This is a genomic window from Embleya sp. NPDC050493 (genome assembly GCF_044458105.1).
Taxonomy (GTDB): Bacteria; Actinomycetota; Actinomycetes; order Streptomycetales; family Streptomycetaceae; genus Embleya.
Map to the genome: position 1 here is coordinate 589,011 of NZ_JBITHP010000002.1, position 57,671 is coordinate 646,681.

49 protein-coding genes, 1 pseudogene and 1 riboswitch (2 of these 51 cut by a window edge) are annotated in these 57,671 nt (G+C 72.9%); of the genes and pseudogenes, 28 read left to right on the forward strand and 22 right to left on the reverse strand.

The window, feature by feature from the left end; all coding sequences use genetic code 11:
• Positions 1-311: the 5' portion of a metallophosphoesterase gene (locus ACIBM5_RS05855; RefSeq protein WP_391582679.1), read on the reverse strand. The gene continues 457 nt to the left of window position 1, outside the view; the window shows 311 of its 768 coding nt (coding positions 1-311); its start codon is at positions 309-311; its stop codon lies off the left edge, out of view.
• Positions 312-667: 356 nt separating this feature from the next.
• Between ACIBM5_RS05855 and ACIBM5_RS05860 the strand changes: the two genes are divergently transcribed.
• Positions 668-2,473 (forward strand): AMP-dependent synthetase/ligase, encoded by a 1,806-nt coding sequence (locus ACIBM5_RS05860; protein WP_391582678.1) that lies wholly within the window; start codon positions 668-670, stop codon positions 2,471-2,473.
• Positions 2,474-2,575: 102 nt separating this feature from the next.
• Here ACIBM5_RS05860 and ACIBM5_RS05865 read toward each other — a convergent pair whose 3' ends face one another.
• Positions 2,576-3,724 (reverse strand): glycosyltransferase family 4 protein, encoded by a 1,149-nt coding sequence (locus ACIBM5_RS05865; protein ID WP_396005584.1) that lies wholly within the window; start codon positions 3,722-3,724, stop codon positions 2,576-2,578.
• A 200-nt stretch (positions 3,725-3,924) separates the two neighbouring features.
• On the opposite strand from ACIBM5_RS05865, the gene ACIBM5_RS05870 reads away from it, so the two are divergent.
• The 4 genes from ACIBM5_RS05870 to ACIBM5_RS05885 all read left to right on the forward strand — a co-directional run bounded on the left by ACIBM5_RS05870 (position 3,925) and on the right by ACIBM5_RS05885 (position 7,940).
• On the forward strand, positions 3,925-5,226 hold the full coding sequence (locus ACIBM5_RS05870) for a glycosyltransferase 87 family protein (RefSeq protein WP_396005585.1): 1,302 nt from the start codon (positions 3,925-3,927) through the stop codon (positions 5,224-5,226).
• A gap of 147 nt (positions 5,227-5,373) precedes the next feature.
• Positions 5,374-5,823 carry a DUF5304 family protein gene (locus ACIBM5_RS05875; protein WP_396005586.1) on the forward strand — a complete coding sequence of 150 codons (450 nt, stop codon included), beginning with the start codon at positions 5,374-5,376 and terminating at the stop codon, positions 5,821-5,823.
• Between the two features lie 203 nt (positions 5,824-6,026).
• Positions 6,027-6,965: an ROK family glucokinase gene (locus ACIBM5_RS05880; protein WP_391582674.1), complete on the forward strand. Its 939-nt coding sequence runs from the start codon at positions 6,027-6,029 to the stop codon at positions 6,963-6,965.
• Positions 6,966-7,229: 264 nt separating this feature from the next.
• Positions 7,230-7,940, forward strand: a complete 711-nt coding sequence (locus tag ACIBM5_RS05885) for an endonuclease/exonuclease/phosphatase family protein (protein WP_396005587.1) — start codon at positions 7,230-7,232, stop codon at positions 7,938-7,940.
• A 67-nt stretch (positions 7,941-8,007) separates the two neighbouring features.
• On the opposite strand, the gene ACIBM5_RS05890 is transcribed toward ACIBM5_RS05885, so the two are convergent.
• From ACIBM5_RS05890 to ACIBM5_RS05900, 3 genes are all read right to left on the reverse strand, one after another.
• Positions 8,008-9,804, reverse strand: a complete 1,797-nt coding sequence (locus ACIBM5_RS05890) for a protein kinase (protein ID WP_396005588.1) — start codon at positions 9,802-9,804, stop codon at positions 8,008-8,010.
• Between the two features lie 84 nt (positions 9,805-9,888).
• Positions 9,889-10,731, reverse strand: coding sequence for a hypothetical protein (locus ACIBM5_RS05895; RefSeq protein WP_396005589.1), 843 nt, complete (start codon positions 10,729-10,731; stop codon positions 9,889-9,891).
• A gap of 7 nt (positions 10,732-10,738) precedes the next feature.
• Entirely contained in the window at positions 10,739-11,518 is a 780-nt protein-coding gene (locus ACIBM5_RS05900; protein ID WP_391582670.1) for an alpha/beta hydrolase, read from the reverse strand.
• A gap of 358 nt (positions 11,519-11,876) precedes the next feature.
• Here ACIBM5_RS05900 and ACIBM5_RS05905 point away from each other — a divergent pair, with 358 nt between their 5' ends.
• From ACIBM5_RS05905 to ACIBM5_RS05920, 4 genes are all read left to right on the forward strand, one after another.
• A complete protein-coding gene (locus ACIBM5_RS05905; RefSeq protein WP_396005590.1) occupies positions 11,877-12,662 on the forward strand; it encodes a lysophospholipid acyltransferase family protein in 786 nt (261 codons plus the stop codon).
• Positions 12,663-12,694: 32 nt separating this feature from the next.
• Positions 12,695-13,843 carry a MacS family sensor histidine kinase gene (macS, locus tag ACIBM5_RS05910; protein ID WP_396005591.1) on the forward strand — a complete coding sequence of 383 codons (1,149 nt, stop codon included), beginning with the start codon at positions 12,695-12,697 and terminating at the stop codon, positions 13,841-13,843.
• Positions 13,840-14,544 carry a response regulator gene (locus ACIBM5_RS05915; RefSeq protein WP_391582667.1) on the forward strand — a complete coding sequence of 235 codons (705 nt, stop codon included), beginning with the start codon at positions 13,840-13,842 and terminating at the stop codon, positions 14,542-14,544. The genes macS and ACIBM5_RS05915 overlap by 4 nt, the downstream gene beginning before the upstream one ends.
• Positions 14,545-14,739: 195 nt before the next feature.
• Positions 14,740-15,765 (forward strand): 6-phosphofructokinase, encoded by a 1,026-nt coding sequence (locus ACIBM5_RS05920; RefSeq protein WP_396005592.1) that lies wholly within the window; start codon positions 14,740-14,742, stop codon positions 15,763-15,765.
• Positions 15,766-15,789: 24 nt separating this feature from the next.
• Here the strand turns inward: ACIBM5_RS05920 and ACIBM5_RS05925 are convergent, their stop codons facing one another.
• The 4 genes from ACIBM5_RS05925 to ACIBM5_RS05940 form a co-directional block, all read right to left on the reverse strand.
• A complete protein-coding gene (locus ACIBM5_RS05925; protein ID WP_396005593.1) occupies positions 15,790-17,142 on the reverse strand; it encodes a hypothetical protein in 1,353 nt (450 codons plus the stop codon).
• A 122-nt stretch (positions 17,143-17,264) separates the two neighbouring features.
• Positions 17,265-17,714, reverse strand: coding sequence for a nitroreductase family deazaflavin-dependent oxidoreductase (locus tag ACIBM5_RS05930; protein WP_391582664.1), 450 nt, complete (start codon positions 17,712-17,714; stop codon positions 17,265-17,267).
• Between the two features lie 34 nt (positions 17,715-17,748).
• On the reverse strand, positions 17,749-18,642 hold the full coding sequence (locus ACIBM5_RS05935) for a phosphotransferase family protein (RefSeq protein WP_396005594.1): 894 nt from the start codon (positions 18,640-18,642) through the stop codon (positions 17,749-17,751).
• A 319-nt stretch (positions 18,643-18,961) separates the two neighbouring features.
• Positions 18,962-20,824 carry an anthranilate synthase family protein gene (locus ACIBM5_RS05940; protein WP_396005595.1) on the reverse strand — a complete coding sequence of 621 codons (1,863 nt, stop codon included), beginning with the start codon at positions 20,822-20,824 and terminating at the stop codon, positions 18,962-18,964.
• Between the two features lie 295 nt (positions 20,825-21,119).
• Between ACIBM5_RS05940 and ACIBM5_RS05945 the strand changes: the two genes are divergently transcribed.
• A complete protein-coding gene (locus ACIBM5_RS05945) occupies positions 21,120-22,454 on the forward strand; it encodes a class II 3-deoxy-7-phosphoheptulonate synthase (RefSeq protein ID WP_391582661.1) in 1,335 nt (444 codons plus the stop codon).
• A gap of 76 nt (positions 22,455-22,530) precedes the next feature.
• Positions 22,531-23,556, forward strand: coding sequence for a threonine aldolase family protein (locus tag ACIBM5_RS05950; protein WP_396005596.1), 1,026 nt, complete (start codon positions 22,531-22,533; stop codon positions 23,554-23,556).
• A 77-nt stretch (positions 23,557-23,633) separates the two neighbouring features.
• Here the strand turns inward: ACIBM5_RS05950 and ACIBM5_RS05955 are convergent, their stop codons facing one another.
• Positions 23,634-23,960: a bacterioferritin-associated ferredoxin gene (locus tag ACIBM5_RS05955; protein ID WP_396005736.1), complete on the reverse strand. Its 327-nt coding sequence runs from the start codon at positions 23,958-23,960 to the stop codon at positions 23,634-23,636.
• 179 nt (positions 23,961-24,139) lie between these two features.
• Positions 24,140-24,622, reverse strand: coding sequence for a bacterioferritin (bfr, locus tag ACIBM5_RS05960; protein ID WP_396005597.1), 483 nt, complete (start codon positions 24,620-24,622; stop codon positions 24,140-24,142).
• A gap of 259 nt (positions 24,623-24,881) precedes the next feature.
• Between bfr and ACIBM5_RS05965 the strand changes: the two genes are divergently transcribed.
• On the forward strand, positions 24,882-25,526 hold the full coding sequence (locus ACIBM5_RS05965) for a sulfite oxidase-like oxidoreductase (protein WP_396005599.1): 645 nt from the start codon (positions 24,882-24,884) through the stop codon (positions 25,524-25,526).
• 102 nt (positions 25,527-25,628) lie between these two features.
• Here ACIBM5_RS05965 and pknB read toward each other — a convergent pair whose 3' ends face one another.
• The 4 genes from pknB to thiO form a co-directional block, all read right to left on the reverse strand.
• A complete protein-coding gene (gene pknB / locus ACIBM5_RS05970) occupies positions 25,629-27,665 on the reverse strand; it encodes a Stk1 family PASTA domain-containing Ser/Thr kinase (RefSeq protein ID WP_396005600.1) in 2,037 nt (678 codons plus the stop codon).
• A gap of 80 nt (positions 27,666-27,745) precedes the next feature.
• Entirely contained in the window at positions 27,746-28,540 is a 795-nt protein-coding gene (locus ACIBM5_RS05975) for a thiazole synthase (protein ID WP_396005602.1), read from the reverse strand.
• A 4-nt stretch (positions 28,541-28,544) separates the two neighbouring features.
• Positions 28,545-28,754 (reverse strand): sulfur carrier protein ThiS, encoded by a 210-nt coding sequence (thiS, locus tag ACIBM5_RS05980; protein WP_391582656.1) that lies wholly within the window; start codon positions 28,752-28,754, stop codon positions 28,545-28,547.
• Entirely contained in the window at positions 28,751-29,914 is a 1,164-nt protein-coding gene (gene thiO, locus ACIBM5_RS05985) for a glycine oxidase ThiO (protein ID WP_396005737.1), read from the reverse strand. Before thiO ends, thiS begins: the two co-directional genes overlap by 4 nt.
• Before the next feature lie 10 nt (positions 29,915-29,924).
• Positions 29,925-30,036, reverse strand: a riboswitch (TPP riboswitch).
• A gap of 116 nt (positions 30,037-30,152) precedes the next feature.
• On the opposite strand from thiO, the gene ACIBM5_RS05990 reads away from it, so the two are divergent.
• The 3 genes from ACIBM5_RS05990 (at position 30,153) to thiE (ending at position 32,427) form a co-directional block, all read left to right on the forward strand.
• Positions 30,153-31,337, forward strand: coding sequence for an NAD(P)/FAD-dependent oxidoreductase (locus tag ACIBM5_RS05990; RefSeq protein ID WP_396005603.1), 1,185 nt, complete (start codon positions 30,153-30,155; stop codon positions 31,335-31,337).
• 69 nt (positions 31,338-31,406) lie between these two features.
• Positions 31,407-31,772 carry an Rv2175c family DNA-binding protein gene (locus ACIBM5_RS05995; protein WP_396005604.1) on the forward strand — a complete coding sequence of 122 codons (366 nt, stop codon included), beginning with the start codon at positions 31,407-31,409 and terminating at the stop codon, positions 31,770-31,772.
• A gap of 10 nt (positions 31,773-31,782) precedes the next feature.
• A complete protein-coding gene (thiE, locus tag ACIBM5_RS06000; protein ID WP_396005605.1) occupies positions 31,783-32,427 on the forward strand; it encodes a thiamine phosphate synthase in 645 nt (214 codons plus the stop codon).
• A gap of 669 nt (positions 32,428-33,096) precedes the next feature.
• Here the strand turns inward: thiE and ACIBM5_RS06005 are convergent.
• Positions 33,097-34,188, reverse strand: coding sequence for a polyprenyl synthetase family protein (locus ACIBM5_RS06005; RefSeq protein WP_396005606.1), 1,092 nt, complete (start codon positions 34,186-34,188; stop codon positions 33,097-33,099).
• Between the two features lie 144 nt (positions 34,189-34,332).
• Between ACIBM5_RS06005 and metF the strand changes: the two genes are divergently transcribed.
• The gene (gene metF, locus ACIBM5_RS06010) at positions 34,333-35,310 is read left to right on the forward strand and encodes a methylenetetrahydrofolate reductase [NAD(P)H] (protein ID WP_396005607.1); all 978 of its coding nucleotides are present in this window, start codon (positions 34,333-34,335) and stop codon (positions 35,308-35,310) included.
• A gap of 72 nt (positions 35,311-35,382) precedes the next feature.
• Complete coding sequence (locus ACIBM5_RS06015; protein ID WP_391582650.1) at positions 35,383-35,676, forward strand: hypothetical protein; 294 nt, start codon at positions 35,383-35,385, stop codon at positions 35,674-35,676.
• Between the two features lie 87 nt (positions 35,677-35,763).
• Here the strand turns inward: ACIBM5_RS06015 and ACIBM5_RS06020 are convergent, their stop codons facing one another.
• A complete protein-coding gene (locus ACIBM5_RS06020; protein ID WP_396005608.1) occupies positions 35,764-37,257 on the reverse strand; it encodes a phytoene desaturase family protein in 1,494 nt (497 codons plus the stop codon).
• Positions 37,258-37,802: 545 nt separating this feature from the next.
• Positions 37,803-38,669 (reverse strand): 1-aminocyclopropane-1-carboxylate deaminase/D-cysteine desulfhydrase, encoded by an 867-nt coding sequence (locus ACIBM5_RS06025; RefSeq protein ID WP_396005609.1) that lies wholly within the window; start codon positions 38,667-38,669, stop codon positions 37,803-37,805.
• A 327-nt stretch (positions 38,670-38,996) separates the two neighbouring features.
• Here ACIBM5_RS06025 and ACIBM5_RS06030 point away from each other — a divergent pair, with 327 nt between their 5' ends.
• From ACIBM5_RS06030 to ACIBM5_RS06050, 5 genes are all read left to right on the forward strand, one after another.
• On the forward strand, positions 38,997-39,284 hold the full coding sequence (locus ACIBM5_RS06030) for a DUF6504 family protein (protein ID WP_355534641.1): 288 nt from the start codon (positions 38,997-38,999) through the stop codon (positions 39,282-39,284).
• 12 nt (positions 39,285-39,296) lie between these two features.
• Entirely contained in the window at positions 39,297-39,806 is a 510-nt protein-coding gene (locus tag ACIBM5_RS06035; RefSeq protein WP_391582647.1) for an SAV_6107 family HEPN domain-containing protein, read from the forward strand.
• Positions 39,807-40,112: 306 nt separating this feature from the next.
• Complete coding sequence (locus ACIBM5_RS06040; protein ID WP_391582646.1) at positions 40,113-40,871, forward strand: methyltransferase domain-containing protein; 759 nt, start codon at positions 40,113-40,115, stop codon at positions 40,869-40,871.
• 39 nt (positions 40,872-40,910) lie between these two features.
• Complete coding sequence (dinB, locus tag ACIBM5_RS06045) at positions 40,911-42,119, forward strand: DNA polymerase IV (RefSeq protein WP_396005610.1); 1,209 nt, start codon at positions 40,911-40,913, stop codon at positions 42,117-42,119.
• Positions 42,120-42,399: 280 nt separating this feature from the next.
• Positions 42,400-42,792 carry a DUF3040 domain-containing protein gene (locus ACIBM5_RS06050; RefSeq protein WP_026218737.1) on the forward strand — a complete coding sequence of 131 codons (393 nt, stop codon included), beginning with the start codon at positions 42,400-42,402 and terminating at the stop codon, positions 42,790-42,792.
• Between the two features lie 193 nt (positions 42,793-42,985).
• On the opposite strand, the gene ACIBM5_RS06055 is transcribed toward ACIBM5_RS06050, so the two are convergent.
• The 4 genes and pseudogenes from ACIBM5_RS06055 to ACIBM5_RS06070 form a co-directional block, all read right to left on the reverse strand.
• The gene (locus tag ACIBM5_RS06055; protein WP_396005611.1) at positions 42,986-45,418 is read right to left on the reverse strand and encodes a transglutaminaseTgpA domain-containing protein; all 2,433 of its coding nucleotides are present in this window, start codon (positions 45,416-45,418) and stop codon (positions 42,986-42,988) included.
• Entirely contained in the window at positions 45,415-46,818 is a 1,404-nt protein-coding gene (locus ACIBM5_RS06060; RefSeq protein ID WP_396005612.1) for a DUF58 domain-containing protein, read from the reverse strand. The genes ACIBM5_RS06055 and ACIBM5_RS06060 overlap by 4 nt, the downstream gene beginning before the upstream one ends.
• Position 46,819: 1 nt before the next feature.
• Positions 46,820-48,001, reverse strand: coding sequence for an AAA family ATPase (locus ACIBM5_RS06065; RefSeq protein ID WP_396005613.1), 1,182 nt, complete (start codon positions 47,999-48,001; stop codon positions 46,820-46,822).
• Between the two features lie 248 nt (positions 48,002-48,249).
• Positions 48,250-48,543: pseudogene (locus ACIBM5_RS06070) on the reverse strand (carbonic anhydrase); the annotation flags it as partial.
• 377 nt (positions 48,544-48,920) lie between these two features.
• On the opposite strand from ACIBM5_RS06070, the gene mraZ reads away from it, so the two are divergent.
• The 6 genes from mraZ to murF form a co-directional block, all read left to right on the forward strand.
• Complete coding sequence (gene mraZ, locus ACIBM5_RS06075; protein ID WP_391582640.1) at positions 48,921-49,361, forward strand: division/cell wall cluster transcriptional repressor MraZ; 441 nt, start codon at positions 48,921-48,923, stop codon at positions 49,359-49,361.
• Between the two features lie 299 nt (positions 49,362-49,660).
• Positions 49,661-50,614: a 16S rRNA (cytosine(1402)-N(4))-methyltransferase RsmH gene (gene rsmH, locus ACIBM5_RS06080; protein WP_396005614.1), complete on the forward strand. Its 954-nt coding sequence runs from the start codon at positions 49,661-49,663 to the stop codon at positions 50,612-50,614.
• A 28-nt stretch (positions 50,615-50,642) separates the two neighbouring features.
• Positions 50,643-51,248: a cell division protein FtsL gene (locus ACIBM5_RS06085; RefSeq protein WP_396005615.1), complete on the forward strand. Its 606-nt coding sequence runs from the start codon at positions 50,643-50,645 to the stop codon at positions 51,246-51,248.
• A gap of 1,644 nt (positions 51,249-52,892) precedes the next feature.
• Positions 52,893-54,656, forward strand: a complete 1,764-nt coding sequence (locus ACIBM5_RS06090) for a peptidoglycan D,D-transpeptidase FtsI family protein (protein WP_396005616.1) — start codon at positions 52,893-52,895, stop codon at positions 54,654-54,656.
• 96 nt (positions 54,657-54,752) lie between these two features.
• Positions 54,753-56,426, forward strand: coding sequence for a UDP-N-acetylmuramoyl-L-alanyl-D-glutamate--2,6-diaminopimelate ligase (locus tag ACIBM5_RS06095; RefSeq protein WP_396005617.1), 1,674 nt, complete (start codon positions 54,753-54,755; stop codon positions 56,424-56,426).
• Positions 56,423-57,671, forward strand: partial view of a UDP-N-acetylmuramoyl-tripeptide--D-alanyl-D-alanine ligase gene (gene murF / locus ACIBM5_RS06100; protein WP_396005619.1) — the 5' portion only. Its footprint extends 173 nt past the window's final position; only the first 1,249 of its 1,422 coding nucleotides appear in the window; it begins with the start codon at positions 56,423-56,425; its stop codon lies beyond the right edge, outside the window. Before ACIBM5_RS06095 ends, murF begins: the two co-directional genes overlap by 4 nt.

Sequence of the window (57,671 nt, forward strand, 5' to 3'; positions counted from 1 at the left end):
AAGGCAGCGAACAGCGCGGCGTACTGCCGGCGCACCGCCTGCTCTATCGCCGCGCGGGCACCGCCCGGCACGCCCGCCCACAACGACCCGGAGAACGTCCGGGCCTCGGTGAACCGGCGGGCGTTGCGCAGCGCGAGCAGCCTGCGGGTGTTCTCCACCCCGAACAGATCGGTGAAGATGCCCCGGTCGAGGTCGTGGTAGTCGAGGAAGAGCACCAGATCGCCCAGGCACACCAGGGCATCGGCGCCGTCGCCGGCGTGGGCGAGCGCCTCGGCTGCGCCGTGGACGTCGCTTACCACGTGGACCCGCATGCCCGTCACTTTACTGACGGCCCGGAACCGAAACCGACGGCGCGTCGGGGTTGTCTCCGTCACACCCGTGTCTCACGGCGAATCGATACTCTCGACATGGACCACCGAATCGGGACGGACGGGCCGTCGGTCGGCGGACGGGTTCCGCGTGGATCCGGCCCTGCGGCGGTCCGTGGCGTGAGACGGGGCACAGGATCCGCGTGACCTCTGTCCCCCGGACCTACTTGCCAGTAACGTCTGGCCCCGTCAACGACACGCCGGCGACATCGACAGACGACACACAGACAGACACAGACACAGACAACGGCAAACGGCAGCGCCGAACCCCGGCGCCGAGACCGCAACGAGGAGCATCAGTGCGCGAGTGCAGCGTCCCGGCCCTGGCCGAGGTTCCCGCCGAGGGCAACCTGACCGACCTCATCAAGCGCAACGCCGCGGAGGCACCGGATGCCGCGGCGCTCGCCCGCAAGGTGGGCGGACGCTGGACCGATGTGACCTCGACCCGGTTCCTGGCCGAGGTGTACGAGGTCGCCAAGGGCCTGATCGCGGCGGGCATCGAGCCCGGCGACCGGATCGGCCTGATGTCGCGCACGCGCTACGAGTGGACGCTGCTCGATTTCGCCATCTGGTGCGCCGGCGCCATCTCGGTGCCGGTGTACGAGACCTCCTCGGCCGAGCAGCTCGAGTGGATCCTGTCCGACTCGGGCGCGCGTGCGGTGATCGTGGAGAACGCGGCGCACGAGGGCGCGGTCGAGCGGGCCCGGGAGCGCCTTCCCGAGCTCAAGCACGTGTGGCGGATCGACGAGGGCGACGGCGAGGCCGCGGTGGCCGCGCTCACCGCCGGCGGGCGCGACGTGGCCGACGCCGTGGTCGAGGAGCGCAGCGCGACCCTGCGCGCCGACTCGGTGGCGACGGTCATCTACACCTCCGGGACCACCGGGCGGCCCAAGGGCTGCATCCTCACGCACGGCAACTTCCAGGCCGAACTGGGCAACGTGGTCGCCCTCCTGGACCGGCTGTTCATCCCGGAGAAGTCGAGCTGCCTGCTGTTCCTGCCGCTGGCGCACGTGCTCGGCCGGATCCTGGAGATCGGCTGCATCATGGCGCGCGTGCGCGTCGGGCACTGTCCGGACGTCAAGGACCTGACCAAGGAACTCGCGTCCTTCCAACCGACCTTCGTGCTCGCGGTGCCCCGCGTGTTCGAGAAGGTCTACAACGCGGCCTCGGCCAAGGCGCAGGCCGACGGCAAGGGCAAAATCTTCGACATGGCCGCCGACACGGCGATCGCCTACAGCGAGGGCATGGACGCGGCGAGCATCAGCCTGGGCCTTCGACTCAAGCACAAGGTGTTCGACAAGCTGGTCTACGGCAAGCTGCGCGCGGCGCTGGGCGGCCAGGCCACCCACGCGATCTCCGGCGGTGCGCCGCTGGGCACCCGGCTCGGCCACTTCTTCCGCGGCATCGGCTTCACCGTCCTGGAGGGCTACGGCCTGACCGAGACCTGCGCCGCGCACACGGTCAACCCGGCGGTCGGGATCCGGATCGGCACGGTCGGGCGGCCGGTGCCCGGCTCGGCGGTACGCATCGCCGAGGACGGCGAGATCCTGGCCAAGGGTCCGAACGTGTTCACCGGCTACTGGAAGAACGAGGCGGCCACCGCCGAGGCGTTCGAGGACGGCTGGTTCCGCACCGGCGACATCGGCGTGCTGGACGACGACGGCTTCCTGACCGTGACCGGGCGCAAGAAGGAGATCCTGGTCACCGCGGGCGGCAAGAACATCGCACCGGCCGTGATCGAGGACCGCATCCGGGCCCACCCGCTGATCAGCGAGTGCATGGTGGTCGGCGATCGCCGCCCGTTCGTCGGCGCGCTGATCACCATCGACCCGGAGGCCTTCCCGACCTGGAAGGAGCAGCACGGCAAGCCCGCCGACGCGACCGTCGCCGACCTCGCGGACGACCCGGACCTGCTGGCCTCCGTCCAGGACGCGATCGACGAGGGCAACAAGGCCGTCTCGCGGGCCGAGGGCGTGCGCAGGTTCCGGGTGTTGACCATCAACTTCACCGAGGAGAGCGGCCACGTGACGCCGTCCCTCAAGCTCAAGCGCAATCTGGTGCTGCGGGACTTCGAGCAGGACATCGAGAAGATCTACGAGGGCTGAGCACCCGGGCCGAGCCCGAGCGGCGTCGTGCGCCGGCGTTCACCACACCGAAGGCGGCCGGTCCGGGGATTCCCGGGCCGGCCGCCTTCGGCACGTCGTGCGTCAGCCCGCCCACTCCGGATCCAGCAGCCCGCGCAGCCGCCCCGACAGCAGGTCCCAGCGCCACTCCCGCTCCACCCAGCGCCGCCCCGCCGCGCCCATCCGGGCGGCCTGCGCCGGGTCGGCCAGCAGGCCCGCCACCCGGTCCGCGACCGCGGCCGGCGAGCGGCCGTTCACCACGTACCCGGTCTCCCCGTCCAGGACCGCGTCCGGCGCACCGCCCGAGTCGCCCGCCACCACCGGTCGGCCCACCGCGGACGCCTCCAGGTAGACGATGCCCAGGCCCTCCACGTCCAGCCCCCTGCGCCGGGTCCGGCACGGCATCGCGAACACGTCGCCGGCCTCGTGGTGCGCGGGCAACTCGGCCCACGGCACGGCGCCGGTGAACACCACCGAATCGCGCACGCCGACCTCGTCCACCATCGCCTCCAGCCGGTCCCGGTACGGCCCGGCGCCGACGATCAGCAGCGCCGCATCCGGCACCCGGCGCCGAATCCGCGGCAGAGCCTGGATCAGTACGTCCTGGCCCTTGCGCGGGACCAGGCGCGACACGCACACCACCACCGGCCGATCGCCCAGCCCGTGCCGGGCGCGCACCTCGGCCCCGCCCACGTCCGGGCGGAACACCTTCTCGTCCACGCCGGGCGGCAGTTGCACCATCCGGGCGGCGGCGGCCGGGGTGAGCGCGGGGGCGATCCTGCTCCGGGTGTACTCGCCCAGGTAGGTGACGGTGTCCACTCCCTCGCCGATCCGCCGCAACAGCTGCCGCGCCCCCGGCAGCACCGCCCAGCCCGCCTCGTGTCCGTGGGTGGTGGCCACCAGCCGCTCGACGCCGACCGTGCGCAGCTGCGGCGCCATCAGGCCCAGCGGCGCCGCCGCGCCGAACCACGCGGTGTCGCAGCCCTCGGCGCGCGCGATCTCGCGGGCCCGGCGTACCGCACCGGGGGTGGGCACCAGCATCGGCGTGCGGTCCCGCACGACCGGGAAGGGCTGCTCCGCGTCGAACGCGGCCATCTCCGCCCGGTCCTTCCACGACGACGTGTAGACCACGACGCCGTCGGCCGGCAGCCGCAGGGCCATGGAGTGCACGAAGGACTGGATGCCGCCGGGGCGGGGCGGGAAGTCGTTGGTGACGATCAAGGTCTTCATCACGATCGAGGATCCCAGACCGGCGGGTCGGGGATCCCGCGGCACCCGAGCGCGACCCCGGACGGAGACGGTGTCCGCCGATCCCGGACCGAGGCGCGGACCCGGCCGCGCCGCCGACGGGGCCTGCGGAGCCGAGGCAGCCGACAGGGCCGACAGGGCCGACTAAACCGATCCGCGGGTGTCTGCCTCGATACGATCCGTCGGTGAGCCCTCCCCAGTCGCAGCGCATCCGGAACCCGTTTCGGACCCCGTCGGGCGCCCTGTGGACCATCGTGCTCGTCTGGGCGGCGACCCGGCTGGTGCTGCTGCTGATGGTCACGGAGGTGCTGCCGAATCCGTGGCCGTTCGTGACGGGCGACGTGCGGTTCATCTACCGCGAGTGGTACGACGTGCTGCGCTCGGGGACCTTCCCGGTGGACGACGTGCGCTGGCAGTACCCGCCGGGCGCGGCGGGAGTGCTGCTGCTGCCCGGGTTGTTGCCGTTCGACTACGCGACCTCGGTCTACCTGGTGATGATCGCCGCGGACGCGCTGGTGTTGTGGCTGCTGGCCCGGACCATCCCGCGCGGCGCCGCGCCCCACGGTGCGGCCCTGTGGGTGGTGGCGGTGCCGCTGCTCGGGCCGATGATCCTGGCCCGCTACGACCTCGCGGTGACCGCGCCGACGGTGGCCGCACTGCTGCTGATCGGCAGCCGGCGCACCGACCGCAACCTGTTCGCGGGCCTGCTCGCGGGTTTCGCGGCGGCGATCAAGGTGTGGCCGGTGCTGATCTTCGTGGGGCTGCGCGGGCGCGGCCGGATGGCCCGGGTGTACGGGTGGACCTTGCTCGGCGGCGCGGTCGTGGTGCTCGCTTTCGCCGCCGCGCTGCCCGGCGCCTTCGCGTTCCTGGGTTACCAGCGCGAACGCGGCATCGAGGTCGAGTCGGTGTTCGCGTTGCCCTTCCACATCGCGACCCGGTTCGGCTGGAGCGGCCGGGTGCAGGAGAGTTACGGCTCGCTGGAGTTCCACGGCCCGTACGTTTCGGCGATCGGCCGGCTCAGCCTGATCGCCAGCGTGCTCGGTTTCGCCTGGCTGCTGCTGTGGCGGGTGCGGGCCCGCCGGTTCACCGGCGCGACGGCGTGCGACGCAGCGCTGTGCGCGCTACTGATCTTCGTGGTGACCAGCCGGGTGATCAGCCCGCAATACCTGGTCTGGCTGATCGGTCTGGCGGCGGTGTGCCTGCTGCGCCCGGACACCACGCAGCGTCCGGTGGCCGTGCTGCTGCTGTGTGCGATGCCGCTGACCCTGCTGGAATTCCCGATCTGGTTCGGCGAGTTGCTGGGCTCACAGGTCAAGGCGGTACTGGCCCTCGGGCTGCGCAACGCACTGCTGGTGGCGGCCACGGTGGTGTCCGGGCGGCGATTGTGGCGGGCGAGTCGGGCCGTCGAGGATGTGGGCGAGGCCCAGGCGCCGGATCGGGCCGCGGCGGTCGGTGCCGCCCGGCGGCCGGCCGAGACCTCCGTATAGGGGAGCGGGGGAGCCTGCCCGAGGTCCGGTCCCGCGCCCTGCGGCGGTGTGTGGGCCGACCGAGGATCCTGCTTTCGCCGCCGGCTTCGGGTTGTTCGCCGGCGGTTCTGTTCGCGTTGGGGCGGGGGAACGCGGACAATGCGTCGGATGGGTCCTGATGAGCGGGTGACGGGTAAGGGTGCGGCCGAGGACGCCGCGGACGCGCGGGCGGATACTACGGACGAGGTGCCGCCTGCGGCCGCGGGTGCGACGGAGGACGTGCGTACCGAGCGGGACGACGCCGAGCGGGCCGATCCCTGGGCGCGGCTCGGGGAGGAGGCGCGCAAGCTCGCCGAATCGTTGAGTGGGGCCGACAAGGGGGACGAGGCGCCCGCGGCGCGGTTGGCCGAGGAGGCGCGCAGGTTGGCCGAGACGCTCGTGGAGCAGGCCGGCGCGGTACGCGAGCAGGTCGTGCGCAGGCATCCCGAGGTGGCCGCGCACCTGGCCGCGGCCGGGGCCGAGTTGGCGTCCGCGTACCGGGCCTTCGTGGGCGATCGGGAGCGTCGGTGGGCCGCGAAGCCGGCGGAGACCGAGCGGATTCGGCTCGACGACGAGTAGCGGGACCGGGCGCTGCGGCGGCACGCCGTCCGGTCACCCGCGAACGGGCGTCGGCGCGGGCCGCACCGCCGCCGGCCGCCCGTCCGGTCCGCCGGCGCCCGGGCGTCCCCGCGGTGACCTGCGGGCGTACGGGTGGGGTTGACCCGGGGAAGGGACCAGTACGATCCGTTGCGGGCAATGCACGCGAACGAGCTTGGGACGACATGGGACTCACGATCGGTGTCGACATCGGTGGCACCAAAATCCTCGCGGGCGTGGTCGATGCCGACGGGGTGATCCTCGATCGGCTCAAGGTCGCCACCCCCAAGGATGCCGATGGCACCGCGCAGGTGATCGCCGAGGCGGTCGACACCCTGCGGCAGAACCACGTCGTGGAGGCGGTCGGGCTCGGTGCGGCCGGATTCATCGGCGCGGACCGGTCGACCGTGCTGTTCTCGGCCAACGTCGGTGCGTGGGTCGGCGAACCGCTGCGTGATCGCATGGAGGCGCTGATCGGCCTGCCGGTCGTGGTGGAGAACGACGCCAACGCCGCCGCGTGGGGCGAGGTGCGCTACGGCGCCGCCGCGGGCCACACGAACGTGATGTGCGTGACCGTCGGCACCGGCATCGGCGGCGCGATCGTGTTCGGCGGCGAGTTGTACCGGGGCGGCGGCGGGATAGCGGGTGAACCCGGACACATGCGGGTGGTCCCCAACGGCATCGCCTGCCCGTGCGGCAACTACGGCTGCTGGGAGCAGTACGCCAGCGGCAGCGCGCTGACCCGCTACGCCCGCGACCGCGCGGCCGGCATGCCCGAGGCGGCGGAGAAGCTGCTCGCGCTCGGCAACGGCACGCCCGCCGGGATCCAGGGCCCGCACGTGACCCAGGCCGCCCTGCTCGGCGACCCGGTGGCGCTCGCCGCCTTCCGCGAACTCGGTACGTGGCTCGGCCAGGGCCTGGCCGACCTGTCGGCCGTGCTGGACCCCGCCGCGTTCGTGATCGGCGGCGGCGTCTCGGACGCGGGCGACCTGCTGCTGGTCCCCGCCCTGGAGACCTACCGCAGTGTGCTGCGCCGGGGCCACCGGCTCGGCGCCGAGGTCGTGGTGGCCACCCTGGGCAGCGACGCGGGCCTGGTCGGCGCGGCGGACCTGGCCCGGCACTGACCCGAACCGCGACTTCGCGCGGACAAGCACCGCCCGCGGAACGGCCCAAGGACAACGGACAACCACTGCCTGTGGGCCGGGTTCACGGGCAACCACCGCCCGTGGTCCGGGCGCACGGGCGACCGCCGCCCGTGAACCAGGGGCACGGGCAACCACCGCCCGTGGAACGGGCACACGGACAACCGCCGCTCGTGGACCGGGCGGTCGTACAGCTGGTCGATCGTGGTTGGGGCCTGCCGGCCCGAACCGGGCAAGGGGGCTCCAGTGACTGTCGGTACCGGTGAGATCCGGGTCATGTCGTACAACGTGCGTTCGTTGCGCGACGACCGGGAAGCCCTCGTCCGCATCGTCCGGCACTGCGCGCCCGATCTGCTCTGCGTCCAGGAGGCGCCGCGGTTCCTGCGTTGGCGGCACTCGGTGGCCCGATTCGCTCGCGAGTGCGGCCTGGTGGTGATCACCGGCGGCGGCACCGCGTCCGGTCCGCTGCTGCTGGGCGACCTGCGGGTGCGGGTGCGCCGGGCGCACGACGTGTTGTTGCCGCGTACGCCCGGGCTGCACCAGCGTGGCATGGCCACCGCCGTGGTCGAGGTCGATGGCGCCGAATTCGCGGTGGCCAGTACGCACTTGAGCCTGGACGCCGCGGAGCGGTCGGCGCAGGCCGAGCTGGTGCTTCGTCGGCTGGCCGGGCTCGGCGTCGAACACCGGGTGCTGGCCGGGGACTTCAACGAATCGGCCGGTCGTCCGGCGTGGGACCGGTTGGCCGCGGAGATGCAGGACGGTTATGCGGTCGCGCCCTGGGGCTCGGAGTTCACCTCGCCGCGTCGGGATCCCGGCCGACGGTTGGACGGCGTGTTCGTGTCCCGGGGCATCGAGGTGCTCGCGTGCGGTGTGCCCGACGACGTCACGGACGCCGACTACACCGCCGCCTCCGACCACCGCCCGGTGCTGGCCGCCCTGCGGGTGCGCGGCGCCTGACGGCGGGTCGAGAAGGTAGTACGGATCATCCGGAGCCGGAGCACCCCGAGCCGCCGGCCGGGTCGGGTCAGGGCTGGAAGCTCGCCTTGAAGCCGGCCAGCAACTCCTGTGTGGCCGGGTCGTTCCAGACCGCCTCCGGGGTGTCCATGTACAGCGAGTAGCCCCGCCCGGACGGAACCGTGAAGCCGAGGTTGAGCACGTGGTGCCTGGTGCCGCTGCCGTAGGTGAAGTGCCAGGCGGCGGCGGGGTAGTCGCGGTAGGTGGCCTTCTCGATGGTCAGCCTTTGGTAGTTGCTGAAACTGCCGCGCACTTGGGGTTCCAGCTCCTTCCAGTCCTCGACCGGGTCGGTCGGTGAACTGGGGACGGTGTCCACGTTGAGCTTGAGCGTGCCCTCCGCGTTGGCGAAGAACTCCTGCGAGTCCACGGTCTTGACCTTGCGCCACCCCGGAGGCAGACCGATCCGATAGCCGGTCGTGCCACCCGTGTACGAAGTCCAGCCCGCCGGCAGGCCGTTCGAGCCGTTCGAGCCGGTCGCAGGCGGTTGGGTCTGCGGCGTGGTCTGCGCGGGCGGGTCGCTCGGGCTGCTCTGCGGCGGGTCCGTGTCCGGTGGCGGCTGCGTGGCCTGGCCCGCGGCCGGGGCCGTCCCGGCGGCGCTCGGCGAGACCGGAGAAGTGGTCTGCGGGGCGCCCGAGTTGTTGTTGCCGCTGTCCTTCGCCCTGGGTTTCTTGTCGTCCCCGGGGGCGATCAGGAAGAGGATCAGGCCGACCACGACCCCGAAGACCACCAGCGCGGCGATCGCGGCGGGCCACGGCAACCACGGGAAGGTGCGGGCCGGGCGGTCCTCCCGGACCGGTTCGGCGCTTTTCCGGGGCGGTGGGACGAGGGGCGATGCCATCTCCTCGGCGTCCCGGGGTATTTCGTCGGAGTCCGGTTCGACGGAACGCGCCGGGGGTATCGCCGCGGGTATGGACTCCGCCTCGGGCGCGGGCAGGGGCGGCACCGGTATCGGCACCGCGCGGGTGGCCGCGTTCTCCACCCGGATCTCGCGCAGCGCGTCGCGCAGCATGGCCTCGGCCTCCGCCGCGTCCGGCCGCTCCTGCGGATCCCGGGCCAACAGCGCGCGCAACACCGGGTCGAGCGCACCGGCGTGTTTGGCCGGCGCCGGGTCCTCGCTGACGATCGCGGTGAGCGTGGCCAGCGGCGTGGAGCGCTCGAACGGGGCCTTGCCCTCGACCGCCGCGTACAACGTCGCGCCGAGCGACCACAGATCCGAAGCCGCCGTCGGATTCAGGCCCTTGGCCCGTTCCGGCGGGATGTACGCCGGCGCGCCGAGCACCACGCCCGACTGGGTGACCGACGAGTCGCCCTCGACCACCGCGATGCCGAAGTCGCTGAGCACGGCCCGGTCGTCGAGCGTGATCAGCACGTTGCCGGGCTTGACGTCACGGTGCAGGATGCCGGCCGCATGCGCGGTACGCAGTGCGTCGATCATGGTCAGGCCGATCTCGGCGACCCGATCGGCGGTCATCGGGCCGTCCCCGCGGATCACCTCGGCCAGCGAGCGCGAGGGGACCAACTCCATGACGATCCACGGCCGATCGTCCTCCTCGACCACGTCGTAGACGCGGACCACCGAGGGGTGGCTCAGCCGGGCGGCGGCGCGGGCCTCCCGGGCGGCGCGCTCGCGCAGCCGGGCTCGCTCGGCGTCGTCCGCCCCCGGCTGCGGCAACATCTCCTTCACCGCGACCTCGCGGCCCAGGACCTGGTCCCGAGCCCGCCAGACCGCACCCATGCCGCCTCGCCCGAGTCGTTCGGCGAGCAGGTAGCGCCCGCCGATCAGGCGTCCCTCGTTATCCGCGTCCACGCAAGGAAGGTACCCGGACCCGGACCCGCAATGCGGCACGACGTCCCGTCGAAACCCGTCGTGATCCGACCGGATGACGTCGGGTCAGACCACCGCGCCGTCGTCCGGGTCGTCCTCGTCCCGATCTCGCCGCATCCGTGCCACCAGCGCGACGAATCCGCCGGTGAACGCGGTGAACGCGGCGAACGAGGTCCACGGCCCGACCGGGCGACCGAGCAGCACCGACACGAGCAGGTAGAGCGGACCGCCGACCAGTGCGATCCAGGCGATCTTGGTGGCCGCGTCGGTCTTGGGCAGCGGGGGCGGCGGAGGAGGTACGAAGTGTTCCTCCGGGTCCTCCTCCAACTCGTTCATCACCGGCGGTCCCGGTGGCGCGAGCGAGTAGTCACGCGGTCCCGCGGCGGGCACCCCGACCTTGAACGACCCGTCGGTCGGCGGCTCGTCGCGCTCCGGGCGATCGCCGCCCAGGTCCTCGGCGACCGGCCAGCGCGGGACCGGGTCGGCCACGTCATTGTCGAAGGACGCGACGATCTGCGCCCACACCTCGTCGTCGCCCGGTCGTTCGGCGGGCGACCCGGGTTCGGCCCGCTCCGCGTGTTCCGCCCGATCGGCACCTTCCGCGCGCAGCGGATCCACCTTGGGGATGTCGGCGGGTCCGGCCGCCGCCTCCTTGGCCCGGGAGCGGGGCGAGGACGGCTCGGTCAGCGAGCGCAGGATCGCCCGGGCCCGCGACGTCGCCGCCGCGTCCACCCACAGGCGTTCGATCTGCTCGGGTTCCTCGTCCGGATCCCGGGGCTCCAACGTCGAGACGTACGCCGCGACCCCCGCGTCCCGCAGGGCGACCAGCATCACGTCCGCCGCCTCGGGATCGAGGTCGGTCAGGGGCTTGAAGGACTCCGCGTCGAGTCCGTTGCCACGTCCGCGCACCGTTCGTTCAGTCCCTCTCGGCCGTCTCCGGGGTCCGTGCGTCCGGCGCGAGCCGGCGGACGAACTCCAGACTGGATGCGAAGATCCGTTCCGCGTCGTGATCGAGCGTCGCCACGTGATAGCTGTCGTTCAGCAGGACGTCGGTGACGTCCGTGGAGGAGATCCGGGCCAGCACCGTCTCGGAGTTGGCCGGCGAGACCACGTGATCGTGCGGGCTGTGCAGAAGCAGCACCGGCTGGGTGACCTGCGGCAGGTCGGCGGAGACCACGCGCCACAGGCGGGACAGCGAATAGGCCGCCTTGACCGGTGTGCGCGGGTAGGCCAGCTCGACCGAGCCTTCCTTGCGGATGTCCGACGCGATGCCGGCCACCGACGGTATGACGTGGCGCAGCACCGGCAGCAGCCTGACCTTGGGGTCGTCGGCCTGCACGGACGGGTTGACCAGCACCAGGCCGGCCACCTTGTCGCCGTGCTGCTGGGCCAGTCGCAGGGCCAGTCCGCCGCCCATCGACAGACCCATCACGAACACCGTGTCGCAGCGCTCGCGCAACCGGTCGAACGCGCGGTCCACGGTCGCGTACCAGTCGTGCCACGTGGTCAGGTTCATGTCCTGCCAGCGGGTGCCGTGACCGGGCAGCAGCGGCAGCGACACGGAGAGGTCGGCCGCGGCGAGGTATCGGGCCCACGGCCGCAGCGACTGCGGCGTGCCGGTGAAGCCGTGGCACAGCAGGACGCCCACGGGCCCGCCGTCGTGGTGGTGGGGCTCGGCACCGGGCAGGATCGACACCAACGGGCTCCTTCGGGTGACGGGCTTGGCGGGACGAGCCGGCCGGTGGCCGCCACGAAGGTGTGGTGGCCGGCGGACGACGGCGATACAGGTTCCATAACGGGGTCGACAGGCGAGTGGTTCCGCCTGCTACTCCCAACACCTGGGCGCTCCGGAATCGTCCCACGGGGGTGCGCGATGCGTACAGCGGCGCGAGGCGGGTCACACCCGCCCCGGGATCCCCGCCCCCGACCGGGGTCGCGAGCCGGGCGGACCGTTCTCGCGGCCGGTCCCGCGGGTCGGCCCGACGAGGCCGTACGGGGGTCCGGGCCGGAAGGGATGCTCTAGGGTTCGTCCTGTCCCGAGGAGGAGGTCAGGGTTGTTCTACCGGCTGATGAAGATGATCGTCGGCCCCGTATTGAGGCTCTTCTTCCGCCCCTGGGTGGAGGGTGAGGAGCACATCCCGGACCGGGGCCCGGCGATTCTGGCGAGCAACCATCTCTCGTTCTCGGACTCGTTCTTCCTGCCCGTCGTGGTCCCGCGGCGGATCACCTTCCTGGCGAAGTCGGACTACTTCACCGGACGCGGCGTCAAGGGCCGGCTCACCGCCGCGTTCTTCAAGGGCGTGGGCCAACTCCCCGTGGACCGCACCGGCGGACGGGCGAGCGAGGCCGCGCTGAACGCCGGCCTCAAGGTGCTGCGCGAGGAGCACCTGTTCGGCATCTATCCCGAGGGCACCCGCTCGCCGGACGGCCGGCTGTACCGGGGCAAGACCGGGATCGCCCGGCTGGCGCTGGAGTCGCACGCGCCGGTGATCCCGGTGGCGATGATCGACACCGAGAAGATCCAGCCGCCCGGCAAGATCGTGCCCAAGGTGATGCGGGTGGGGATCAAGGTCGGCGAGCCGTTGGACTTCTCCCGCTACGAGGGCATGGAGGACGACCGCTTCATCCTGCGCGCGATCACCGACGAGATCATGTACGCGCTGATGGAGTTGTCCGGCCAGGAGTACGTCGACGTGTACGCGGCCGACGCCAAGAAGCGGATCGACGAGGCCCGCAAGCAGGCGGCCAAGGCGGCCGACAAGACGGCGGACGCCGTCGACCCGGACGCCGCGCCCACCCCGAACGACGAATCGGGCGGCCCCGGCCGACCCGCCGCCTGACCGGGCGCACTCGGCACATCCTGGGGGTTCACGTGGGGGTCGAACAGTCGCTGTGGCGGGCACTCACGGTCTTTCGGGTGCTCGCGCTGAGCTATGCGATCGTGCGCTTCGCCCAGGTCGCGGACGAGTACCGCTATCCGGTCGGCGGGTGGGCCATCATGGCACTGCTCACCGTCTGGACGGCGGCGACCGCGTACGGCTTCCGCAGCCCCACGTTCCGCGCACCGCCGCTGCTGATCATCGACGTGTGCGTGGCGGTCAGCTGCGTGCTGGCCACCCGCTGGCTGGACGATCCGGAGCGGGTCGCCCAGGGCACCATGACGCTGCCCACCGTATGGGCCTCGGCGCCGGTGCTGGCCTGCGCGATCAAGGGCGGCTGGCGGACCGGCGCACTGGCCGCGTTGGCGATCGGCGCCTCCAACGTGGCCGAACGCGGCGCGCTCACCGCCGACAACCAGCACAACACCGTGCTGTTGCTGCTCGCCGGCGGTGCGGTCGGCTACGTGGTGCAGATCGCCCGGGTCAGCGAGCAGGCGCTGGCCCGCGCGCTGCAATTGGAGGCGGCCACCCGCGAGCGGGAGCGGTTGGCCCGGGACATCCACGACAGCGTGCTCCAGGTGCTCGCCCTGGTCCAGCGCCGCGGGGCCGAGATCGGCGGTGACGCGGCCGGCCTGGGCAGGCTGGCCGGCGAGCAGGAGGTGGCGCTGCGGCAGTTGATCTCGGCGACGCCCGCCCGGGTCGAATCGGCCGACCTGCCCGGATCCGGCGCGGACGGCGACCCGGCCCGACAGGATCTGCGGGTGCTGCTGGGCGCCTTCGCCGGTGCCCGGGTGACCGTGTCCTCGCCGGGTACGCCGGTATTGCTGCCGACCCCGGCGGCGCGCGAGGTGACCGCGGCGGTGGCGGCGGCCCTGGACAACGTGCGTCGGCACGCCGGCGAACAGGCCAACGCGTGGATCCTGGTGGAGGACGAACCGGACGAGATCGTGATCAGCGTCCGGGACGACGGCCCGGGGATGGCCCCGGGGCGGCTGGAGGCGGCCAGGGCCCAGGGCCGGTTGGGCGTGGCCCAGTCGATCGAGGGCCGGGTGCGCGACCTCGGCGGCAGCGTGGTGTGGTCGTCGGTGACGGGAGAAGGCACCGAGTTGGAGTTCCGGGTGCCGAGGCAGGGGAGCGGATGAGCGACACGAATACACCCACACCGACGGCCGAACCGGCTCCGACGCCGCTCAAGGTCCTGGTCGTCGACGACCACCCGATGTGGCGCGAGGCGGTGGCCCGCGACCTCGCGGCGGCGGGCTACGACGTGGTCGCCACCGCCGGGGACGGTCCCGAGGCGGTACGCCGGGCCCGGGCCACCTCGCCGAACGTGGTGATCCTGGACCTGCACCTGCCCAAGCTGCCGGGCGTCGAGGTGGCCCGCGAACTGGTCCGGCACGACCGGTCGGTACGGATCCTGGTGTTGTCCGCCAGCGGCGAGCAGGAGGACGTGCTGGAGGCGGTCAAGGCGGGCGCGACCGGATACCTGGTCAAGTCCGCGAGCCGCGAGGAACTGGTCGACGCGGTGGGCCGCACCGCGATCGGGGATCCGGTGTTCACCCCCGGGCTGGCCGGGCTGGTGCTCGGCGAGTTCCGCCGGATGGCCACCGATCCGCCGCGCAAGGACGCGGACAGGGGCCCGGCCGCGCCGCGGCTGACCGACCGGGAGACCGAGGTGCTGCGGATGGTCGCCAAGGGCCTGTCCTACAAGCAGATCGCCCAGCGGTTGTTCCTGTCCCACCGCACGGTGCAGAACCACGTACAGAACACCTTGAACAAGCTGCAACTGCACAATCGGGTGGAACTCGTGCGCTATGCCATCGAGAAGGGTCTGGACGACTGATCCGGCCGGCGCCCGGGCCCTGTCCGGTCCGCCGGACAGGGCCCGGGCGTGCGCGTCTTCGTCGGGACCGGATCCGAGCCGATCGATCCGATCAAGTCGGGTACCTCGAACGGGTGGTGGGAAGAGTCGAGGTGGCTTCTCGCACCGGTAGCGTGGGCCGCGAATCGTGCCGGACGGAAGAAATCGGAGATTTCGATGCGTGTCGGAGTACTGACCGGCGGCGGCGACTGCCCGGGACTGAACGCGGTGATCCGGGCGGTCGTCCGCAAGGGCGTCCAGGACTACGGGTACGACTTCATCGGCTTTCGGGACGGCTGGCGCGGCCCGCTCGAGGGCGACACCATGCCGCTGGACATCAAGGCCGTGCGCGGCATCCTGCCGCGCGGCGGAACCATCCTGGGCTCGTCCCGGACCAACCCGATCAAGGTCGATCGCGGCATCGAGCGGATCCGGGAGAACCTGGCCAAGCTCGAGGTGGACGCGCTCGTGGCGATCGGCGGCGAGGACACCCTCGGCGTGGCGACCCGCCTGCACGAGCACGACGTCAACGTCGTCGGTGTGCCCAAGACCATCGACAACGACCTCAACGCGACCGACTACACCTTCGGTTTCGACACCGCGGTCAACATCGCCACCGAGGCGATCGACCGACTGCACACCACCGCCGAGTCGCACCGCCGGGTGCTGATCGTCGAGGTGATGGGCCGGCACGCGGGCTGGATCGCGATCCACTCCGGGATGGCCGGCGGCGCGAACGTGATCCTGATCCCCGAGCAGAACTTCGACGTCGAAGAGGTCTGCGGTTGGGTGGACAGCCGCTTCCGGACCAACTACGCGCCGATCATCGTGGTCGCCGAGGGCGCGATCCCGCTGGCCGGCCAGATGGTCACCAAGGACCGCACGCTGGACGCGTTCGGCCACGTCAAGCTGTCCGGCATCGGCGACTGGCTGGCCTCGGAGATCGAGAAGCGCACCGGCCACGAGGCGCGCACCACCGTGCTCGGCCACGTGCAGCGCGGCGGCACGCCCACCGCGTTCGACCGGTGGCTGGCCACCCGGTTCGGCTTCCACGCGATCGACGCGGTCAACGCGGGCGACTGGGGCAAGATGGTCGCGCTGCGCGGTACGGACGTGGTGACCGTGCCGCTGGAGGCGGCGACCCGCGAGCTCAAGACCGTGCCGGCCGCCCTGTACGACGAGGCGAAGGTGCTGTTCGGCTGATTCGCGAGCACGGATGACGCCGGGTCAGGCGTCGGGCCCGGGCACGGTCCCGACGCTCTCCCGGCGGTTCTTGCGCGCGAAGTGCACGACCGTCCCGCCGATGCCCGCCAGCGCGATCCAGACCGCGACCGTGGCGAGGGTGAACGGGTCGTCGTCGTCCTCCCTGCGCTGCCCGGCCGCCGAGTCCGACGCGGTCGGCGGCAGTTCGGGCCGCAGTTTGGGGGTGCCGGTCGGCGCGCCGGGGTTGGCCACGTGGAACACCTGGAAGTCGCTGCGGGAGGCGAGCCGGGCCGGCACCTGCCCCGGGGGGCCGCCGCCCGCCAGCACCGCCAGGTCGCCGCCCGCCACCGGGGAGCCGGTCGGGATCGACACCCGGATCGCGATGGTGGCCAACTCGCCGGGCGGCACAGGGCGTTGCTCGTCCCAGGGCTGGGGTGCCAGCGCTCCGGACAGGTGAGCGCTGCGGCCGTTCGCCGGATCGGTGAGCACCGTGAGCTCGACCGGGTTCCAACCGGGTCGGTAGGTGTCGTAGGCCTCGACCAGGAGTTGCCCCGGTGTGATCGGCGACTGTCCGGTGGTGAATATCAACTCCGGCCGCACCCCGGGGATGATCCGGTCGGTGTCGTTGGAGAGGGTGAGCCGGAACTCGGCGGCGCCACCACCCGCCCGCAGCCAGCCGGGCACGCCGGTCAGCGCGAACGTCACGCCGGCGCCGCGTCGTTCGGTCGGCAACACCTTCGCGTTACCGCCCATCCGGTCCGGCCCGGCGTCCGGCACGGACGGGGCGCGGCTCTCGCCGGGCCGCGGCGGACGGGTGGGCAGGCCGCCGTCCGGTCCGAGCAGCATCGCCTCGACGGAGACGCCGTTCGTGAAGCGCGGCTCGCCGTCGGTGGAAGGAGCCGTGAGTCGGGGACCCACGCCGACGCTCACGAACTGCGCCGGGACGTTCGCCGCGATGGAGAACCGCACCCGGAACTCGACCGAGGCGCCCGGCGCCAGCAGACCCGAGGTCTCGCCGCGCCCGCCGGGGAACGGCAGCGGCGCCCGCGAGTCCGCGTCCAGGGGGGTGAGTACCCAGGTGCCCAGGGTCGGGTCGAGCACCTCCACCCGGGCCTGGTCGGGGGTGATCCGGCGATCCCCGGTGATCGACAACATCGGGGCCAGGGACAACGCGGTCGGCTCGGTGTTGCGCAGCTTCGCGGTGACCTCGACGGGGGTGGCCGGCCTGATCCGGTCCGGCAATCCGGTCAGCTCGACCGGTTGGACCTCGGCCGCCGCCCGGTCGGCGGACGGTTCGGGAACCGGCGCGGCGTTCGCGAGCGGCGAGCCGAGCAGCACGAGGAAGGCCGTCGAGGCGAGACAGCGGCGCAGGCGCATGCGGGGTACCCGTCGTAGGAAGGAGCGTGCTCGACCGTCGGTGCGAACGGCCGGAGCCTACCGGGCGGTACGCGCCGGCCCCCACTCATATACGGGTGCGGGCCGGCCGCCGGTTTCACCGCTCAGGAGCCGTGCCGATCGCCCGCGCGGCGCAGTCGGATCACCGGGATGTCCCGCTCGGTCTTGTGCTGGTAGCTCTCGTAGGGCGGGTACACCTCGACCAGGTGCGGCCACACCCGCGCCTTCTCCTCGGGGGAGAGCGTCTCGGCGACCGCGGCGAACCGCTCGGTCTCCACGCGCAGCCGCACCTGCGGATTGGCGGTCAGGTTCAGGTACCACAGCGGGTGGTGGTCCGAGCCGCCGAGCGAGGCCACGATCAGGTAGTCCTCGCCGTCGCGTCCGTAGATCAGCACGGTGCGGTGCCAGATGCCGCTCTTGCGGCCCAGGGTGTCCAGGAGCAGGCACGGCGAGCCCTGCATCGTGATGCCCTTGGTGCCGCCGGACTCCTCGTAGAGCTTGGCCTGGTCGGCAACCCACTTGCTCGGGCTGGGCGTTGCGTCGAGCTCGGACATCCGTGCCTCCGGGGGTGAATCGGGATGATCCGATTCACCCTAGTGTCGATCGGCCGGTCGATCGGGCAGGCCGGGGGGAACACGCGCGGCGGTGCGATCGGGCCGCGCGTGCCTCGGCCAGCGCGGTCAGGCGGGCGTTCCAGGGGGCCGCGTGGGTGGCGCCGATGCCGCGTGCGCACTGGTTGGTGGCGGCGAACACGAAGGTCTCCATCGCCTCCCCGGAGACCGTCCGCCAGCACGCGAACCGGTCCGCCCACGAGGCCGCCTGCTCGGCGGTGTGTCCCTCGTCCATCAGCCGGCTGGCCACGAGCGTCACCTCGATCCACGCCGGACCCCGGGCGGGCTGGGCCCAGTCGACCAGGTAGGCCCGGGGACCCCGATCGCCGATCAGCACGTTGTGCGGATGCAGATCGGTGTGCAACAGGCTCTCGCCGCGCAGGAGTTCCAGCTGGCGGCTGGTCAACAGCGAGCGCCAGCGCTCCTCGATCCGCGGGAGCGGCAGATCGCGGACGGGGACCCGGCCCAGCCGGCGCAGCGCGTCCGCGACCAGCGGCAGATCCGCGGTCCCGGGCGCGAAATCGGCATGCCGGCCGACGATGTGGTCGAAGCCCAGGAGCACCCAGTCGTCCAGCCGCACCTCCCAGCGCAGCCGTGGCGACACGGTGCCCACGTGCGGGGCGACCCGGGCCTCCACCCGCTGTTGTGGGACCGCCGGGTGATCGCGCGGGACACCCTTGACGAAGTAGCGGGACCGTTCGGTGGTCACGATCGCGGCGAACTCGCAGTTGAATCCGGCCCACACCGTGGCGACGGCCAGCACGCGTCCCGCACACCGTTCGACCGCGGCGCGCGCGTCCGTGGGCAGTTCGTCCCAGAGGATGCGCGGCGCCGTATGGAAGTGCGGCGGCGGGAGCGGCGAATCAGCCATCGGCTTCCGGTGGTGACGGTGGCAGCGGGCGCGGCCCGCCGAAGGTCACTCCGCACTTGCGGCAACGTTTGCGACCGCTCCAGTCGACGGGGTCGTGCGGCGGACAATCGGAGCCCACGGGAACCCCCTCCACTGGAACCGGTCAACGAACGGGGTCGAGCATCCTCCGTCGCACCGTGGCGAGCAACGCGATTATGGTCGCACGCCGGTGCGACGCCGGGGCAGGTCCCGGCCCATCGGCGGGCCGGTTCCGAGCGCCGCGGCCGCGGCGCGCCCGGCCGTTTCGGACCGGGCGCCGCCGCGCGTTCGGGAGCGGATCTCACAGTCCGGCGAGCAACTCCCGGACGATGCCCAGGCCGTTGTGGGTGAGCACCGACTCCGGATGGAACTGCACACCCGCGAGCCGCATCCGGCTCGACCGCAGTGCGTGCACCTGGCCGCTCTCCGGGTCCGCGGCGAACTCGACGTTGGGCACCCCGGCGGCCGGCCGCACCGCCGCGAACGCGTTGTAGAAGCCGACCTGCTCCGGCCGGCCGAAGAAGTCGATCCCGACCTGCTTGCCCTGATACGGCCGCGCCTTGCGGATCAGGTCCAGGCCCAGTTCACGGGCCAGCAGCTGGTGTCCCAGGCAGACCGCGAGCAGCGGCCCGCTCGCGTCCAGGCGGGTCCGCAGCAGCGCGCCCATCAGCCGGATCTTGCGGTGCGCCGAGTCCCTGGGGTCGCCCGGTCCCGGGCCGAGCACCACCAGTTCGGCGGTGCGCACCCGCCGCGAGGTCACGTCGTCGTAGCTGCGGACCTCCACGTGCAGCCCGAGTGTGCGCAGCACGTGCGCGAGCATCGCGGTGAAGGTGTCCTCGCCGTCCACCACGAGCACCTGCCGGCCCGCCAGCTCCGGGGCGCGCAGCGCGTTCTCGTCCCGCGGCCGGAGCCAGAACGGGGCGAGCGCGGTGTTGCGCGCGGCCAACAGCGCGGCCACCTCGGGGTCGGCGGCGAGCATCGCGCTCGTGCCCTGCGCGGCGGCGGGCACCACACCGAGCGCGGCCAGCACCCCGGCCGCCTTCGCGTGCGTCTCGGCAACCTCGTCCTCGGGGGTCGAGTGCCGGACCAGGGTGGCGCCGGCGGGCACCCGCAGACCGCCGTCGGGCGTGATGTACGCGGTCCGGATCAGGATCGGCGCGTCCAGCGTGCGCCGGCCCAGCTCGTCGCGCCCGATCAGCGCGAGCACGCCGGAGTAGTAGCCGCGCCCGGTCGGCTCGTGCCGGCGGATCACCCGGCACGCGTTCTCCAGCGGACTCCCGGTCACCGTCGGCGCGAACATGGTGCCGCGCAGCACCGCGGCGACGTCGTGCGAGGTGATCCCGCGCAGCAGGTACTCGGTGTGGGTGAGGTGGCCCATCGGCTTGAGGAAGGGGCCCTCGACCGCGCCGCCGAGGTCGCACACCTCGCTCATCATCTTGAGTTCCTCGTCGACGACCATGAACAGCTCGTCGATCTCCTTGGGGTCGCGCAGGAAGGCCAGCAGCCCCTCGCGCGAGGGGCCCTGGGCCGGATGCCGGTAGGTCCCGCTGATCGGGTTCATCACCACCTCGCCGCCCACCGAGCTGACGTGCCGCTCCGGGCTGGCGCCGACCAGGGTGAGGTCGCCGGTGTGGATCAGATACGTCCAGTAGGCGCCGCTCTCCCGGGTCAGCAGTCGGCGCAGCAGGGTGCCCGCCGAGGCCGGCGTGTACCCCTCGATGTGATCGCGGTAGTCGCGCCGGATGACGAAGTTGGCGCCCTCGCCGGTGCCGATCTCGTCCTCGATCACCCGCTTGACGATGGTGGCGTAGGTCTCGTCGTCCACGTCGAAGCCGCCGCCGCGCAGCTCGACCGGCACCTGCGGCAGCGCGGCGAGCACCTCGTCCAGCGGCAGGCGGCGTTGCTCGGTGACCTTCAGGCAGCGCAGCGGGGTGCCGTCCTCGCGGCACTCGAAGCCGCGCTCGCGGATCTGTGCGTACGGCACCAGGGCGAGCAATTCGTGGCCGGGGCCGCCGGCGGCGGGCAGCGGGAGGTCGGCGAGGTCGCGCACATCGACGATCTCGCCGGTGAGCAGCTCGACCTCGGACGAGTGCTCGCGACGGATCAGCGCGAACGGCGGCGGTGCGTCGGAGAACAGCGGGGACAGGGCGTCGGCGGTGCGCATGGGTGCTCCTCGGTGGGGAAGAGACGCCCTCCCGACCGGGCGATCCGCCGGTTGTCCGTCTCGTCCGGGGAGGAGGTCCGCCCGGTCCGGGAAAAACAAAGGGCCGCCCTGCCGGGCGGCCGTCGGATCGTCAAGGTGATCGCGAAGTCAGCGGGCCGCCGCAGGGACGGGCCACCAGGAACTCCGATGGAAATCGATCGCGATCACGGCCGGAGTCTATCGGGCGGGCCGAGTCGGCGTCTCGTTCTCCGGGCGATGGACCCAAACGGGTTGCCACTCCGCTTAGTCTTGAGCGGTGACCCTGAACGACATCGAATCCTGGCGTACCCTCCCGGCGGCCCAACAGCCCGAGTGGCCGGACAACGAGGCCCTGGGCTCCGCCCTCGCGGACCTCCGCTCCTATCCGCCGCTCGTCTTCGCCGGTGAGTGCGACCAGCTTCGTGGTCGGCTCGCATCGGTGGCGAAGGGCGAAGCCTTCCTGCTCCAGGGCGGTGATTGCGCGGAGACCTTTGCCGGCAACACCGCCGACGCGATCAAGAACAAGCTCAAGACGCTGCTCCAGATGGCCGTCGTGCTGACCTACGCGGCCTCCGTGCCGGTGGTCAAGGTCGGTCGGATGGCCGGGCAGTACTCCAAGCCGCGCTCCAGCGGCATGGAGACGCGCGACGGGGTGACCCTGCCGTCCTACCGGGGCGACGCGGTCAACGAGCTGGCCTTCACCGAGGCCGCGCGCACGCCGGACCCCGAGCGGCTCAAGCGCATGTACCACTCCTCCTCCGCGACGCTGAACCTGGTTCGCGCGTTCACCACGGGCGGCTACGCCGACCTGCGCCAGGTGCATGCCTGGAACCAGGACTTCGTCGCGCTGTCGCCCTCGGGCGAGCGCTACGAGCGGCTCGCGGCCGAGATCGACGGCGCGATGCGCTTCATGCACGCGTGCGGGACCGACCCCGAGGAATTCCGCACCGTGGAGTTCTACGCCAGCCACGAGGCGCTGATCCTGGACTACGAGGACGCGCTGACCCGGGTGGACTCGCGCACCGGCGACCTGTACGACGTGTCCGGCCACATGGTGTGGATCGGCGAGCGCACCCGGCAGCTGGACGGCGCGCACGTGGAGTTCGCGTCCCGGATCCGCAATCCGATCGGCGTCAAGCTCGGCCCGACCACCACGCCCGAGGACGCGCTCGCGCTGATCGACAAGCTGGACCCGAACCGCGATCCGGGCCGGTTGACCTTCATCGTGCGCATGGGCGCGGGCAAGGTCCGGGACAACCTCCCGGCGCTGGTGGAGAAGGTGGCCGCGGCCGGCGCCCAGCCGGTGTGGGTCTCCGACCCGATGCACGGCAACACGTTCGAGGCGTCCAGCGGGCACAAGACCCGCCGCTTCGACGACGTTCTGGACGAGGTCAAGGGCTTCTTCGAGGTGCACCGCGCGCTCGGCACCCACCCGGGCGGCATCCACGTCGAGCTCACCGGCGACGACGTCACCGAGTGCGTGGGCGGCGGCGACGAGATCTTCGTCGACGACCTGCATCAGCGCTACGAGACGGCGTGCGACCCGCGGCTCAACCGCAGCCAGTCGCTCGACCTCGCGTTCCTGGTCGCGGAGATGTACCGGAAGAGCTGACCCGGCGTCGGCCCCGATCGCCGAAGGGCGGACCCTGCCCGGGTCCGCCCTTCGGCGCGTCTGGAATGCTGCCGATATGACCTTCACCGACCTGCGCAGCGACACCGTCACCAAGCCCGGCCCCGCGATGCGCGCGGCGATGGCGAACGCCGAGGTCGGCGACGACGTGTACGCCGAGGATCCGACCGTGCGGGCGCTGGAGGAGTACGTCGCCGACCTGTTCGGGCACTCGTTCGCGCTGTTCGCGCCGACCGGGGTGATGGCCAATCAGCTCGCCGTGCGGCTGTCCGTGCCGGCGGGTGGTGAGCTGGTCCTGGACGCCGACGCGCACATCGTCGCGCACGAGGACGCCGCGGCGGCCTGGCACGGCGGCATCCAGACCCGGACCACGCTCAGCCCGCGCGGCCTGTTGGAGGTCGCCGACCTGGCCCGACTGATCAGGGCGGACAACCCGTACACCGTGGGCACGCGGATGGTGGCGGTCGAACAGACGCACAACCGGGGCGGCGGCTCGGTCTACCCGCTGGAGCAGCTCACCGCGATTCGCGACCTGGTGCACGGGCACGACGTGCCGCTGCACTGCGACGGCGCGCGGATCTGGAACGCGCACGTGGCCACCGGTACGCCGCTGCGGGCCTACGGCGCGCTGTTCGACACGCTCGGCGTGTGTCTGTCCAAGGGCCTGGGGGCGCCGGCCGGCTCGGTGGTGCTGCTGCCCGCCGAGTACGAGGCCGAGGCGCGCCGGATGCGGCACCGGATGGGCGGCGGGCTGCGCCAGGCGGGCATCCTGGCGGCGGGCGGGCTGTACGCGCTGGAGCACCACGTCGAGCGGCTGGCCGAGGACCACGAGCACGCGCGGAAGTTGGCCGACCTGCTGCGCGACGCGGGCTTCGCGGTGGTCGACCCGGAGACCAACATCGTGCTGGTCGAGCTGGGCGAGGGGCAGCCGGACGCGGCCACGGTGGTGGAGCGCTGCCGGGCGGAGGGGGTGCTGGTGTCGGCCTTCGGGCCTCGGCTGATCCGGCTGGTCACCCACATGGATGTGGACGCGGCCGGGTGCGTGCGCGCGGCGACGGCGATCGCACAGGCGGCGAAGGGCTGAGGGAAGGGACGAGCGAGGGGCCGATCGCGCGGCGGAGGTCGATCGGCGACGGCCGGCGGTGGGCTCGGTCCCGAAGCTCAGGCGGCGCTGTGCCGGCGCAGCGGGATGACGTTGTCCGGCACGGCCGAGGCCGCGACGGCGGCGGTGACCGTGGGCATCGGCAGGGCGACCGGCTCGGCGGCGACAGGGGTGCCGGCGCACGCGGTCGCGCAGGTCTCGGTCTCGGCGCACGACTCGCGACGCCGGCGGCGCGACTCGTCGCGCGGCAACATCGCGGTGATGCTCTTGACGCAGCGCCCGCAGTCGGTGCCGGCGCCGCCGCAGGACTGGGCTATCTCACGCATCGTGCGCGCGCCATCGGCTATCCGGTCGTTCACCTGTTTGTCGGTGACACCGAAACACATGCAGACGTACACGGAGATTTCCCCCCAGCGGCGAGGCTACTTAGGTAAGGGTAACCTCAGCGCTCGCCGGGGGGAATACCGGGTGATCGGTGACACAATCCGGTCGGTTGTCCGGGTCCGGGCCGCGGTGTCCGCAGCGTTCGGCCGGGTCCGTCCCGGGGGGTGTCCCGAGCCGCCGGTCAGCTCTCGTTCGGCTGCTTGAGCAGGCCCGCGATGTAGAGCTGCTCGCCGACCTCGGAGAGCAGGGCGAGCTGCGTCTCCAGGTAGTCGACGTGCTCTTCCTCGTCGGCCAGGATCTCCTCGAAGATGTTGGCCGACGTCACGTCGCCCTTCTCGCGCATCAACGGGATGCCGCGCCGCAGCCGCTCGACGGCCTCCATCTCGACCGCCAGGTCGGCGCGGAACATCTCCTCCAGGTTCTGGCCGATCCGCAGCGCGTTCAGCCGCTGATAGTTCGGCAGGCCCTCCAGCATCAGGATGCGGTCGGTCAGCCGCTCCGCGTGCTTCATCTCGTCGATGGATTCGTGGCGGGTCCAGGCCGCGAGCTTGATGTAGCCGCGGTGCTCCTGCATCTTCGCGTGCAGGAAGTATTGGTTGATCGCGGTGAGCTCCGCCGTGAGCTGTTCGTTCAGGAGCTCGATGATCTGCGGGTCACTGTGCATCGCGACGCACCTTCCGATGTGGGTGGGACACAGGGGAACTCCGAGCGCGCATGAGGCAGGAGTTTTCCCACGAATCCTGTCACTTTTGGTAGCGCTTCCGCCACGAAGGGCAGCCTTGCCTTGCAATGTCGAACATGTCCCGTCCCGCCGCCGACCTTCTCGCTCGGCGGCACGGGGAACACGCACGGTGACCGCCGGCGGTCGTGGGCGCGACAGGGGCGGTCGTGAGTCGGCCGGAGCGTCTGGGACCATGTGAGGTATGGGGCATACGGAAGCGGCACAAGGTGGGACCGAGGCTCCGGACCGCGATCCGCGACTTCCGCCGGGCCAGCGCATCCAGCGCGGATGGCCCGTGCTGCACTATGGACCGGTCCCGCGGTTCAAGCCCGAGATATGGGACTTTCGCGTCTTCGGCGCGACCGCCTCGGGGGACAAGCACTGCTGGAACTACGACGAGTTCTCGGCGTTGCCGCACGACACCGTGATCGCCGACTTCCACTGCGTGACCAAGTTCAGCATGCTCGGCAACGAGTGGAGCGGGCTGACCATAGCCAAGCTGGTGGAGATCGCCCCGCCCGCCCCCGAGGTCACCCACGCGATGGTGTGGGCGGAGTACGGCTTCAGTTCGAATCTGCGGATGTTCGACTTCACGAACGATCAGACCATCCTGGCCACCCACCACAACGGCGAGCCGCTGACCGCCGAGCACGGGTTCCCGGTCCGGTTGATCGTGCCGCACCTGTACGCCTGGAAGGGCCCCAAATGGGTGCGCGGGATCGAGTACATGGTGGCCGACAAGCGCGGCTTCTGGGAGGAGCGGGGCTACCACAACATCGGTGACCCGTGGCAGGAGCAGCGCTACTCGTACCAGGAGGAGAGCGGCGAGGGGCCGGCGCTGACCTGAGCCGCCGCCCCGGACACCCCGCCCCCGGCACGTACGAAGGCCCCAACCCGAGCGAATCGGAGTGGGGCCTTCGCAGGTGCCGCGCCGGAGGGGAACCCCCGACTAGAAGTTCGAGATGAACACCTCGCTGTTGCGCTTGACCATCGAGCCCGCCGGCGGGTCCTGCTTGCCGACGTTGGCCGGGATCAGCGGGATCATCCGGTTGTTCACCCGCAGTCCGGCGGCCTGCAGCGCGCGGCCCGCGTCGTCCGGGTTCATCCCGGTCACCGGCGGGACCTGGACCAGGTCCGGGCCCTTGGACAGCACCACGGTGATCTTGGTGCCGAAGGGCACGGTCGTGTTGGGGCCCGGGGTGGACGACATGATCCGGCCGGGCGGCACGGTGTCCGAGAACTGCGGGGTGGGATCCGCCTCGACGGTCACCCCGGTCGCGGGCAGGAACCTGGCCTTGGCCTCGTTGATCTCCAGCCCGGTCAGGTCCGGCACCACGGTGTCCGGGCCTCGGCTGACCACGAGGGAGACCACGCTGTCCCGCTGGAGCTGCTCGCCGACGGCGGGTTGGCTGCTCACCACGGTTCCGGGCGGCTTGGGGCTCGCCACCCGCGTCTCCGTGCCCGGCTTCAACGCCGCGTCGGACAGCGCCTTCTTGGCGTCCTCCAGCTTGAGGTTCACCAGCGCGGGCACCACGTGCCGCTCGGGACCCTTGGACAGCTTGACCTTCACCGTCGAGCCGCTGAGCACGTTCTTGCCGGGAGCCGGGTCGGTGGACATGACCGAGCCCTTGGCGATCGTCTCGCTGAACTCCCCGTCACCGACGTAGGAGACCTTGAGGTCGGCCGCCTTGAGCCGCTTCTCCGCCTCGGCCTTGGTCATGTTCAGTACGCCGGGCACGTCGGAGTAGCGGCCCGAGCCGTACCACCACGCGCCGCCACCGATCGCGGCGGCGACCAGCAGCACGACGGCGAGCACGATCATCCCGCGCGAGGGCCCGCGTCGGCGCCGCCGGCCCGGCAACCCGGGCTGCTGCGGATAGCCGCCGCCGGTGGAGCCCGCCGAAGGTGCCTCGGCGGCCGGCGCGTACTCGTGGTGCTCCGCCGGATAGGCGTCCTGGTACACCCCGCCGCCGTAGCGCGCCTGTTCGTCCTCGGTCGAGTCCACGCTCAGCCCCAGCGGCGCCAGGTGCGGCGGCAGCAGGACCTCGCCGGCCCGGAACACGCTCGTGGCGTTGTCGTGGATCGGCTCGGGCGGCGGCGGCAGTCGCAGCGCCGCGCCGAAGTCCAGCTCCGCATCCGGCATCGCGTGCCGGGTCCGACGGACCAGGGTGAGCAGTGTCTCGGCGTCGTTCGGCCGGTGCTCCGGGTCGCGCACGGTGGCCGCGCGCACCAGCGTGTCCAGCGAGTGCGACAGACCCGGCACCGCGAGCGAGGGCGGCGGCACGTCCGCGTGCACGTGCTTGTAGATCACCTCGACCGCGGTCGCACCGTGATGCGGCTGCCGGCCGGTGAGCATCTCGTAGAGCACCACGCCCGCCGCGTACACGTCCGAGCGTGGCGTGGACTCGCCGCGCTCGACCTGTTCGGGGGCGAGGTAGGCGACCGTACCGACCAGGACCTTGCCGGTCGCGGCGGTGGCGGTCGTGGTGGTCGCGCGGGCGAGACCGAAGTCGCCGAGCTTGATCCCGCCGTCGTCGGAGATCAGCACGTTCTCCGGCTTGACGTCACGGTGCACGAAGCCCGCCCGGTGCGCGGCGGAGAGCGCGGCCAGCATCGGCTCCAACACCCCGAACGCCTCGCGCGGGGTCATGTTGCCCAGATCCTGGAGCAGCTCGCGCAGCGTGCGGCCCTCGACGTACTCCATCGCCAGGTACGCGACGGAGCCGTCGGTGCCCTGGTCGAAGACGTTGACCACGTTGGGATGCGACAACCGCGCCGCGGCCTTCGCCTCCAGGATGAAGCGGCGGGTGAACTCGGGATCCTGGGCGAGCCCGGCATGCATCACCTTGAGGGCGACGGTGCGGTCGAGTCGGGTGTCGAGAGCCCGGTACACCGTGGCCATGCCACCCGCGGCAACTCGGGCATCGACCCGGTATCGACCGTCGAGCAGCCGCCCGACGAGCGGATCGTTCAAGGTCGTGTCCATGTTCTGGAGTGTAGGGTCCACTGCTTTGTGGACGCCGACGGTCTTCCCCACGGTTCCCCGCCGGCCGGCCTGTGTGCGGCTCAGAAGGCGGGGTGCTCGGGGCCGGCCTCCAGCATGCCGGCCATCGGTGACGACGCGTGCGCGTAGTGGCGCATCGGGATCCGCCCGGCGCGGTAGGCCAGCCGCCCGCCGTCCACCGCGTGCCGCATCGCCTCGGCCATCAACCGCGGCGACTGCGCGCGGGTGACCGCCGTCGCCAGCATCACCGCATCGCAGCCCAGCTCCATCGCCAGCGCCGCGTCGGAGGCGGTGCCCAGACCCGCGTCCAGCACCACCGGGACCTCGGCCTGCTCGGTGATCAGCCGGATGTTGTGCGGGTTGCGGATGCCCAGGCCCGACCCGATCGGCGAACCGAGCGGCATCACCGCCGCGCAGCCCACCTGTTCGAGTCGGCGGGCGAGCACCGGGTCGTCGTTGGTGTAGGCCAGCACCCGGAAGCCGTCGTCGACCAGCCGTTCGGCGGCGTCCACGAGCTCGACCCCGTCGGGCAACAACGTGCGTTCGTCGGCCACCACTTCGAGCTTGATCCAGTCGGTCTCCAGCGCCTCGCGGGCCAACCGTGCGGTCAGCACCGCCTCGCCCGACGTGAAGCACCCGGCGGTGTTCGGCAACACCCGGATGCCCAATCGGCGCAGCACGTCCAGCACCGAGCCGGCGGTCCCCGGGTCCACCCGGCGCATCGCCACCGTGGTGATCTCGGTGCCCGACGCGATCAGCGCCTGCTCCAGGATCTCCAGGCTCGGCGCGCCGCCGGTCCCGGTGATCAGCCGCGAGGTGAAGCACTCGCCGGCGATCACCAGCTTGTCGTCGGCCATGCCCTCAACCTCCTTGGACGGCGGTCAGCACCTCGACGCGGCTGCCCGCGTCGAGCACGGTCTCGGCCCACGCCCCGCGCGGCACCACCGACTCGTCCACCGCGACCGCGACGCCCTTGGCGGCGGTGGTCAGCGTGGCCACCAGTTCGGCGACGGTGGTACCGGTCGCGACCCGGCGCCGGTCGCCGTTGACGGAGACCTCGATGTCGTTCATGCCATCACCTTCCGGGCGGTGGTCGCGAACCGGTCGGGCCCGAAGGGCGCGACGAGTTCGGGGGTGGTGCCCTGCGCGAGGATCTCGGCGACGGCGTCGGCGGTGATCGGGGTGAGCAGGATGCCGTGCCGGTAGTGGCCGGTCGCCACCACCAGGCCGGGCAGCGCCGAGCGACCCAGGATCGGCGCGTTGTCCGGGCTGCCGGGGCGCAGCCCGGCGAGCGTCTCCACCAGGGGCAGTTCTGTGATGCCGGGGACGAGTTCGTGGGCGTCGCGCAGGAGTTCGTACACGCCGCCCGCGGTCACCTCGGTGTCGTGGCCGAGTTCGTGCTCGGTCGCACCGATCACCAGTTCGCCGTCCGCCCGCGGGACCAGGTACATGCTGCCGCCCTTGACCACGCCCCGGACGTTGCGGGACAGCAGTGGCAGCAGCGCCGGCGGCACCTTCAGCCGCAGGATCTCACCCTTGACCGGCCGCACCGGCGGGACCACCTCGGGCGGCAGGCCCGGGATCAGCGCCGAGCGGCAGCCCGCCGCGAGCAACACCTGATCGGCGATCAGGTCGCGTCCGCCGGCCGTTCGCACGCCGTACGCGCGCTCGGCGGCGACCAGGACGCGTTCGACGCTTTCGCGCACGAAGACGACGCCGGCCCGCGCGCAGGCCGCGAGCAGCGCCGCGACCAGTCGGCGGTTGTCGATCTGGTGGTCGTCCTCGACGTGCAGGCCGCCGGTGATCGCCGGGGACAACATCGGTTCGAGCCGACGGCACTCGCGGCTGGTCAGCCAGGACGACTGCAGGCCCAGCCGCTGCTGATAGGCGTGCAGGTCCTTGAGCACGGCCCGGTCGTCCGCGTCCAGGGCGACCGCGATCGTGCCGCAGGCGCGGTAGCCCGAGGGCAGGTCCGCGGCCTCGGCCAGTTCGGCGGCGAACTCGGGGTAGCGCCGGGCCGATTCGATGCTCAGCCGGAGCAGGCTCTCCTCGCCGTACTGGAGTTCGGAGACGGGGGTGAGCATGCCGGCCGCGGCGTGCGAGGCACCCCTGCCCGGGGCCGGGTCGACGACGGTGACGGCGAGGCCGTACCGGGTGCGCGCACGCCACGCGACGGACAGTCCGACGACGCCCGCGCCGACCACGACGACGTCGGTGGGGTGCTCGGACATGGTGGGGCTCGACATGGTGAGGGGAACTCCCTTCGCCGGTATGACCCGGATCAGGTTCGGACGGTCGGGGGCTCGCAGCCCCCCTCTCAGCCCGGTCTCACCGGGCTCCCGTGACCTCTCCACACTACGACACCGGTTTCGGGCGCCCGGGAGTGCCCGAGTGTGCCCCGACGATGTCCTTGACTGAGTCAAGACCCTGCTCGTCGGCGGTGCCGGCCCGCGTCATAGGGTGCCCTGCATGGACAACGTGCTCGTCGTGGGTGCCGGCATGGCCGGCCTGCAAACCGTGGTGGCGCTGCGGGACCAGGGGTACACCGGTCGCGTCACCCTGCTCGGGGCCGAGGCGCACGCGCCGTACGACCGCCCGCCGCTGTCGAAGGAGGTGCTCGGCGGCAAGACCGACGACACGTCCTTCGAGGCGGACTGGGCCGCGCTGGAGACCGACGTGCTGTTCGGCCGGACCGCGACCGGACTGCGCCCGGGCGCGGTCGACACCGACGCCGGGCCGATCGCCTTCGACCGCCTGGTGATCGCGACCGGCTCGCGGGTGCTGAACCTGCCGGGCGCGGCCGAGGTCCCCGGCGTGCACGTGCTGCGCACCATCGACGACGCCCGCGCACTGCGCGCCGCACTCGTGCCCGGCGCCCACGTGGTGATCGTCGGCGCGGGCTGGATCGGCGCCGAGGTGGCCACCGCCGCGGCCGCCGCCGGTTGCCCGACCACCGTGGTCGAGGCCCTGCACACCCCCCTCGCCGGGCCCTTCCCGGACGCCATCGGCGAGCGGATCGTGCGGTGGTACGCCGAGGCGGGCGTGGAACTGCTGCTGGACGCGAGGGTGGACCGCCTGGAGGCGGGCGCGGTGCACCTGACCGACGGCCGCCGACTGCGCGCCGACGCGATCGTGGTCGGCATCGGGGTGCGCCCGGCCACCGAGTGGCTGGCCGACTCCGGCGTGGTCCGCAACGAGCGCGGCTTCGTCGAGGTGGACGACCACCTGGCCACCTCGATGCCCGGGGTGTACGCCGTCGGCGACTGCGTGGACTTCCCCTCCGCCCGGTACGACATCCGGATGAACGTCGAACACTGGGACAACGCGCTCCAGGCGCCGCGCGTGCTGGTGACCAACCTGCTCGGCGGCGACCAGGTGTACGACCCGGTCCCCTACTTCTGGTCCGACCAGTTCGGCCGCATGGTCCAGTACGTCGGCCGGCACGGCGCGAGCGACGAACTGGTCTTCCGGGGCGCGGGCGAGGACGGCAAGTGGACCGCGGGCTGGTTCGCCGGCGACCGGCTGGTGGCGCTGCTCGCCGTCGCCCGACCGCGCGACCTGGCCCAGGGCCGCAAGCTCGTGCAACTGGGCACCCCGGTGGACCGGGAGCGGTTCGCCGACCCGGAGAACCCGCTCAAGTCGGTCGCGCTGTGACGGCCCGGCGCCCGCCCGACCGCCGGGCGCCGGCGGTCGGGACCGGGCGCGGAACCTAAACTTGGCCGGGTGAGCGAGATCGACGCCAAAACAGAAGCCCTCGTCCCCGCCTGGGTGACACTCCCCGACATCGCCGAGATCCTCGGCGTGGACATCCTGAAGGTCCGCCAGCAGCTCAAGGAGCGCAAGTTCCTGGCCGTGCGCCGCGGCGAGCACCGGGCCCTCCAGGTGCCCGCCGACTTCTTCCAGGACGGCAACATCGTCAAGGGCCTGGTCGGCACGCTGACCCTGCTCGCGGACTCGGGCTTCACCGACGAGGAGGCGCTGGAGTGGCTGTTCACTCCGGACGACACGCTCCCGGGCACGCCGGTGCAGGCACTGCAGGAGAACCGGATGACCGAGGTGCGTCGCCGCGCCCAGGCCCTGGCGATCTGAGGCCGCGCGGATGACGAGCCGTCAGGAACGGTTGGCCGCCGCCCGTCTGTACCTGTGCACCGACGCCCGGGAGCGCCAGGGCGACCTGCCCGCGTTCCTGGACGCGGTGCTGGGCGCGGGCGTGGACATCGTGCAGTTGCGGCAGAAGGGCCTGGAGGCCCGCCTCGAACTCGCCTACCTGGAGGTGTTCGCGGACGCCTGCCGCCGGCACGGCACGCTGCTCGCGGTCAACGACCGCGCGGACGTCGCGCACACGATCGGCCCCGACGTGCTGCACCTGGGCCAGGACGACCTGCCGGTCCCGGCGGCGCGCGCGATCATCGGCGGCGACGTGCTGATCGGCCGCTCCACGCACGCCGAGGCCGAGGTGGACGCGGCGATCGTCGAACCGGGGGTGGACTACTTCTGCACCGGACCGGTCTGGCCGACCCCGACCAAGCCGGGCCGACCCGCACCGGGGCTGGACCTGGTCCGGTACACCGCCGCGCTGCGCCCGACCCGGCCGTGGTTCGCGATCGGCGGCATCGACCTCGGCAACCTCGACGAGGTGCTGACCGCGGGCGCGGAGCGGGTGGTGGTCGTGCGTGCGATCACCGAGGCCGCGGACCCGGCCGAGGCGACGGCGGAATTCGTCCGGCGACTCGCCGCACGCTGAGCCGGTCGCCGGCGATCGGCCGGAAACCGGGCGTCGGGTCCGGCGCGACCGCGGCGCCGCGCGCCGGCCGCCGCGGCGGCCGGCCGAGGTCTCGGCAGGTGCCGATCGTGGTCGGAGCGTCCCGTGCGGGCCGGTCGGGCACGTCGGTCGGGGCCGGACCGTTCGACGGCGGTGTTCGGGCGGCCGACCCCGATCCGCCGGGTCGACGCGGCGGGTGTCGCCGCCGTGGGCCGATCGGGTGGTTGGCCTCGCGGATGGCGCTTTCCGGCCGAACCGGGCGGAGCGAGCGGCCAGACTGCCGAGATGGACACACCCGACGTTCGCCTCCGTCCGGGGTCCGCAGAGGATGCCCGCGACCACGACCTGCCGCACCCCGCGACGGAACCGCTGATCCCCGGCCCCCGGTTCGCCGCCGCCGAACGCCCGATGCCTCGATCCGGGCGTACGAGCCCGACGCCGGACGGCGGCGGTGCGCTGCTGTTCCCGCTGCTCGTGCTCGCCGCGATGATCGGCGGGATCTACCTGGTCGGCCGCAATCCGCCCCAGGCCCTGCCGCACGCCGACCCGACGCACGGCCCTCGTCCCGCCCCGGGCCGGGTGGCCGAGTCGGAGCGTCCCCGGTCCGTGCCGGCCGCACCGTTCACCATCACCGGCCCGCCGGCCGCCCGACTAGACGCTGCGCACGGTGGCGGCGTCGGCCAACTCGCGCAGCACTTCGCGCGCGTCCTCGGCGATCGGCGCGACGGCCAGGGCCGCGAGGGCCCGCTCGGTCAGCTCGGTGATCATCGTCTCGACGTCGGCGAGCGCGCCGGTGTCCTCGATCACCACGCGCAGTTCCTTGACGCCTATGTCGCTCAGTCCGGGATCCCCGAGCAGCGTGTCCAGCACCCCCGCCTGGACGCGCGAGGCCCGCTCGCCGGCGAGCGCGAGCAGTACGGTGCGCTTGCCCTCCCGCAGGTCGTCCCCGGCCGGCTTGCCGGTCCGTTCGGGATCGCCGAAGACCCCGAGCACGTCGTCACGCAGCTGGAACGCCTCACCGAGCGGCAGCCCGTAGGCGGAGTAGGCGGCCAGCGCGGCCTCGTCGGCGCCGGCCAGCGCGGCACCCACGTGCAGGGGGCGCTCGATCGTGTACTTGGCGGACTTGAACCGCATCACGCGCCGTGAGCGCTCGACCGAGCCGCCGCCCATCGCCTGTTCCAGCACGTCGAGGTACTGGCCCGCCATCACCTCGGTGCGCATCACGTCGAACAACGGCTTGGCCGCCCGCAGCGCCCGGTCGTCCACCCCGCTCGCGCCGAACATCTCGTCACACCAGGACAGACACAGGTCGCCGAGCAGGATCGCCGCCGCGGAGCCGAACGACTCGCCCGAACCGACCCACCCGTTCGCCCCGTGCAGGCCCTCGAACCGCCGGTGCACGGCGGGCTTGCCGCGCCGGGTGTCGCTGCTGTCCATCAGGTCGTCGTGGATCAGGGCGCTGGCCTGGAGCAGCTCCAGCGCGGTGGCCGCCCGCACGATCGCCTCGTCCGGTGCCGCCGGACCCGCGATGCCACGCCATCCCCAGTAGCAGAAGCCCGGTCGCAGCCGCTTGCCGCCGTCGAGCACGAAGTCGTTCAGTGCCTCGGTGACCGGAACCATGCCCTCGCCCACCTCGGCGAGCACCTCGGCCTGACGGTCCATGAACTCGCCGAGCGCGGCATTGATGCGCTGCCGCAGGCCGTCCCGGTCCAGGGGGTGTACGGGGAAGGAATCGGCAGCCATGGAGTCTTCCGTCGAGGGCGATGAAACGATGAGGAAATACGGGGAAGCCTAACTTGCGGTCCGCGCGGCCATCCCGAGCAGCCCGGCCGTCTCGCCTTGTGGGAAGTCGTTCTCGCGGGGGCGACCGCCCGATAGCCTGCCTGCATGTCTCTCGGTGCCGCATCCACTCGCATCAGTCGAACCCCGGCCATTCGCGATCTGCTCGCGAACGGCAGCCGGTCGTTCTCGTTCGAGTTCATGCCACCCCGGACGGAGCAGGGCACCCGCACGCTGTGGGACGCCATCCGTCGGGTCGAGGCGCTGGCGCCGACCTTCGTCTCGGTCACCTACGGCGCGGGCGGCTCCAGCCGGGGCATGACCGTGGACACCACCGAACGGATCGCCACCGAGACCACGCTCACCCCGGTGGGGCACCTCACCGCGGTCGGGCACTCGCGCGCCGAGCTGCGCAACATCATCGGGCAGTACGCCGACGCGGGCGTGCGCAACGTGCTCGCGCTGCGCGGCGACCCGCCGGGCGACGTGAAGGGCGAGTGGGTCGCCCACCCGGACGGCTTCACGTACGCGGTCGAGCTGGTCGAACTTCTGCGCGCGTCCGGCGACTTCTGCGTCGGCGTCGCCGCGTTCCCGGAGATGCACCCGCGCTCGACCGGCTGGGACGAGGACATCCGGCACTTCGTGGCCAAGTGCCGCGCGGGTGCCGACTACGCGATCACCCAGATGTTCTTCCGGGTCGAGGACTACCTGCGGCTGCGCGACCGGGTCGCGGCGGCCGGGTGCGACATCCCGATCATCCCCGAGGTGATGCCGGTCACCAGCCCGACCACGCTGGTGCGGGCGGACGAGCTGAGCGGCTGCTCGGTACCGGCCGACCTGGCGGCGGCGGTCGAGGCGGCCGGTGACGACCGGGCGGCGGTGCGCGCGATCGGGGTGGAGTTCGCGACCCGGATGTCCGAGCGGCTGCTCGCCGAGGGGGCGCCGGGGCTGCACTTCATCACCCTCAACCGGTCCACGGCGACCACCGAGATCTACCAGAACCTCGGACTGCACGAACGATCGGGCGCGGAATCGGGCGACGGCTCGGGCGCGGCCGCGGGCGAGGGATTGGGTCGAGCCGGCTGATCCGGCACACCCCCCGACGACCGGTTCACCCTCTAGGGTGAGGCAACGCGCCGGTAACGAAGGGATCGACCCGTGCAGATCGGCCTGGTGGTGCTCTACATCCTGTTCGTGCCGATCGGGCTGTGGTTGCTGACCGAGGCGCTGTGGCAGCACGGCGCGCCGTTTCGCTACCGCGTGCTCGCCTTCGTCGGCTTCGTCGGCGTGGCCGTGGGCGTGGGCATCAAGAACCCGGTGCTGGTCGGCATCGGCGTGTTCTGCTTCGCGGTCGGCCAGTTCCTGACCACGCGCTACGTGCGCAAGGGCTTCCACCACGGCTGGACGGTCAGCGGCCGTCGCCCGAAGGGCCGCCGGGCCAAGGCCCGCTGAGGACGCCCCGGATCGGACCCGGGCGCCGCCGAGCGGTTCCTCGGCCGTTTCTCCGGCGCGGCCCCGGCAAGATTCGCCGGACACGCCCTACGCGCGCCCGATCAGCTCCGCCACCAGTGCCGCGGACATGCCGACTCGGGTCAGGCCGCCGCCCGGGTGGGCGCTCGCGCCGACCGAGAACAGGCCCGGTACGGCCGACCGGTTCGGCACTCGGCGCGGCGCGTTGCGCGGACCGTCGGCACCCGCGCCCGGCACCGCGCCGCCCGGGGCACCGGTCTGCCCGGCCAGGTCGGCGGGGGTGCGCAGGATCGACCACAGCACCCGCTCGCGCACGTCCAGGCCGCGGCGGGCCAGCAGGTCGAGCACGGTCGCCGAGTAGTCGTCCCGGACGGCGGCCGAGTCCCAGTCCACCGGGCCCTGTCGGGGCACGCGCAGCTGTACCGTCCACGCGCTGTGCCCCTCGGGGGCCGACGTCTCGTCGTCGGGAGCCAGTACGCACAGCGTGGGATCCGTCGGCGGGGTCGCGCGGTCGGCGAACAGCGCGTCCGGCTCGCGCCCGGGGTCGTCCGCGAACAGGTAGGTGCGGTGCGGCGTCCCGGGGGTGCGACCGCGCAGCGCGAGATGCAGTTCGAGCGTCGCCGAGGAGGCCGGCACCCGACCCGCCCCGGGAGCCTTCGGGCCCGGGCCCGGCAGCAGCCCGGCGGTCCCGGGATCGACCGGCAGGTCGGTGATCACGATGTCGGCATCGAGTCGGCCGCCGTCGGCGAGCAGCACCCCGGACACCCGGCCGCCCGCGCGTTCGATCGTGCTCACCTCGGTGTCGGTGCGCACCTTCACCTTCCGCTGCACACAGCGTGCGTGCAGCGCCTCGGTCATCCGGTGCAGGCCACCGCGCACCCACCACACCCCGAAGGTCTCCTCCAGGTACGGCAGCGTGGCCAGCGTCGCGGGTGCCTTGCCGGGGTGACAGCCGGCCTCGACGGCGAAGCGTTCGAGGTGGGCGCGCAGCCGGGGGTCGCTCAGGTGGGCCCGGCCGAGCGAGCGCAGCGAGCGCCAGGGCGCGGTGGTACGCAGGTCGGCCCGCCCGCCCGCACTGCGCAGCCGTTCGGCCCGCCCGGCCGGGTCGGCCAGGAGTGGTGCCTCGAAGAAGGTCTTGCGGGTGATGCCCCACATCTCGCCGGCCCGGTGCAGCAGTCGCTGCCAGTCGTCGCCCGCCCCGGGCCCGAAGCCGGACTCGAACGCGTCGTGCGTCCCGGACCGGGACGCGTTGGGGATGTCGACGACGGTGCGCGGCCCGCCCGCGGCGGCGAAGGACTCCCGAGTGGGAGTGGCGATCGGGACCAGGTCCACGACGTCCTCGATCGCGGCGCCGGTCTTGAGGAACAGGTCGCGGTAGACGGCCGGCAAGGTGAGCAGCCCCGGGCCGGTGGTGAAGGTGAAGCCGTCCCGGACGATCGACCCGGACGCCCCGCCGGTCGAGGAGGACCGTTCGCAGATCGTCACCTCGTGCCGAAGCGTGGCCAGCCGAGCGGCCACCGCCAATCCACCCATACCTGCGCCGACAACCACGATGCGAGCCACGGTGGCACAGCGTATATGCAGGTGAGGGGGATCAGGCCCGCCCCCCGGGCCTGATCCCCCTCACCTTCCCGCGACCGCTCCCCACGGTCCACGGGCCCACCCCCCAGCGGGTCACGATTGATAAGACTCGCGACCCGGGCAGAGGGTTGTACGCGCGAGGAAGATTTCTTTTCATCGAATGCGACCCGGGTCGGAAATCGTGATGAACACGGATATGGGCGGCGATACCCGGGCCCGCTTCTGAGTACCTGTACGGATGTTCGCCCCCCGGGTCGACCGGCAGAGTGGTCGGCACGGGGAAACGCCCACGGAAGTCTCGGGGGAGCGCCGTTCGGGGGGAACGGCGGGGCGTGACGGCATCGGGATCGGCGCGGGGGGCGCCGGTCCCGATGGGACGACCGGCCGGCCGGGGGGGGCGGCGGGTCGTTCGGGGCCGGCTCTGCCGATGGGACGGCGGAGCCGGCGCCTTCGGGACGGGGTCGGCCGACGACCCGCCAAAGGTCGGATCGGCCGGCGACACCGCCATCGGCCGGCCACGACCGCCGTCAGCCGGTGACCACCGCGATCAGCCGGGTGCCCGGGGCGAACATGCCGCGCTCGGCGAGGGCGAACAGGCCGAACAACATCTTGCCGACGTAGATCGGTTCGGGCGCGAAGTCGTGCCGGGCCGCGAAGTCGGCGAGGAACGTGTCCAGCTCCGGGCCGCGGCGGGCGTAGCCGCCGTGGTGGAAGTCGTGCTCCACGTGCCAGTTGTCGGTGGGCGCGCCGTAGGTGCGCCGCTGGAGCTCGGCCACCTCGTCGGCGAGGAAGCCGCCCTTGAGCGCCGCGAAGCCGATCGCGCGCCGCCCCGGCGGCAGACCCGCCGCGATGCCGGCCAGCGTGCCGCCGGTGCCCACGGCGACGCAGACCACGTCGAAGTCGTCGCCGAGCTCGGCGGGCAGTTCCGCGCAGCCGCGCACGGCGGCCTCGTTGCTGCCGCCCTCCGGAAGCACGTAGGCGGGCCCGTGCGCGGCGAGCAGCCGATCGAGCACCTGCGGCGTGTGCTTGGCCCGGTAGGTCGCGCGGTCCACGAACACCAGCCGCATGCCGTGTTCGACGGCGAAGGCGAGCGACGGGTTGAGCGGGCGGTCGGCGAGCTCCTCGCCGCGCACCACGCCTACCGTGGCCGACCCGATGGCGTGGCCGGCCGCGGCGGTGGCCCGCAGGTGGTTGGAGTACGCGCCGCCGAAGGTCAACAGCGTGTGCTGCCCCTGGTCGCGGGCCGCCGTCAGGTTGTACTTCAGCTTGCGCCACTTGTTGCCCGACACCTCGGGGTGGATCAGGTCGTCCCGCTTGAGCGCGAGGCGCAGGCCGAGGGCGGTCAGCCGGGGATCGCACAGCTCGTGCAGCGGTGAGGGCAGACGTGGGCGCACCGGACAAGGGTGGCACGTCCGGTTGGTCCCGCGATGGTGTCGGTGTCGCCTGTCACGGTGGAAACACGTGGGGAGCGACCGCTCCCGACGACCGGGCCGGCCGACTCGAACATGCTCGAACATCACTCGAACACGACGGTTCGCCCGGGACTGCGGCAATGACGTTGACGTGGGTGGGGGAGAGAGCTTTACTGGCAAACGAGATCGAACTTTTGTTCGAGAGAAAAGTTCGATTCGAACGGCACGGGGCAAGCGGATGGGCAGCCTGGGGTTGCGGTGCGTGGGGAAGCGCATCGCGGCTCCCGGCCTCGGCAGAGGAGGAGCTGTATGACGCGTCTGCACACCGATCCGGTGGAGGTGCTGCGCAGTGGTGGGGACCCCGCGCGGTTCCTGTGGCACGACCGGCTCTACGTGGTCCGGGAGGTGCTCGGTCACTGGGTGGAGACCGGCGAGTGGTGGCAGCACGCGCGCTCGCGGACCGCCGTCGTGGCGACGGGGGAGCGCGAGGTGTGGCGCGTGGAGGCCGGAGCCGGCCGCAGCGCGCCGTTGGGTGTGTACGACCTCAGCCTGGACGCCGGCGCCGGGACCTGGACGCTGGCGCGGACCGCCGATTGAGGAGGTGACCGTGTGAGCGCGAGTGCGAGCCCGAGCGCGAGTTGGAACCAGTCCGCCCACATACCCGAACCGCCGCCGATCCGACGGGCGCCCGTGCGCTGGTCGTCCGCCCCGCGCGGGGCGCTCGATCTGCTGACCCAGGCCCGGCGCGGGCTCACCGAGGCCGCCGTCAACCGCGACGCCGCGGAACGGTACGCCACCGCCCACCTGGCCGCATTGCGGGTGGCGGCGGCCGTGCTCGCCGCCCGGGCGCAGGCCGAGGACGAGCGCGCGAATCGCCGCAGGCGGGCCCCGCGCAGCGCCTGGGAACTGCTGCCGAAGGTGGCGCCCGAGCTGACCGAGTGGGCGGCCTTCTTCGCATCCGGCGCTCGCAAGCGTGCCGCCGCCGAGGCGGGACTGCCCGGCGCGGTCACCGGCCGCGAGGCGGACGACCTGATCCGCGACGTGGAGACCTTCTTCCGCCTGGTGGTGCGACTGCTCGCACTGCCCCCGATCCCGGCCCCACCCCCTCCTGTCGATTGAACGCACCACCCATGAACCGACCGAGCCGATCGAACCGTCCGTTCGCCCACCCGCACGTCGCGCCCGGGCACCCGGCCGTACCCGAACCGACGGCCGCAGCCGGCCCCACCGCGCCCGCGCCCGGCCCGCGCCGGGTCCCGGTGCACACGAGCGGCTTCGAGATCCCCCCGTACGCCGGCCCGCGCCCGGCCGGCGGCCGCACCGGGCAGCCTCCGCACAGGCTCCGGCACGCAGGCCCCGGGAGCGCGGGATGACTCCCGACAACGCCCTAAGGTGGAACCCGACCAGTTCCGGAGGAGGGTGTCCGTGTCCGACCAGACGCGCAGGCGCAGCTCGATGCGTACGGCCGTCGTGTGGCAGGTGCTGCGCGAGGCGTTGGACCGACGGGTCGAGGCGGCCGGGCGGAGCGTGCTCGACGTGCTCGACGCCGGCGGCGGCACCGGCAACCTGGCCGTGCCCATCGCCCGACTCGGCCACCGGGTCACCGTCGTCGATCCCAGCCCGGACGCGCTCGCCGCGTTCGAACGCCGGGCCGCCGAGGCCGGCGTCACCGACCTGGTCCGGGCCTACCAGGGCGACACGCACGGCCTGTTCGACGTGGTCGAGCCGGACGCCGCCGACGTGGTGCTGTGCCACGGCGTGCTGGAGGTGGTCGACGACCCCTCGGCCGACCTCGCGCACATCGTCCGCGCCCTGCGCTCCGGCGGCACGCTCAGCCTGCTCGCGGCCAACCGCACCGGTGCGGTCCTGGCCCGTGCCCTCGCCGGGCACTTCGACCAGGCCCGCGACCTGCTCGCCGACCCCGAGGGGCGCTACGGCCCGGCCGATCCGCTGCCGCGCCGGTTCACCGTCGCCGACCTCGTCGAGCTGGTCGCCAAGGCCGGCCTGGAGGCCGGCCCGGTGCACGCGATCCGGGTCTTCGCCGACCTGGTCCCGGGCGTCCTGGTCGACGACCCGAATTCGTTCGACGCGCTGCTGGACCTGGAGCGGGCCGCGGCCGAACAGCCCGAGTACCGCGCCCTGGCCACCCAACTGCACCTGCTCGCGAGCAAGCCGGCGGGCTGACCTCCACGCCGGTCGGGGCCCTCGGACGGGCGGTGCCGGATGAGTACCGCCCGATCCGGCTCGCCGGCGATCATGCACGTGGACATGGACGCCTTCTACGCGTCCGTCGAGATCCGCCGCAATCCCGAACTGCGGAACACCCCCCTCGTGGTGGCCGGCCACGGCCCGCGCGGGGTGGTGCTCTCCGCCACCTACGACGTGCGCGCGCTGGGCGTCCACGCCGGCCAGGCCACCTCCCGGGCCCGCCGGCTCGCCCCGCACGCGGTGTTCCTGGCGCCGGACCACGACGACTACGGGCTGGTCTCCGGCGGCGTGATGGAGGTGCTCCGCTCGATCACCCCGCGGGTGGAGCCGCTGTCCCTGGACGAGGCGTTCCTGGACCTGGCGGGCGTCACCCGCCGGCTCGGCCCGCCGGAGACGGTCGGCGAGAACATCCGCGCCCGGATCCTCGACGAGCAGGGCATCACCTGCTCGGTCGGGATCGCCGACAACAAGTTCACCGCCAAGCTGGCCGGCGCGCTGGCCAAACCGGACGGGCTGCGCGTGATCCGCCCCGAGGAGGTGGTGGACTTCCTGCACCCGCTCCCGGTGGACCGACTGTGGGGCGTCGGCGAACGCACCGGCGCGCTGCTGAGCGATCTGGGCCTGGCCACCATCGGCGATGTCGCCCACACCTCGGTCGAGACGCTGAGCCGCGCGCTCGGCCCGGCCGCCGGTCGCGGGCTGCACGAACTCGCGTGGGGTCGGGATCGGCGTCCGGTGATCCCCTGGGAACCCGAACGCAGTATCGGCGCCGAGGAGACTTTCCCCACCGATGTGGACGACCCGGATGTGATCCGCCGCACCCTGCTCGACCTCGCTCACCGCACCGCGACCCGGCTGCGGCGGGCGAAGGCGGCCGGGCGGACCGTCACGATCAAGATCCGATTCGCCGACTTCAGCACCCTCACCCGGGCCAGGACCCTGCGCGAGGCCACCGACGTGGGCCACGAGATCTACGGCGTGGCCTGCCTGCTGCACGGCGCACTGGGTCTGGAACGGGCCCGACTGCGGCTGGTGGGCATCCGGGTGGAGGGCCTGGTCGGCGGCGTCTACCCACGCCAACTGGCGCTGGGGGAACGGGTTCTGGGCCGGCGCGAGGCGGAACGCGCGGCCGACGCGGTGCGCGGCCGGTTCGGCGACGCGGCGCTGACCTCGGCCACGCTGCTCACCCCCGGGCCCCGGTCGCGCGGGCGTTCCGGGCGCTGAGACCGAGCCCGCCGACCGCGGCCGGCCCACGGCCGTGACCCGCGCGGCCCCGCCCCTCAGCGCGAACCCGCTCCGGCCGCATATCATCGAAGCCCTGACCGGGGGACATGAGCGTGCGCCGGACAGGGCAGGAGTGTCGACAGGGGCGGGAATCGACGTGGTGACCCATCATCTTGGAGCAGGCTTCGAGCCCGTGCCGAGGGTGGCTTTCACGACAGCGATTACCTGCCTATCCTGAAAGGGCCGCAAGGTCGCGTCGCGGCCGACGAAGGAGGACGCCGTGCCGCTCTCAGAGCACGAGCAGCGCATGCTTGAGCAGATGGAGCGAGCGCTCTACGCCGAAGATCCCAAATTCGCGACAGCGCTCGAAGCAGCCGGCATGCGCCGGCACACTCGGCGACGCACCGTTCAGGCGATCCTCGGATTCCTGCTCGGCATCGTCCTGTTGATGACCGGCATGATGGTCCAACAGATCTGGGTGAGCGTCATCGGCTTTCTGGCGATGCTCGGTGGGGCGCTCCTCGCGGTCACCGGCTGGCGCCGGGGACCCGCGACGGCCAACGCGGGCGAAGGCGGCGGCGCTCCCGGGCGCGCACCGCGCCGGCGCAAGGCCAAGGTGATGAACCGCATCGAGGACCGCTGGCGCCGTCGGCGCGAGGAAAACGGCGGCTGACCCTTCGGGGTGATCCGGACGACACGGCGGGGGAGACCCCGCCGCCGCCCGGCCGACGCGGGCGGACCCGGGCGCGACATGTCCGACCGGCCGGGTGAGTCGACCGGGTGTACGTACGAACGCCGGTGGCGGTGACTTCCGAGGATCTCGGGAGTCACCGCCACCGGCGTTTCGGCGTTTCGCGCCGTCGCGCTCAGCCGATGTCGACCGGCTTCGCGGTGGGCCCGGGGCCGTCGCTCCGGCGCCGGCGCGGTCGGAATCGCTCGACGAACGCGTATCGGCGCTCGGCCGGGCTCGGTCGGCCCCGGCGGCGCAGCGACGACGGGAGCAGCGTGGCGCGCAGGCGCCGGCCGCGACCGGCCTGGGCGAGCAGGCCCTTGCGGACCGCCCGTACGTCCTCGCCCAGGCCCGGTTCCCGGGTCGGCGGGGTCTGGGCGTACAACAACCGCTCGGTGGCCAGTGCGATGCGCGGCAGTGCCTCGCGGGCCGCGAGCAGGGCGGCGGACTCCGGGTGCGCGGCGTCGCCGTCCGCTGCCCCGGGCCGTTCGGAGAGCACCCGCAGCAGCCGTTCGGTCGCCTGCCGCGGGGTCTCCGCGTCCGGCGCCGGATGCCCCAGATCGCGGGCGGTGTCCAGGACCTCGGTCCAGCCGCCGAGCACCGGACCGGCCCGGTCGCCGGGTTCGTCCGCGCCATCCGCCGCCACGTTTCGGGTCAGCGCGGCGAGGCGGCGGGCCCTGACCCGGCCCCGGGTCAACATCGGTGCCGCCGCGAGCAGCACGAACAGCGCGATCCCGGAGCCGATCAGCAGCACCCGGCCGGAGAGCCAGGGCTCGTCCGAGGAGCCGCCGGCGGTGACCGGCGCGGTGCTCGCGGACACCGAGGGCGCCGCGCTCGGTGCGGTCTGCGGCTGCTTCGTGGGCAGTTCGCCCGCGCTGCCCGGCGATGCGGACGGCACGACCGGTGCGATGTCCTGCTGCGCGTAGGAGGGCGAGTTGCCCCGCGACGGGGTCGGCTCGAACCGGATCCAGCCCGCTCCGGAGAAGTACAGCTCCGGCCACGCGTGTGCGTCGTGGCTGCTGACCTTGTAGGTCAGGTCGGTCTGCAGGGTGCCGGGGATGAAGCCGACCGCGACCCGGGCCGGGATGCCCAGGGTGCGGGCCATCACCGCCATCGCCGAGGAGAACTGCTCGCAGTAGCCGACCTTCTGCTCCAGGAAGTTCTCCAGGGCGGAGGCGCCGTTGCCCTGCGGGACCTTGGTGTCGTAGCGGAACTGGTTGGACCGGGCGAACCACTCCTCCAGGTTGCGGGCCCGGTCGTAGGAGGTGCCGTTCCCGCCGATCCGCAGTGCCTGCTGGCGGATCCGGTTCACCATGTCGGTCGGCAGCGGCAGCGACACGTACGGCGCGAGCGAGGGCGGCGGCGGCGCGGCGGCCTTGAGCTGGGCCGGGGTCGGCTCGACGTCGAGGCTGGTCACCGTCCAGCCCAGGCTGCGGGTGTCCTGCTTGTTGTCGCCGAGCAGCAGTCGTCCCTCGGGCTCGAACCGCCAATTGCCCTTCACCTGGACCTGCGAGGCCGGGTAGGGCATCGGCAGCGAACCCTGCCGGTAGTTGTTGTTGGCCTCGATCCGGGTGGTCACCTCGGTGGTGCGCACCGCCGCGTCCAGTCCCGCGGGCTTGGGAAACTCGCGCGGCACGTCGGTCAGTTGCCGCTCCGAGGGTTGCCAGGTGCGGCCGTCGAACCGGTCCAGCGAGGAGATCCGCAGGTAGATCGAGCCCGGCGTGGCCGCGTTGGTGCGGTAGCGCATCAACTCGACGTTCTCCGCCCGGTTCAGCTCGTCGGAGAGCTTGACCACGGGGTTGATCGTGGTCAGCCGGTGCGATTTGGGGCCGTTGTCGTTCTTGTCGATCAGGCGGTTGGCACTGAGCGGGATCAGCGCCGGGACCGCCACGGCCACCGCGAGGGCGGTCAGGCCGATCCGGCCGCCGCCGCGTGCGGGTGGGCGGTACTGGCGCAGCGGCGGGTAGCCGGCCGGCACCGGCGGGGTCAGCGGGCGGCCCCAGCGCAGCAGCCGTTCCCGGCCCTCCGCGAGCAGCAGCAGCACGTAGGCCAGCGCCGCGATCAGGAAGATCGCCCAGCCCAGTCCGGACCGGGACAGCGCCGCGGGCACGCTGTAGAGCGCGAGCAGCGGCAGGCCCGCCGGAGCGGCCTGGGCGTAGGTGACCGCGATCATGTCCACGAGCACGGCCATGCCGCCCATCACCAACAGCAGGATCGCGACGATCCCGGGTGAGGCGGGTGCGGGGGTGGTGAACTCGCGGATGTCCTGTCCGCCCACCCGCAGCAGGTTCACGAACGCGTCGATGCTGCTCGGCGTGGGGATCGGGCCGCTGGCGTCCGGTACGCAGACCAGCAGCAGGTAGGGCACCAGGGCGGCGAGTTGGCACAGGCCCACGATCGGGCGCGGTACCCGGATGCGTCGGGCGCCCTCGCCGACCAGGGCGACCAGCAGGATCGCGCCCAGGCCCTGGGCGATCCAGCCGCCCGCGTCGACCAGCGGGAGCAGCGAGGACGACGTCAGCGCGGTCGCGAGTCCCGCGACCAGGGCCAGGCGCAGCCGACCGGTCATGACCTTCCCCCTCCATCGACGGTGCCGCCCCCGACCGTGGGTGCCGAGCGCGGGCGCGGCGGCGGGGTCGAGGAGGCGGTGTTCGCCGCGGGTGCGGCGGGAGCACTCGCGCGCGAGGTGCCGGCGAAGGACACCGAACCCGCGGCGGCGGGGTCGCCCACCCGGCCGGCCGAGCGCCACAGTTCGGACAACCGCGAACCGGCCCGGGCGGACAACACCCGCCAGCCGGCCTGACGCAGCAGGGCCACCGCGCTGTCGTGCGGCAGCGCGCCGGGCACCCGGCCCCAGGTGCTCACATCCAGCACGACCGCGACCCCGCGGCCGGAGCGGTGCCGGGCCCGGCCCAACCGCTTGACGTCGTCCTCGGTCAGCGCACCGAGCACGGCGACGGTCAGGCCGCCGCCGTTCGGGTCGCGCAGCGCGGGTTCGGCCCGGTCGAGCGCGGCCACCGGCACGGTCTCCACCACGGCCAACGCATCCAGCAGGAAACCCTCCAGGTCGCCGGGCGCGGCCCGGATCCCCTCCAGGTCACCGGCCAGTGCGTCGCCCTCGGAGTCGAGCAGCCGGGTGGTGTAGCCGCGGCGGCACAGGTGCACGCCCACCGAGGCGGCGGCCGAGACGACCCACTCGAAGGACGACGCCGGCCCGTCGCCCACGTGCGCACCCTCGCGGGTGTCGATCAGTACGGTGGCCCGGTTCTGCCAGGCCTGCTCCTCGCGGCGCACCATGAGTTCGCCGCGGCGGGCCGTGGAGCGCCAGTGCACCCGGCGCACGTCGTCGCCGTGTCGGTACTCGCGCGGGACCACGTCCTCCTCGCCGGACGCGGACACGTTGCGGGCGTGGCTGTCGCCGTATCCGGTCCACTCGCCGCCCAGGTCCACCGCGGGCAGCGGCTGCACCGCCGGGGTGACCACCAGGGTGTCCCGCGCGGCGAAGGACCGGGTCAACTCGCACATCCCGAACGGGTCGGCCATCCGCAGCCGCAGCGGCCCGACCGGGAAGCGGCCGCGCAGGTCCGAGCGGACCCGGTAGGACACGTGCCGGCTGCCGTGCGGCTCGATCCGGTCGAGCACGAACCGGGGCCGCGAGCCGAGCACGTACGGCACGTGGTCCTCCAGCATCAGCAGACCGGTGGGGATGCGCGAGACGTTGTCCACGCGCAGCCGTACCTGCGACTCGTGACCGGCCGCCACCCGAGGCGGCTCCAGCGCCCGGGCGCTGGTGACCAGGTGCCGGGTGCGGGCGACGATCAGCACCGACACCAGGGGCAGCGCGGTGAGCAGGAAACCGACCCGCAACAGGTCGCGTTGGCCCAGGATCACCGCGCAGATGCTCGCGGCGACCCCCGCCGCGAGGAAGGACCGCCCCCGCGTCGTCAGGCCGGACAGGGCGGTACGCACGTCAGCGCGCCGCCCCGGAACCCGTGCCGCCGAGGCGGCCGTCGGACGGCACCGGCGCGTAGCCCTGGTGCGCGGTGGGTGCCTGGGTCGGGTACGGCCGGCCGCCGTTGTGCTGCGGGACGCCGCCGGGGTACGGCATGTGCGCGGGCGGCGCGGGCGGGGGCTGCACGGTCTGCGGTGCGCCGACCCGACCCTGGGCCGGCGGGACCTGGCCGCTCGGGGAGCCGGGGACCGGGACCTGGCGGACGATGTCGGTGACGATCTGTTCCGGGGTGCGCCGGGCCATCTGCGCGTCGGCGGTCGGCAGCAGCCGGTGTGCGAGCACCGCGACGGCCAGCGTCTGGAGGTCGTCCGGGAGCACGTAGTCGCGGTTGTCCAGCGCCGCCGCCGCGCGGGAGGCGCGGACCAGGTGCAGGGTCGCCCGCGGCGAGGCGCCCAGGCGCAGTTCGGGGGAGCGGCGGGTGGCGTTGACCAGGTCGACCGCGTAGCGCGCGACGGCCGGGGATACATGCACCCGGCGTACGGCGTCCGCGAGCCGGACCAGGTCCGCGGCGTCGGCCACCGGGGTCAGGTCGGTCAGCGGCGAGCCCGCGCTGTGGCCGCCGATCATCCGCAGCTCGGCGTCCGCGGCGGGGTAGCCCATCGAGACCCGGGCCATGAACCGGTCCCGCTGCGCCTCGGGGAGAGGATACGTTCCCTCCATCTCCACCGGGTTCTGCGTCGCGATCACCATGAACGGCGCCTGGAGCTCGTATGTGGTGCCGTCGACGGTGACCTGACGCTCGGCCATGCACTCCAGGAGCGCGGACTGGGTCTTGGGCGAGGCCCGGTTGATCTCGTCGCCGACCACGATGTTCGCGAAGATCGCGCCGGGCTTGAATTCGAACTCGCGCTTCTCCTGGTCGAAGACGCTGACTCCGGTGATGTCCGAGGGAAGCAGGTCCGGGGTGAACTGCACCCGGCGCATCTCGCAGTCGACCGAGCGCGCGAGCGCCTTGGCCAGCATCGTCTTGCCGACACCCGGAACGTCCTCGACGAGCAGGTGGCCCTCGGCCAGCAATACGGTCAAGGCGAGGCGGACGACCTCGGGCTTGCCCTCGATCACGGTCTCCATGGCCCCGCGGATCCGATCGGTGGTGACCGTCAGATCCCCCAGACCGGCCTGATCGTTGAACGTCGACACCCGTGCCCCTCCCTGGAACCGCGTTGTGCACGCCCTGGGTCAGGGCCACAGGCCGATTCTCCCGGTAGCGTGCGCTGCCGTCACCCCGTTGGACGGCCCGGACGACGCACGATGCGACTCCGGAGGGTAGTCGACGCGCCGTGGGGACGGTCCGGTCGGCAGAAATTGGCTCGGCCGAGACGGGTCGGTCTCCTCGATAGTGCGGTGCCGAGTCGGAAAACGGGTCGGCAAGATCGGGGCGACGGACCCTAGGACTGCTCGGGGGCGCCTTCCGGTTGCACGTCAGGGAGGGGGAAAACCTCGCGCAACAGGCCGGTGGTGACGTCGTATACGAATCCGCGCACCGTGTCGTCGTGCAACAGGAACGGGGACCTGCGCACGCGGTTCATCGACTCACGCACATCGCCGTCGAGATCGACGAACGCCTCGACCGCCCACTGCGGGCGCAGGCCGGTGTCGGCCTCCGGTTCGCGGCGGAAATCCTCGGTCACCGTGAGCATGCCGCACAGGGTGTGCTGGATCAGCACGACCTGCGTAGTGCCGGTTGGCGGCGACAAGACGATCGACCATGGTCAGGACGTTGGCGACCGGCACCGCGTCTCGCCTCGTGGGGGGAGTCACACTCTGGAAGTAAGGGATGGCTCGTCACCATTTCGGGTCTATGGGTGCTAATCCCCGAATGAGAGATTCGTACCGGGATCCCAATGGTGTGGAGGTGGAAACCCGCGCCCGAGGCGGGGGAGTGGCGTGCGGGGGGCGCGCAATCGGGTGGTTCTTCGGATGCACCCCTTCTGACCTGGGCTTTTGTCGGTGCTGTGAACAGAGTGACGCGCCCGAAAAGGGTTGACCGTGGGGTTTGGTGGAGTAGAGTGGCGGGAAATGGAGCTGCAAAGCTCCACGTGGCGGCCGGAGGTGCTCGGTGTTCCTGGGCACATACGAGCCCCGGTTGGACGAAAAAGGCCGGCTGATCCTGCCGGCTCGGTTCCGGGACGAGTTGGCGGAGGGCCTAGTGATCACAAAGGGGCAGGAACGCTGCCTCTATGTGTGGCCCATCGCGGAATTCACCCGGATCGCCGAGCAGTTGGGCAAGGCACCGGTGACCTCGAAGGCCGCCCGGGATTACATGCGCGTCTTCTATGCGGGCGCATCCGACGCGGTGCCGGACAAGCAGGGGCGGGTGCTGGTGCCGCAACCGCTGCGCGACTACGCCGGGCTCGACCGGGACAGCCGCGACTGCGTCGTGATCGGGACCAACACCCGGGTCGAGCTGTGGGCGGCGCGGACCTGGCACGACTACCTCGCGGAGCAGGAGCAGTCCTTCGCCGAGCTGTCCGAGGAGGTGCTGCCCGGCCTGCTGTGACCGAGGCGCGACGCCCGGTGCCGTACGCTCCCCGCATCCCTCCCGAACGCGATCTCGACCGTGACGCACGTGCGGCGAGGCCTCCACCCGCTCCGAGCTTTCTGGCACTCCTTCCCCGGTGCCAGAGGTCACTTCCCCAGACGAGCGGGCGGGGACCTGACGGCACGTTCTCCCGGCACCTCGCGACGCGGCCTCCGGGGCCGCCTCCCCGATCCACCGGGATCCGCCGGACACGGCCTAGACTGCGGGTTTCCGCACGACGAAGGGCCCGGAGTGAACGCGACGATGGTGGAGGGGCCGTGACGGCGCCCGCCCACATCCCGGTCCTGCTGGAACGGTGCGTCGAGCTGCTCGCCCCCGCGCTGCGCGCGCCCGGAGCGGTCGTGGTGGACGCGACGCTCGGCATGGGCGGGCACAGCGAAGCCCTGCTGACGGCCTTCCCCGAGGCACGGCTGATCGGCCTGGACCGCGACCCGGAGGCACTGGAGCGCTCCGGCGCCCGACTGGCCGGCTTCGGCGAGCGCGCCACGCTGGTGCACGCGGTCTACGACGAACTGCCGCAGGTGTTGGCGCGGCTCGGTATCGAGCGGATCGACGGCATCCTGTTCGACCTGGGTGTCTCCTCCCTGCAACTGGACCGGGCCGACCGCGGCTTCGCCTACGCGCAGGACGCGCCGCTGGACATGCGGATGGACCCGACGGTGGGCATCACCGCGGCCGACATCCTCAACAGCTACACCGCGGGCGACCTGGCCCGGATCCTGCGCGACTTCGGCGAGGAGCGGTTCGCCCGACGGGTCGCCGACGCGATCGTGCGCGAGCGGGAGAAGGAGCCGTTCACCAACAGCGCGCGCCTGGTCGACATCGTGCGCACCGCGATCCCGGCCGCCACGCGACGTACCGGCGGCAATCCGTCCAAGCGCACGTTCCAGGCGCTGCGGATCGAGGTCAACGGCGAACTCGCGGTGCTCGAGCGCGCGTTGCCCGCGGCGGTCCGGGCGCTGGCGCTGCACGGGCGGATCGTGGTGATGTCCTACCACTCGCTGGAGGACCGGATGACCAAGCGTGTGCTCGCGGCCGGTGCCGAGAGCAAGGCACCGCCGGACCTGCCGGTGGTCCCGGAGGACCTCCAGCCCCGGCTCAAGCTGCTCACCCGCGGCTCGGAGAAGGCGAGCGAACAGGAGAACGCGGACAACCCGCGCGCGGCCTCGGTGCGGCTGCGAGCGGCGGAGCGGGTGCGGGAAGACCTGTGAATCGACGCGGCGGACGGGGGAGCCGGGGATGAGCGGCGCGGCAAGGACGATGACCCGCATCCGGCTGGTCGCGCACCAGGCCAAGGGTTCGACGCGGACCCCGTTCGTGGTGCTCGTGGTCGCCCTGCTCGGCGGCGGCCTGCTGTCCCTGCTGCTGCTCAACACCGCGCTCAACCAGGGCTCGTTCGAACTCGGCCGGCTGCAGAAGCGGCAGGACCAGCTCACCGACGACCGGGAGGCGCTCCAGCGCGAACTGGACGCCAAGGCCGCGCCGGGCGAACTCGCGCGACGCGCCCAGGAACTGGGCATGGTCCCGGGCGGCAGCCCGGTGTTCATCGACCCGGCGACCGGGCGCGTGCTCGGTGTCCCGAAGGCGGCCACGTCCAAGCCGCCGCTGGTGCCCGAGGTGCCCGCGACCCCCGTGCCGCCCCCCGCATCCGCGGCGCCGCCCGCGGCCGGTGGCGGTCCGGGCGCACCGGCTCCGGCCGGCCCTGCCCCGGCGGCTCCGGCCGACCCCGGCACGCCCGGCGCATCCGGTGCGCCCGAGAGCACCGCCTCGGCGACCCCGGCCCCGCCGGCTTCCACCGCGCCGGCCGGCGCGGTCGGCGCCACGCCGCCGGAAGCGACCCGTTGACGGTGTTCGCCGCCGATCGGTTCGCCCACCCCGGCGGCCGATCCACTCGGCTCGGCGGGTCGGCCGGCTTCGGGTCCGGCTGCCCGACCTCCCCGGGCCACGGCACCCGCCGTCGCGGCTCGGCGGGCGAGACGACCGGCTGCGCGACGCGGTCCTTCGGGCTGCCTCGGGCGTCGTCGGTGGTGCCGAGGGTGCGGGCTCGGGCGGTGTCGCCCGTCGGATCGGCCCCGACGGCGCCGCCGAACGGGCAAATCCGCGGTTCGGAGCGGGGCGGGGGCGATCGCATCGGCGCCACTCGCCCGTTCGCTCGTTGTACATATGCGCCGCCCGGTGCGGCATGCCGCCGAATTCGGGTGCTGCCCAGTCCAGGTGAAGGGACCTCGCGTGACCGACGGACGCCGTGACCCCCGTGATCCGCGTGATCCCGACGAGCCGCGTTCGGCCGGGCGGGCCCGCCGGGAGCGTGGCGCCGACCCGGCCGCGTCCTCGGACCGCCGGTCCCGCCCGCGTCCGGCCGACGGCTCGGGTGCGGCGGACGGACGGCGCCCGCGCGCCGGTGCGCAGGACGATCCGCCCGCGCCGCGTGCCGCGCGTCCGCGCGCGGGCACGGGGGAGCGGGCCGAGCCGGGAGCGGGCCGCGCCCGGGCAGCCGGCGGGGCGCGGGCCGAGTCGGGTGCGCGCACCCCGCGTCCGGACCGTCCGCGCCGACCCGCCGGCGAGGAGGCACCTCCGGCGCGTCGGGGCGCCCGGCCCGACGCTCCCGGGGCGGCTCGCCCCCGGACGGGCGATGCCGGATCCGGCGAAGGTCCGACCGCGGCGCGCGGCGACGGGGTCGGACGTCCGGCGCGACCCCGGACGGGCGATGCCGGATCCGGCGGCGCGGGCTCGCCCCGGTCGCGTTCGGGTGCGGGCGCATCCGGTGGGCGGTGGGGTCGCCCGGGTGCGGGTGACGCGGCGCCCGGTGAGCGGGCGGGCCGGCCGCGTGGTGGTGATGCGGGGTCCGGTGAGCGTTCGGCGCGTTCCGGTGCGGGCGGCTCGGCGTCCGGTGGGCGGCCCGGTCGGCCGCGTTCCGGTGCCGGCGCCTCGGGTGGGCTCTGGTCCCGGCTGCGGGCGGGTGCCGCCGCCTCCGGCGAGCGTTCGGCCGGCGCCGGTGACGCGGCGTCCGGTGGGCGTCCGGCGCGCCCGCGCGGCGGTGCGGCGGCGGCCGGTGAGCGGTCGCGTCGGTCGGGCGCCGGGGATGCCGGTGCGGGTTCGGCCGGGACCGGGCGGCGGGCGGGTGCGGGTGAGCGGTCTCGCGACGAGCGTTCGGCCGCGCGTGGGCCGCGACCGAGGTCGACGGAGGCACCGGCCGAGGGTGGTGCGGCCGCGGCCGCGCGTCCCGGGCCGCGCCCGCGTCCGCGTCCGCGACCCGATGCGCGGGGAGCCGATCTGCCCGGCCGGCCGGAACGGCCGCGGCGCCCGCGCCCGGTCGCCGGCGACGGCGCCGCGCGCGGCGCCCGGGACGCCGCTCGGGCCGACCACGCCGGCGCTCGGCCGGTGCGCCCGGCCCGACCGCGTCCGGGGACGGCCCGGCCCGGGCGCACCCGCGACGCGCACCCGGCCGGAAGGCCTCGACCCGCCCGCCGGCCGCGGGCCGCCGCGCGGATGGGCGATCCGCGCAAGCGGCTGCGGATCGGGCTGATCGCGCTCGGCGTGGTGCTGACCCTGTTCGCGGGCCGGCTGCTCCAGTTGCAGGCCCTGGACGCGCCCGCGTACGCCGCGCAGGCCGCCGCCAAGCGCACCCAGACCGTCAACGTCCCGGCCGAACGCGGCTCGCTCACCGACGCCTCCGGGGTGAGCCTGGCCAAGTCGGTGGACGCGTACGACGTCACCGCCGACCCCACCCAGGTGCAGAAGTACGACCCGCATGCCACCGCGGTGGCGCTGGCCCCGCTCGTCAACGGCGACCCGGTCGCCATCGAGGAGAAGCTGCGCACCCCCAAGTCGCGCTACGTGGTGCTCGCCGCACAGGTCGAGCCGGCGGTGTGGAACCACATCCACCAGGTGCAGAAGGACCTGGGCAAGGTGCGCCGCAACGACCTGGTCGGCATCTACTCGACCAAGCACAGCAAGCGGGTCTACCCGGCCGGACCGGTCGGTGCGAACCTGGTCGGCTTCGTCAACGCCACCGGACACGGCGGCGGCGGCCTGGAGATGACCCTGGACGGCCAACTGGCGGGCAAGGACGGCCGGACCACCCAGGAGATGGTCTACGGCCGCCGGGTGCCCACCTCCGACCTCACCGGCAAGGAGGCGGTGCCCGGAGCCGACGTGCAGTTGACCGTCTCGCGCGACCTCCAGTGGTACGCCGAGCAGTTGATCGCCGCGAAGGTCACCGAGACCAAGTCCGAGTCGGGCACGGTGGTGGTCCAGGACGTGCGCACCGGCCAAATTCTGGCGATGGCCACCGCGCCCGGCTACGACCCCAACCACATCGGCCCCGGCGACGTGCACAACCTCGGCAACCGGGCCGTCGAGGAGGCCTACGAGCCGGGCAGCACCGGCAAGGTGATGACCATGGCCGCGGTCATCCAGGAGGGCCGGGCCACCCCCGGCACGCACGTGACCGTGCCGAACCGACTCGCCCGGGCCGACCAGTTGTTCAAGGACGAGCACGACCACCCCACCCAGCAGCTCACGCTGGCCGGCGTGCTGGCCAAGTCCAGCAACATCGGCACGATCCTGGCCTCGGAGCAACTCTCGCCCGACCGCGCCGAGGCCAACGCCAAGCTGCACGACTACCTCACCCGGTTCGGCGTCGGACAGCCCTCCGGGCTGAAGTTCCCCGGTGAGACCCCCGGCATCCTGGCCCCGCCGCAGAAGTGGAACGGCTCCCAGCAGTACACGATCCCGTTCGGCCAGGGCCTGTCGGTGAACTCGGTCCAGGCCACCTCGGTGTTCCAGACCATCGCCAACGGCGGAGTGCGGATCGAACCGAGCCTGGTCAAGGGCAGCACCGGCCCGGACGGGAAGTTCAAGTCCGCCGCCGCACCCAAGTCGACCGTGGTGGTCAGCCCGGAGACCGCCCGCCAGGTGAGCGACATGCTGGAGACGGTGGTCGCCGACGAGGGCGGCACCGGCAAGAACGGCCGAATCCCCGGCTACCGGGTCGCGGGCAAGACCGGCACCGCGAACCGGGTCGACCCCAAGACCGGCCGTTACAACGGCTACACGACGTCGTTCATCGGCTTCGCCCCGGCGGACGATCCACAGGTCGTGGTGTCCGTCACGCTCCAGGCGCCGGGCATCGACGGCGGTGGCGGCAGCCTGTGCGCGCCGGTGTTCCAGCAGGTGATGACGTTCGCCCTGCAGAGCCGCCGGATCGCCCCGAGCGGCACCGCGGCGCAGGACCTGCCGATCGAGTGGTGAGCGATGCCGTGACCGGCGGCGCCCGTCCCGTCGGCGCCGGTCGCGGCACCGGGCCGAGGACGAGCCGACGGCCCAAAGCGCGGTAGCCTGCCCGCCGTGCCCAACCGTGATCTGCGCCGCCCAGCCGAGGTGCGCCCCCAACCGCTGACCGGCCTGGCCGGGTTCGTCTCCGTCCCCCTCACCGGGGCCCCGAGCGACCCGGAGGCGACGCTGACGGGCGTCACCCACGACTCGCGGGCCGTGCGCCCGGGGGATCTGTACGCCGGGCTGCCCGGTGAGAACTTCCACGGTGCCGCGTTCGCCGGACAGGCCGCGGCGGCGGGCGCGGTGGCCCTGCTGACCGACCCGGCGGGCGCCGAACTGGCCGCCGACAGCGGCCTGCCGACCCTGGTGGTGGACGATCCGCGCGGCCGACTGGGTGAGATCGCGGCCTGGGTCTACGGGCGGCCCGCCGAGGACCTGGTGATGTTCGGCGTCACCGGTACCAACGGCAAGACCACCACCGCCTACCTGCTCGACGGCGGGTTGCGTGCCGGCGGCGGCACGACCGGGGTGATCGGCACGGTCGAGACCCGGATCGGCGAGGAGGTGGTGCCCAGCGTGCGCACCACCCCCGAGGCCACCGACGTCCAGGCGCTGCTCGCGTCGATGCTGGAGAACGGCGTCACCGCCGCGGTGATGGAGGTCTCCAGCCACGCGCTCGCACTCGGCCGGGTCGACGGCACCGTGTACGACGTCGCGCTGTTCACCAACCTGTCCCAGGACCACCTGGACTTCCACGCGTCCATGGAGGAGTACTTCGAGACCAAGGCCGAACTGTTCACCCCGCGCCGCTCGCGGATCGGCGTGATCGACGTGGACGACGCCTACGGGCGACGGCTCGCGAAGATGGCGAGCGTGCCGGTGCTGACCGTGTCGGCGGCGGGCGCCGCGGACGCCGACTGGCGGGCCGAGAACGTGGACCTCGGCCCGGACGGCAGCCGCTTCACCGTGGTGGGCCCGGACGGGCACAAGGCCGACGCGAGCGTGCGGCTGGCCGGCCCGTTCAACGTGTCCAACGCGTTGCTGGCGATCGTCGCACTGACCGCGGGCGGCGTCTCGCTCGCGGACGCGGTCGAGGGCGTGGGCCGCACCCCGGGCGTGCCCGGGCGGATGGAGCGGGTGGACGCGGGCCAGTCGTTCCTGGCCCTGGTCGACTTCGCACACACCCCGGACGCGGTGGAGACGCTGCTCGCCGCGCTGCGCCCGGTGACCGCCGGGGCGCTGACCATCGTGCTCGGCGCGGGCGGCGACCGGGACCGGGCCAAGCGCCCGCTGATGGCCGCCGCCGCCGCCCGACTCGCCGACCGTGTCGTGCTCACCAGCGACAACCCGCGCTCGGAGGATCCCTCGGCGATCCTGGACGAGATGCTCGCCGGCATTCCGGGACTCGCCGACCCGCACGGCACCGTGGTGGTCGAGCCGGACCGGGCCGCGGCCGTCCTGCTCGCGGTGCGGCAGGCCGGGCCGGGCGACACGGTCGTGGTCGCGGGCAAGGGACACGAGCAGGGCCAGGAGTTCGCGAACGGGGTCAAACACCCCTTCGACGACCGGGTCGAGCTGCGCCGCGCGGTGGCCAGAACCATGGACGGCGGCCCCGCGTCCCCGAAGCAGTCCGACGATGCGAGGATCGTGGCTCCCGCACCATCAACGCACACCCCGACGTCCGAGACCCCGACCCCAGGCGTCCCGGCGACCGGCACTTCGGGTGCCGAGGAGACGAACCAGTGATTTCCACCACTCTTGCCGAGATTGCCACCGCTCTCGGAGGGCGGCTTTCGGGCGGCGCGGATCCGCACGCGCGCATCACCGCCGAGATGGTCGTGGACTCCCGCAAGGTCGGCCCCGGCACGCTGTTCGTGGCCGTGCGCGGCGAGCACGTCGACGGGCACGACTACGCGCGCGCCGCGATCGAGGCGGGCGCCGTCGCGGTCCTCGCCGAGCGCGACACCGGCACCCCGGCGATCCTCGTCGAGGACGTGGTCCGGGCGCTCGGCCGCCTCGCCCGCTCGATCACCGACCGGCATCCCGACACCACGGTGATCGCGCTGACCGGGTCCTCCGGCAAGACGAGCACCAAGGACCTGCTCGGCCAGGTGCTCGCCCACGCCGGCCCGACGATCGCCCCGAGCGGCAACTTCAACACCGACATCGGCCTGCCGATGACCGTCCTCGGCGTGACCGAGGAAACCCGGTACCTGGTCGCCGAGATGGGCGCGCGCCACGTCGGCGACATCGCCTACCTGTGCGAGATCGCCCCGCCGCGGATCGGCCTGGTACTCAACGTCGGCTCCGCGCACATGGGCGAGTTCGGCGGTCGCGAGGGCATCGCCCGGGCCAAGGGCGAACTCGTCGAGGCGCTGCCGGCCGACGGCGTGGCCGTGCTCAACCAGGACGACCCGTTCGTGCGGGCGATGGCCGACCGCACCAAGGCCCGCGTGGTCACCTTCGGCGAGAGCGCCAAGGCGGACGTACGGGCCGAGAACGTGACACTCGACGAGCAGGGCCGTGCCTCCTTCACGCTGTGCGTGCCGGAGGGCAGTGCGCCGGTGATCTTGCGCCTGTACGGTGAGCACCACGTGGCGAACGCTTTGGCGTGTGCCGCCGTGGCACGCGAAGTGGGCATGACCGTCGAGGACATCGCGGCGGCCCTCGGCGCTGCCGGTACGATCTCCCGCTGGCGGATGGAAGTGACCCGCAGGGGCGACGGGGTGACCGTCGTGAACGACGCGTACAACGCCAACCCCGAGTCGATGCGAGCCGCGCTCAAGGCCCTCGTCGCGATGGCGGGCGGCAATCGTACGTTCGCCGTGCTGGGCGAGATGCGGGAGTTGGGCGAGGCGTCGCTGACCGAGCACGACGCGATCGGGCGGCTCGCGGTACGCCTGAACATCCACCGGCTGGTGGCCGTGGGCGGCAGGGAGGCCGCCTGGATCGACATGGGCGCGAAGAACGAGGGTTCGTGGGGTGAGGAGT

Coding starts and splice junctions, on each gene's coding strand:
- ACIBM5_RS06085 (WP_396005615.1), top strand. CDS start 50,643: ATGAGCGGCGCGGCAAGGACGATGACCCGCATCCGGCTGGTCGCGCAC.
- ACIBM5_RS05990 (WP_396005603.1), top strand. CDS start 30,153: ATGGACAACGTGCTCGTCGTGGGTGCCGGCATGGCCGGCCTGCAAACC.
- ACIBM5_RS05880 (WP_391582674.1), top strand. CDS start 6,027: ATGGGACTCACGATCGGTGTCGACATCGGTGGCACCAAAATCCTCGCG.
- ACIBM5_RS05940 (WP_396005595.1), bottom strand. CDS start 20,824: ATGCGCACCGCCGACGCCCTGTCCCCGCTGTTCTCCGACGCACCGCCG.
- ACIBM5_RS05950 (WP_396005596.1), top strand. CDS start 22,531: ATGACCTTCACCGACCTGCGCAGCGACACCGTCACCAAGCCCGGCCCC.
- ACIBM5_RS05930 (WP_391582664.1), bottom strand. CDS start 17,714: ATGTCCGAGCTCGACGCAACGCCCAGCCCGAGCAAGTGGGTTGCCGAC.
- ACIBM5_RS05955 (WP_396005736.1), bottom strand. CDS start 23,960: ATGTGTTTCGGTGTCACCGACAAACAGGTGAACGACCGGATAGCCGAT.
- ACIBM5_RS05875 (WP_396005586.1), top strand. CDS start 5,374: ATGGGTCCTGATGAGCGGGTGACGGGTAAGGGTGCGGCCGAGGACGCC.
- ACIBM5_RS06030 (WP_355534641.1), top strand. CDS start 38,997: ATGACGCGTCTGCACACCGATCCGGTGGAGGTGCTGCGCAGTGGTGGG.
- thiE (WP_396005605.1), top strand. CDS start 31,783: ATGACGAGCCGTCAGGAACGGTTGGCCGCCGCCCGTCTGTACCTGTGC.
- ACIBM5_RS05915 (WP_391582667.1), top strand. CDS start 13,840: ATGAGCGACACGAATACACCCACACCGACGGCCGAACCGGCTCCGACG.
- ACIBM5_RS05935 (WP_396005594.1), bottom strand. CDS start 18,642: ATGGCTGATTCGCCGCTCCCGCCGCCGCACTTCCATACGGCGCCGCGC.
- ACIBM5_RS05975 (WP_396005602.1), bottom strand. CDS start 28,540: ATGGCCGACGACAAGCTGGTGATCGCCGGCGAGTGCTTCACCTCGCGG.
- ACIBM5_RS06055 (WP_396005611.1), bottom strand. CDS start 45,418: ATGACCGGTCGGCTGCGCCTGGCCCTGGTCGCGGGACTCGCGACCGCG.
- dinB (WP_396005610.1), top strand. CDS start 40,911: ATGAGTACCGCCCGATCCGGCTCGCCGGCGATCATGCACGTGGACATG.
- metF (WP_396005607.1), top strand. CDS start 34,333: ATGTCTCTCGGTGCCGCATCCACTCGCATCAGTCGAACCCCGGCCATT.
- ACIBM5_RS06005 (WP_396005606.1), bottom strand. CDS start 34,188: ATGGCTGCCGATTCCTTCCCCGTACACCCCCTGGACCGGGACGGCCTG.
- ACIBM5_RS05920 (WP_396005592.1), top strand. CDS start 14,740: ATGCGTGTCGGAGTACTGACCGGCGGCGGCGACTGCCCGGGACTGAAC.
- ACIBM5_RS06090 (WP_396005616.1), top strand. CDS start 52,893: ATGGGCGATCCGCGCAAGCGGCTGCGGATCGGGCTGATCGCGCTCGGC.
- ACIBM5_RS05925 (WP_396005593.1), bottom strand. CDS start 17,142: ATGCGCCTGCGCCGCTGTCTCGCCTCGACGGCCTTCCTCGTGCTGCTC.
- thiO (WP_396005737.1), bottom strand. CDS start 29,914: ATGTCCGAGCACCCCACCGACGTCGTCGTGGTCGGCGCGGGCGTCGTC.
- bfr (WP_396005597.1), bottom strand. CDS start 24,622: ATGCACAGTGACCCGCAGATCATCGAGCTCCTGAACGAACAGCTCACG.
- thiS (WP_391582656.1), bottom strand. CDS start 28,754: ATGAACGACATCGAGGTCTCCGTCAACGGCGACCGGCGCCGGGTCGCG.
- ACIBM5_RS05965 (WP_396005599.1), top strand. CDS start 24,882: ATGGGGCATACGGAAGCGGCACAAGGTGGGACCGAGGCTCCGGACCGC.
- pknB (WP_396005600.1), bottom strand. CDS start 27,665: ATGGACACGACCTTGAACGATCCGCTCGTCGGGCGGCTGCTCGACGGT.